This window comes from Polyangium jinanense (assembly GCF_028435265.1).
In the GTDB taxonomy this organism is placed as follows: Bacteria; Myxococcota_A; Polyangia; order Polyangiales; family Polyangiaceae; genus Polyangium; species Polyangium jinanense.
Genome location: NZ_JAGTJK010000001.1, coordinates 1 through 55,498, shown reverse-complemented (window position 1 = coordinate 55,498; position 55,498 = coordinate 1). Strand labels below are relative to the sequence as shown.

Annotated in this window: 54 protein-coding genes and 1 tRNA gene (1 of these 55 cut by a window edge); 34 read left to right on the top strand and 21 right to left on the bottom strand. The window is 68.1% G+C overall.

Annotated elements, in window-relative coordinates; genetic code table 11:
* The 4 genes from KEG38_RS00275 to KEG38_RS00260 form a co-directional block, all read right to left on the bottom strand.
* Positions 1-440 carry the 5' portion of a formylglycine-generating enzyme family protein gene (locus KEG38_RS00275; RefSeq protein ID WP_272416927.1) on the bottom strand. 490 nt of this gene lie to the left of the window's left edge, so the window shows 440 of its 930 coding nt (coding positions 1-440); it begins with the start codon at positions 438-440; the stop codon falls past the left edge of the window.
* Positions 441-777: 337 nt separating this feature from the next.
* A complete protein-coding gene (locus KEG38_RS00270; protein ID WP_272416926.1) occupies positions 778-2,853 on the bottom strand; it encodes a choice-of-anchor L domain-containing protein in 2,076 nt (691 codons plus the stop codon).
* A 127-nt stretch (positions 2,854-2,980) separates the two neighbouring features.
* Positions 2,981-4,516, bottom strand: coding sequence for a choice-of-anchor L domain-containing protein (locus KEG38_RS00265; protein ID WP_272416925.1), 1,536 nt, complete (start codon positions 4,514-4,516; stop codon positions 2,981-2,983).
* Positions 4,517-4,859: 343 nt separating this feature from the next.
* Entirely contained in the window at positions 4,860-5,600 is a 741-nt protein-coding gene (locus tag KEG38_RS00260; protein WP_272416924.1) for a hypothetical protein, read from the bottom strand.
* Positions 5,601-6,110: 510 nt separating this feature from the next.
* Between KEG38_RS00260 and rplV the strand changes: the two genes are divergently transcribed.
* From rplV to rplQ, 24 genes are all read left to right on the top strand, one after another.
* Positions 6,111-6,449, top strand: a complete 339-nt coding sequence (gene rplV, locus KEG38_RS00255) for a 50S ribosomal protein L22 (RefSeq protein WP_153821371.1) — start codon at positions 6,111-6,113, stop codon at positions 6,447-6,449.
* A gap of 15 nt (positions 6,450-6,464) precedes the next feature.
* Positions 6,465-7,157, top strand: a complete 693-nt coding sequence (rpsC, locus tag KEG38_RS00250) for a 30S ribosomal protein S3 (protein ID WP_136935251.1) — start codon at positions 6,465-6,467, stop codon at positions 7,155-7,157.
* Positions 7,158-7,166: 9 nt separating this feature from the next.
* Positions 7,167-7,580, top strand: coding sequence for a 50S ribosomal protein L16 (rplP, locus tag KEG38_RS00245; protein ID WP_272416923.1), 414 nt, complete (start codon positions 7,167-7,169; stop codon positions 7,578-7,580).
* Between the two features lie 10 nt (positions 7,581-7,590).
* The gene (rpmC, locus tag KEG38_RS00240) at positions 7,591-7,809 is read left to right on the top strand and encodes a 50S ribosomal protein L29 (RefSeq protein ID WP_272416922.1); all 219 of its coding nucleotides are present in this window, start codon (positions 7,591-7,593) and stop codon (positions 7,807-7,809) included.
* A gap of 4 nt (positions 7,810-7,813) precedes the next feature.
* Positions 7,814-8,134, top strand: coding sequence for a 30S ribosomal protein S17 (rpsQ, locus tag KEG38_RS00235; RefSeq protein ID WP_271930142.1), 321 nt, complete (start codon positions 7,814-7,816; stop codon positions 8,132-8,134).
* A 2-nt stretch (positions 8,135-8,136) separates the two neighbouring features.
* Complete coding sequence (rplN, locus tag KEG38_RS00230; RefSeq protein ID WP_136935255.1) at positions 8,137-8,505, top strand: 50S ribosomal protein L14; 369 nt, start codon at positions 8,137-8,139, stop codon at positions 8,503-8,505.
* Entirely contained in the window at positions 8,505-8,819 is a 315-nt protein-coding gene (gene rplX / locus KEG38_RS00225; RefSeq protein WP_136935256.1) for a 50S ribosomal protein L24, read from the top strand. The genes rplN and rplX overlap by 1 nt, the downstream gene beginning before the upstream one ends.
* Positions 8,820-8,822: 3 nt before the next feature.
* A complete protein-coding gene (rplE, locus tag KEG38_RS00220; RefSeq protein WP_504968466.1) occupies positions 8,823-9,557 on the top strand; it encodes a 50S ribosomal protein L5 in 735 nt (244 codons plus the stop codon).
* Between the two features lie 10 nt (positions 9,558-9,567).
* Positions 9,568-9,753, top strand: a complete 186-nt coding sequence (locus tag KEG38_RS00215) for a type Z 30S ribosomal protein S14 (protein WP_136935257.1) — start codon at positions 9,568-9,570, stop codon at positions 9,751-9,753.
* Between the two features lie 4 nt (positions 9,754-9,757).
* Complete coding sequence (gene rpsH / locus KEG38_RS00210; RefSeq protein WP_272416921.1) at positions 9,758-10,150, top strand: 30S ribosomal protein S8; 393 nt, start codon at positions 9,758-9,760, stop codon at positions 10,148-10,150.
* Positions 10,150-10,749 carry a 50S ribosomal protein L6 gene (rplF, locus tag KEG38_RS00205; RefSeq protein ID WP_272416920.1) on the top strand — a complete coding sequence of 200 codons (600 nt, stop codon included), beginning with the start codon at positions 10,150-10,152 and terminating at the stop codon, positions 10,747-10,749. Before rpsH ends, rplF begins: the two co-directional genes overlap by 1 nt.
* 48 nt (positions 10,750-10,797) lie before the next feature.
* Positions 10,798-11,157: a 50S ribosomal protein L18 gene (rplR, locus tag KEG38_RS00200; protein ID WP_136935260.1), complete on the top strand. Its 360-nt coding sequence runs from the start codon at positions 10,798-10,800 to the stop codon at positions 11,155-11,157.
* An 86-nt stretch (positions 11,158-11,243) separates the two neighbouring features.
* Positions 11,244-11,846, top strand: coding sequence for a 30S ribosomal protein S5 (gene rpsE / locus KEG38_RS00195; protein WP_272416919.1), 603 nt, complete (start codon positions 11,244-11,246; stop codon positions 11,844-11,846).
* The gene (gene rpmD, locus KEG38_RS00190) at positions 11,843-12,052 is read left to right on the top strand and encodes a 50S ribosomal protein L30 (RefSeq protein WP_372518152.1); all 210 of its coding nucleotides are present in this window, start codon (positions 11,843-11,845) and stop codon (positions 12,050-12,052) included. The genes rpsE and rpmD overlap by 4 nt, the downstream gene beginning before the upstream one ends.
* A 14-nt stretch (positions 12,053-12,066) precedes the next feature.
* Positions 12,067-12,540, top strand: coding sequence for a 50S ribosomal protein L15 (gene rplO, locus KEG38_RS00185; protein ID WP_271930126.1), 474 nt, complete (start codon positions 12,067-12,069; stop codon positions 12,538-12,540).
* Positions 12,541-12,585: 45 nt separating this feature from the next.
* The gene (gene secY / locus KEG38_RS00180; RefSeq protein WP_272416918.1) at positions 12,586-13,914 is read left to right on the top strand and encodes a preprotein translocase subunit SecY; all 1,329 of its coding nucleotides are present in this window, start codon (positions 12,586-12,588) and stop codon (positions 13,912-13,914) included.
* A gap of 16 nt (positions 13,915-13,930) precedes the next feature.
* A complete protein-coding gene (locus KEG38_RS00175; RefSeq protein WP_272416917.1) occupies positions 13,931-14,569 on the top strand; it encodes an adenylate kinase in 639 nt (212 codons plus the stop codon).
* On the top strand, positions 14,566-14,820 hold the full coding sequence (infA, locus tag KEG38_RS00170) for a translation initiation factor IF-1 (RefSeq protein WP_136921418.1): 255 nt from the start codon (positions 14,566-14,568) through the stop codon (positions 14,818-14,820). Before KEG38_RS00175 ends, infA begins: the two co-directional genes overlap by 4 nt.
* 48 nt (positions 14,821-14,868) lie before the next feature.
* Positions 14,869-14,982, top strand: a complete 114-nt coding sequence (gene rpmJ / locus KEG38_RS00165; protein WP_136935266.1) for a 50S ribosomal protein L36 — start codon at positions 14,869-14,871, stop codon at positions 14,980-14,982.
* 12 nt (positions 14,983-14,994) lie between these two features.
* Positions 14,995-15,375 (top strand): 30S ribosomal protein S13, encoded by a 381-nt coding sequence (gene rpsM, locus KEG38_RS00160; protein ID WP_272416916.1) that lies wholly within the window; start codon positions 14,995-14,997, stop codon positions 15,373-15,375.
* 23 nt (positions 15,376-15,398) lie between these two features.
* Positions 15,399-15,803, top strand: coding sequence for a 30S ribosomal protein S11 (rpsK, locus tag KEG38_RS00155; RefSeq protein WP_136935268.1), 405 nt, complete (start codon positions 15,399-15,401; stop codon positions 15,801-15,803).
* A 36-nt stretch (positions 15,804-15,839) separates the two neighbouring features.
* Positions 15,840-16,469 carry a 30S ribosomal protein S4 gene (gene rpsD, locus KEG38_RS00150; protein WP_272416915.1) on the top strand — a complete coding sequence of 210 codons (630 nt, stop codon included), beginning with the start codon at positions 15,840-15,842 and terminating at the stop codon, positions 16,467-16,469.
* Positions 16,470-16,677: 208 nt separating this feature from the next.
* Positions 16,678-17,715, top strand: coding sequence for a DNA-directed RNA polymerase subunit alpha (locus KEG38_RS00145; RefSeq protein ID WP_372518158.1), 1,038 nt, complete (start codon positions 16,678-16,680; stop codon positions 17,713-17,715).
* Between the two features lie 10 nt (positions 17,716-17,725).
* The gene (gene rplQ / locus KEG38_RS00140) at positions 17,726-18,292 is read left to right on the top strand and encodes a 50S ribosomal protein L17 (RefSeq protein WP_272416914.1); all 567 of its coding nucleotides are present in this window, start codon (positions 17,726-17,728) and stop codon (positions 18,290-18,292) included.
* A gap of 141 nt (positions 18,293-18,433) precedes the next feature.
* Here the strand turns inward: rplQ and KEG38_RS00135 are convergent, their stop codons facing one another.
* Both KEG38_RS00135 and KEG38_RS00130 read right to left on the bottom strand, forming a co-directional pair.
* Positions 18,434-20,161, bottom strand: coding sequence for a tetratricopeptide repeat protein (locus KEG38_RS00135; RefSeq protein ID WP_272416913.1), 1,728 nt, complete (start codon positions 20,159-20,161; stop codon positions 18,434-18,436).
* A 47-nt stretch (positions 20,162-20,208) separates the two neighbouring features.
* On the bottom strand, positions 20,209-20,487 hold the full coding sequence (locus tag KEG38_RS00130) for an acylphosphatase (RefSeq protein WP_272416912.1): 279 nt from the start codon (positions 20,485-20,487) through the stop codon (positions 20,209-20,211).
* A gap of 350 nt (positions 20,488-20,837) precedes the next feature.
* Between KEG38_RS00130 and rho the strand changes: the two genes are divergently transcribed.
* From rho to KEG38_RS00110, 4 genes are all read left to right on the top strand, one after another.
* On the top strand, positions 20,838-22,085 hold the full coding sequence (gene rho, locus KEG38_RS00125) for a transcription termination factor Rho (protein WP_272416911.1): 1,248 nt from the start codon (positions 20,838-20,840) through the stop codon (positions 22,083-22,085).
* 166 nt (positions 22,086-22,251) lie between these two features.
* Positions 22,252-24,378, top strand: a complete 2,127-nt coding sequence (locus KEG38_RS00120) for a GAF domain-containing protein (RefSeq protein ID WP_272416910.1) — start codon at positions 22,252-22,254, stop codon at positions 24,376-24,378.
* Positions 24,379-24,435: 57 nt separating this feature from the next.
* Positions 24,436-25,527: a (Fe-S)-binding protein gene (locus tag KEG38_RS00115; protein ID WP_272416909.1), complete on the top strand. Its 1,092-nt coding sequence runs from the start codon at positions 24,436-24,438 to the stop codon at positions 25,525-25,527.
* 11 nt (positions 25,528-25,538) lie between these two features.
* On the top strand, positions 25,539-27,101 hold the full coding sequence (locus tag KEG38_RS00110; RefSeq protein ID WP_272416908.1) for a sensor histidine kinase: 1,563 nt from the start codon (positions 25,539-25,541) through the stop codon (positions 27,099-27,101).
* Between the two features lie 10 nt (positions 27,102-27,111).
* Here the strand turns inward: KEG38_RS00110 and KEG38_RS00105 are convergent, their stop codons facing one another.
* The 6 genes from KEG38_RS00105 to clpB form a co-directional block, all read right to left on the bottom strand.
* Positions 27,112-27,597, bottom strand: coding sequence for a hypothetical protein (locus KEG38_RS00105; RefSeq protein ID WP_272416907.1), 486 nt, complete (start codon positions 27,595-27,597; stop codon positions 27,112-27,114).
* Positions 27,594-28,220, bottom strand: coding sequence for a sigma-70 family RNA polymerase sigma factor (locus KEG38_RS00100; protein WP_272416906.1), 627 nt, complete (start codon positions 28,218-28,220; stop codon positions 27,594-27,596). Before KEG38_RS00100 ends, KEG38_RS00105 begins: the two co-directional genes overlap by 4 nt.
* Positions 28,221-28,272: 52 nt before the next feature.
* Positions 28,273-28,346, bottom strand: a tRNA-Gln gene (locus tag KEG38_RS00095).
* Between the two features lie 214 nt (positions 28,347-28,560).
* Positions 28,561-29,517, bottom strand: coding sequence for a DUF4339 domain-containing protein (locus KEG38_RS00090; RefSeq protein ID WP_272416905.1), 957 nt, complete (start codon positions 29,515-29,517; stop codon positions 28,561-28,563).
* Between the two features lie 219 nt (positions 29,518-29,736).
* Positions 29,737-31,035, bottom strand: coding sequence for a serine--tRNA ligase (gene serS / locus KEG38_RS00085; protein WP_272416904.1), 1,299 nt, complete (start codon positions 31,033-31,035; stop codon positions 29,737-29,739).
* Positions 31,036-31,072: 37 nt separating this feature from the next.
* On the bottom strand, positions 31,073-33,667 hold the full coding sequence (gene clpB, locus KEG38_RS00080; RefSeq protein WP_276072105.1) for an ATP-dependent chaperone ClpB: 2,595 nt from the start codon (positions 33,665-33,667) through the stop codon (positions 31,073-31,075).
* 152 nt (positions 33,668-33,819) lie between these two features.
* Between clpB and KEG38_RS00075 the strand changes: the two genes are divergently transcribed.
* Positions 33,820-36,201, top strand: coding sequence for an FG-GAP repeat domain-containing protein (locus tag KEG38_RS00075; protein WP_272416902.1), 2,382 nt, complete (start codon positions 33,820-33,822; stop codon positions 36,199-36,201).
* A 153-nt stretch (positions 36,202-36,354) separates the two neighbouring features.
* On the opposite strand, the gene gyrB is transcribed toward KEG38_RS00075, so the two are convergent.
* The 3 genes from gyrB to dnaN all read right to left on the bottom strand — a co-directional run bounded on the left by gyrB (position 36,355) and on the right by dnaN (position 41,508).
* Positions 36,355-38,892 carry a DNA topoisomerase (ATP-hydrolyzing) subunit B gene (gene gyrB / locus KEG38_RS00070; RefSeq protein ID WP_272416901.1) on the bottom strand — a complete coding sequence of 846 codons (2,538 nt, stop codon included), beginning with the start codon at positions 38,890-38,892 and terminating at the stop codon, positions 36,355-36,357.
* 257 nt (positions 38,893-39,149) lie between these two features.
* Positions 39,150-40,280: a DNA replication/repair protein RecF gene (recF, locus tag KEG38_RS00065; RefSeq protein ID WP_272416900.1), complete on the bottom strand. Its 1,131-nt coding sequence runs from the start codon at positions 40,278-40,280 to the stop codon at positions 39,150-39,152.
* A gap of 103 nt (positions 40,281-40,383) precedes the next feature.
* Positions 40,384-41,508, bottom strand: coding sequence for a DNA polymerase III subunit beta (gene dnaN / locus KEG38_RS00060; RefSeq protein WP_272416899.1), 1,125 nt, complete (start codon positions 41,506-41,508; stop codon positions 40,384-40,386).
* A 531-nt stretch (positions 41,509-42,039) separates the two neighbouring features.
* Here dnaN and KEG38_RS00055 point away from each other — a divergent pair.
* The 4 genes from KEG38_RS00055 to KEG38_RS00040 all read left to right on the top strand — a co-directional run bounded on the left by KEG38_RS00055 (position 42,040) and on the right by KEG38_RS00040 (position 47,524).
* Positions 42,040-43,800: a serine/threonine-protein kinase gene (locus KEG38_RS00055; protein WP_272416898.1), complete on the top strand. Its 1,761-nt coding sequence runs from the start codon at positions 42,040-42,042 to the stop codon at positions 43,798-43,800.
* A gap of 10 nt (positions 43,801-43,810) precedes the next feature.
* Positions 43,811-44,470 carry an ATP-binding cassette domain-containing protein gene (locus tag KEG38_RS00050; protein WP_272416897.1) on the top strand — a complete coding sequence of 220 codons (660 nt, stop codon included), beginning with the start codon at positions 43,811-43,813 and terminating at the stop codon, positions 44,468-44,470.
* A gap of 166 nt (positions 44,471-44,636) precedes the next feature.
* Entirely contained in the window at positions 44,637-46,358 is a 1,722-nt protein-coding gene (locus tag KEG38_RS00045; protein ID WP_272416896.1) for a hypothetical protein, read from the top strand.
* Positions 46,352-47,524 (top strand): hypothetical protein, encoded by a 1,173-nt coding sequence (locus KEG38_RS00040; protein ID WP_272416895.1) that lies wholly within the window; start codon positions 46,352-46,354, stop codon positions 47,522-47,524. The genes KEG38_RS00045 and KEG38_RS00040 overlap by 7 nt, the downstream gene beginning before the upstream one ends.
* Here the strand turns inward: KEG38_RS00040 and bioD are convergent.
* Genes bioD through zapA form a run of 3 tightly spaced genes read right to left on the bottom strand, consistent with a single transcriptional unit; the run spans position 47,512 to position 49,651 of the window.
* Positions 47,512-48,213, bottom strand: coding sequence for an ATP-dependent dethiobiotin synthetase BioD (gene bioD, locus KEG38_RS00035; protein WP_272416894.1), 702 nt, complete (start codon positions 48,211-48,213; stop codon positions 47,512-47,514). The genes KEG38_RS00040 and bioD overlap by 13 nt on opposite strands.
* Positions 48,210-49,331, bottom strand: coding sequence for an aminotransferase class I/II-fold pyridoxal phosphate-dependent enzyme (locus KEG38_RS00030; protein WP_272416893.1), 1,122 nt, complete (start codon positions 49,329-49,331; stop codon positions 48,210-48,212). The genes bioD and KEG38_RS00030 overlap by 4 nt, the downstream gene beginning before the upstream one ends.
* Positions 49,328-49,651, bottom strand: coding sequence for a cell division protein ZapA (zapA, locus tag KEG38_RS00025; RefSeq protein WP_272416892.1), 324 nt, complete (start codon positions 49,649-49,651; stop codon positions 49,328-49,330). The genes KEG38_RS00030 and zapA overlap by 4 nt, the downstream gene beginning before the upstream one ends.
* A gap of 370 nt (positions 49,652-50,021) precedes the next feature.
* Between zapA and KEG38_RS00020 the strand changes: the two genes are divergently transcribed.
* Positions 50,022-50,645 carry a hypothetical protein gene (locus KEG38_RS00020; protein WP_272416891.1) on the top strand — a complete coding sequence of 208 codons (624 nt, stop codon included), beginning with the start codon at positions 50,022-50,024 and terminating at the stop codon, positions 50,643-50,645.
* A gap of 48 nt (positions 50,646-50,693) precedes the next feature.
* Here the strand turns inward: KEG38_RS00020 and KEG38_RS00015 are convergent, their stop codons facing one another.
* The 3 genes from KEG38_RS00015 to KEG38_RS00005 form a co-directional block, all read right to left on the bottom strand.
* Entirely contained in the window at positions 50,694-51,437 is a 744-nt protein-coding gene (locus tag KEG38_RS00015) for a hypothetical protein (RefSeq protein WP_272416890.1), read from the bottom strand.
* 81 nt (positions 51,438-51,518) lie between these two features.
* Positions 51,519-53,090 (bottom strand): 3-dehydroquinate synthase, encoded by a 1,572-nt coding sequence (gene aroB, locus KEG38_RS00010; protein WP_272416889.1) that lies wholly within the window; start codon positions 53,088-53,090, stop codon positions 51,519-51,521.
* A 667-nt stretch (positions 53,091-53,757) separates the two neighbouring features.
* On the bottom strand, positions 53,758-55,056 hold the full coding sequence (locus KEG38_RS00005) for a hypothetical protein (RefSeq protein ID WP_272416888.1): 1,299 nt from the start codon (positions 55,054-55,056) through the stop codon (positions 53,758-53,760).
* Between the last annotated feature and the right edge of the window lie 442 nt (positions 55,057-55,498).

The following is a 55,498-nucleotide window of genomic DNA, read 5'->3' as shown; positions in this document are numbered from 1 at the left end:
ATGTAGCCCTGCGGGACCACACCGGGCCGCGAGACGGCACGCACGGAGGCTTCGTGTCCATCCACGGGGTGGAACGGCGACCACCCGCGCACCTCGCCGCTCGCGAGCCGCTCGACGAGCGAACCCTCCCAGCGATCGACACAGACGCGGTTGTCGACGAGCGCCATCTCTGCCGGGCAACGCGAGGTGTTCGCGAGGATCTCGCTGTCCACGTCCTCGGCCATGGAGCGCCACGCAGCCGCGGCGAGGCGCGTCTCGACCGTGACGACGCGCGCCTCGGTGGCCCGCACCGCGATGGGCCGCTCGGCGGGCGCGACCGGCGCTTGCCGAAGGGCGGACGCGACGCGGGTGTTCGCGCTCGGCTCCTTCACGGCGTGGAGCTGCGAGAGCCCGCCCGGGGTAGCACAGCCGACGGCCCCTGATCCGAGAACGGCCGCCACGACGAGACGGACGAAGCTGGAAACGTGCCGTGCAACGCGACGCGTGTGGAGGCTGGATCGCAGCGGTTGCCCAGGAGGGCTGGGCGCTCGCCAGTCTGCGTCGTCCGCCTTCGTCGCCACGAGCGTCGAAGATGCCTGCGGACGCGCCGAGACGCAATGGAGAAAAATGCCAACGCCCGCCGGCGGGATCGTCTTCCCACGCTTTCATCGCTTGACAGCGGGATGGAAGCTGTTCGGAACGTCTATATTTGGAGGTCCAACCATTGGACCACGGACGGGTTTGTCCGCGAGGGCGCGCTCGCCGGGGAGGCGCCCTCGCGGTTCGGGCGAGAGGGGTTCACTCGTGGATGCCGGTGCCGAGATCGGCCGCGTTCCACCGGAAGTTGTCGAGCAGGACGAGCGAGTCGAGGATGGTGTCGGTCACGTCGAAGATCATGAGCTCGAGCGTGACCTTCTCGCCGGGCACGACGGAGGCGGTGTTGAAGAGCCAGTCCGTGCCGCCACCGACGTTGTCGAGTTGCATGCCCGTTCCCGTGAGCTCGCCCGAACCCGAGGGGCACGTGTTGCAGCCCTTGGCGACGCAGACCTGGAACAAGCTGTTGTTGACGCTGACGGGGTTACCCGAACCGTCCTTCGCGATGTTCTTGTCGGTCGGCAGGCCCATGGCGCCCGACTGGAGCAACGCGAGGAAGAAGTCGTTGTACGACGAGCACTGCCAGCTCTTGTATTCCGAGGAGAAGAATCGGAACTGGTACTCGAACGACTTCGCGTTCGTGGGGACACGAATGTCGAGCCGCACGTTGATCGAGTCGTTCGCGCCCGTGCCCGACGAGCAGCTGCCGTTGCAGCCCTGCGACGAAGGCAGCTTGCCGCCGTTCGCGAGCAGGTACGGGGCAGGCGGGTTGCCGTTGATGCTGTGGCTCGTGCTCGTCCCGGTGTACCCCACGTCGTCCTGGTCACGCATGACACCGCTGGAGATGCCGGCCATCGTGAGGCCCTTCTGCGGCTTCACGACCGAGCCGTACCCCGTCATGATCGCGGTCGACTTGTCCTGCAGGACCGAAAGCTGGGCCGCGGTCGGCGTCGAGCCGTCGGCGAGGACGAGCTTGGCGCCGAGCACGCCCCACTTCTTGAACTCTCCCGCCGGCGGGTTTTCCGGCACGAACTGGCAGAGCTCCATGGCCTTCGCCACGTCCTCGGCCGTGACCGCGGCGAACTTCGCCGACGAGCTGCAGGGCGGCGCCTCGACGTTGTCGGGCGTCGTCGGGTCGCAGTCGTTGTCGACGCCGTCGTTGGTGAACTCGAAAGCGCCGGGGTTGACGGCCTTCGGGTTCGGGCAGCCGGGGCTCAGGAAGTCGCAGCAGTCGCCGCCGCCGCACGAGCTGTAGCCGTCGCCGTCGAAGTCACCGGCGGAGTCGTCGGCCGCGCCGTTGCAGTCGTCGTCGATGGCGTTCGCGCAGATCTCGTACTTCGGAAGCACCTGGCCTTTGCAATCCCCCCAGCCCGAGCCGTCTTCCTTGCACGTCTGCGTGCCGGCCTTGCACGGCCCGATGCCGAGCGTGCCCGGCAAACCCTGGTAGCAAGACTGCGTCTGGCCCGGCACGCAGGTGCACGGGCCGTCCTGCAGCGTGTTCCACTCGCAGCCGTCCGACGGGTCGTTGTTGCAGTCGGAGAAGCCGGGCTTGCAAGCGCCGAGCGAGCAGAGGCCGTTGTCGCAGACCGCCGTGCCGTTCGGCGGGCCGCCCATGACCGGCGGGGTCTGCGTGTCGTCGAGGACCCACGCATTCGAGCAGGAGTTGTTGCAGAAGCCGCAGTTGTTCTCGTCGTTCGAGAAGTCGTAGCAGCTCGAGGAGCAGCAGCTGAAGCCAGCCTGGCAAGGCTGGGTCGCCGAGCAGCCGGGGATGCAGGTCTTCGAGATGCAGATCGAGCCCGGGAAGCAGTCGGTGTCGACAATGCAGCCGTCGCTGCACTGGTTCTTCATGGTGTCGCAGACCTGCGCGCCCAGGCAGTCAGCCTTGTGCGTGCAGCCGACCTTGCACTTCCCCTCGTCCTTGTTGCAGTACTGCCCGAGGCCGCAGTCGTCGACGAGCGGGTCGCCGCTCGGGATGCACTCGACGCACTTGCCCGTGTCGGCGTTGCAGATCGTACCGCCGGGATCGTTCGCGCAATCGCCGTCGACCACGCATCCCGTGGGCCCGGCGCCCGCGCCGCCCGCGCCGCCTGTGCCGCCGGTGCCGCCCGCGCCGCCCATGCCCCCGGTTCCGGCACCGCCGGTGCCGCCGCTCCCGCCGTCGCTCACGTTCGACGTGCCTGCCGAGCCGCCCCCTCCTCCGCCGACGTCCGCGGCGCAGCCGGCCGCGGCCGCGTATGCGACGAGCGCCGGGACGAGCAGGGTCGAAAGCGAAAAACGCATGTCGTTCCGCCTCGTACGCTTCATCATCTCGAAATACCTCTTCGTAAAATCGCGAGCGGGCCGAGCCCGCACCATCCGAAGCCCGAGGCCGCGCGCCGCGCTCACGAAGAGCGCAGCGCGCAGCGGATCACTTGTGGACGCCGGCGGCCGCCGCCTTGATGTCCCAACGGAAGTAGTCGAGCAGCACCGTCGAATCGACGTTCGAGTCGCCCGCGTCGGCGATGATGAACTCGATCTCGATGGTCTCGCCGGGCACGACGGGCGCGTCGTTCACGAGCCACACCGTGCCGCCGCCGTCCTTGTAGTCGCCGCTCCAGCCGCCCATGCCCGTGCCGAGGAGCTCGAGCACGCCGGCCGGACAGGCGCCCGGCGGCGAGATCGGCGAGGGGAAGCAGACCTCGTAGAACGCGTTGTTGACGGTGATCGTCTTGCCGGTTGAGTCCTTGGCGATGTTGCGATCCGCGGGGAGCGGAGCCTGAGGCGGGTTCGCCATCGGATCGGGCGTCCAGTTGCTCTTCAGGAGCGCGAGGAAGAAGTCGTTGAACTGGCCGCAGCTGTACTCGGGGTACTCCGAGGTGTAGCTCTTCAGCCGATACGAGAACGACCGCGCGTTCGTCGGCACGCGGATGCGCATCTTGAAGTTGACCGAGTCGAACGCCTTCGTGCAGTTCTCGCCGACGCACGCCGGGCATTCCGGGGGCGAGGGGAGCTTGCCGCCGTTCGCCGCGAGGTAGGGCGCCGGGATCGGGCAGACCGTGTTCGCCTTGTAGTTGCCCTTCTGGATTTCGGGATCGGGCCCGTTTTGCGGGTGGATGAAGCCGAGGTCGCCCTCGTCGCGCGCCGTGCCCGTCGAGAGCACGGCCATCGTCGTGCCCTTCTTCGGCAGCACGTTCGGCCCGTAGTTCGCGAGCACGCCGACCTGCACGTCCTTCGGCACGACCGCGTTCGTCCCGTCGGCGAGCTGGAGGTAGCTCGCGATCACGCCCCACTTTTTCTGGGGGAGCGGCGGGTTTTCCGTCGTGAACTGGCAGAGGTCCATCGCCTTCACGAGCTCGAGCGTGCTCGTCGGCGTGGCGAGCGGCGGATCGGTGCAATCGACCGCGGCGACGTCGTCCTTCGTCGAGGGATCGCAGTCGTCGTCGATGCCGTTGCCGAGGTACTCGAACGCGCCGGGGTTCACGCTCCCCGGGATGTCGCACTTGACGTCGTTGTCGCAGCAGTCGCCGTCGCCGATGGTCCAGCCGTCCATGTCCTTGTCGACGGCCAGCGGATCGCCGCCCTCACCACCGCCGCCGCCCGCGCCGCCGGCCCCGCCGAGGCCCCCGGCTCCGCCGGCACCACCTGCGCCGCCGGCTCCGCCCGCGCCGCCGAGGCCGCCCTCACCGCCGGTGCCGCCGGTGCCGCCGGTGCCGCCCGTGCCGCCCACGCCGCCGGTGCCGCCCGTGCCGCCGGTTCCCCCGGTGCCGCCGATGCCGCCCACTCCGCCGGTGCCGCCCGTGCCGCCGCCGGTTCCCCCGGTGCCGCCCGTCGCGCCCGCGCCGCCCGTGCCGCCGGTCGCGCCGCTACCACCTTGGCCCCCCGTGCCGTCGTCCGAGCACGACGCGAGGCCGAGGGCGCCCGCGAGCAGAAGCAGCGAGCTTGAAAAGAGAAGGGTACGAGCCATCAGGAAAACCTCCGGGAGCAACGCGCCGGCGCGGCGCCGCCCGAATGCGCGCGGTGGTGCGGCCACGTGGAGCACCCGCCGCGCATGTCGGATCCGGAGCGCGCGCCTGCCGGGAGTGCGGCTCCGATCAAGCGGGCCGAAGCGACTTCCGGAGCATCGTCTCAGATTTCCGCGTGCGGCTCAACTCGGACGAACGAAGTCGATCCACGGCCGACGCGAGCTGCAGCCGTGCAAACGAACGGCTCCCATCGTGGGAGAACTCGCGATCCTGGGAGGGAATGCGGACGGAGGAAGGGCGGCGCGCCCGGGGTTCTCTGTCGCCGGGCGCGCGGGCGAGGGAGGGTCAGTAGCTCGTGACCTGCGCGAAGCAGGCGTCGTATGCGTCGTTGCAGTCGGGCAGGGCGCTGTCCGAGATGCAGTTGGCGAGCTCCTGGAGCGCGGCGTTGTTGAAGGGATTCGTCTCGAGCTGGCAGCCCTGCGTGTCGAAGGTCTCGCCGTTGATGCAGAGCTGGTTGGAGATCGTCTCGCAGGCGAGGGCCGCGTCGGCCGAGGGGCAGGCCGCGCCGTACATCTTGCCGACGCAGTCCGCGACCTGCTGATCGTCGCAGGCGTTCGCGGGCTCGACGCCGATGTCCGAGAGACAGTTCTGGAGCACGGTGGCCGCGCCGCGCGTGTAGATCTCGAAGCCGCGCTTGCACGTGCCGTAGCCGGGGGGGTCGAACTCGATGGGGTTGCCGTTCGGGTCGGTGCCCGGGCACTGGGCCGCGGGGCCCTCCGGCTTGGGCGTGATGTTCATGGCGTCGCAGGCGGCGACACTGCCGTCGCCGTCCTCGGGGCCGACGCAGTTGGAACCGCCGCCCTCACCGCCGGTGCCGCCGGTGCCGCCGGTGCCGCCGACGCCGCCCGTGCCGCCCTGGCCGCCCGTGCCGCCCGTGCCGCCCGAGGCGCCGACACCCGCGCCGCCGTCGCCACCGTTGCCGCCGGTGTTGTTGTTGGGATCCGAGACGATGATGCAGCCGCTGCTGAGGGCCGCGGCCGTGAGGAACGAAGTAAGAACCAAGGCAAACGTCGAGCGAGACTGCATGTTCCGAAACCTCCGGAGTGTAGGAGGCGCCGAGGGCCCGGGGGGGTGGGGCTCCGGCGCGGACGATTTCAAGAAGTGTCAGCGTAGTACGAGCGGCCCGGCGGATCCTTCAAAACCGAACCGTGCTCCGTACGCCCGTTCAGCGATCGCGGCAGATCCGTTCAGCCGGCTCCCTCACGGACGGGGGAGCGCGCAGATTTTCTGCGGATCTCGCTTGCAAGCGTCGTGGGGCTTTGCTAGACACCGCGCTCCGTTTTCCTGGAGGCGATCACCTTTGGTGTTCGTCTCTCCCGAAGCCGTAACGGCGCTTCGGACTCAGCTCGCCTCTTCGGCCGCCGTGGGACACCCCCCGGTGACGCGGAGAGGGTTTCTCGTCGCGAGACGTCGGGTTGATGTTCCGGAACGTACGACGGCAGGGCTCGGTTCGACAGGCGTAACGCTGGTCGACCGGGTTGGCCAACGACCGGGCGCCCTGGGCCGAACCGGCCCCCTGTCTGCGAGGTTTCTCGGATGCTAAGCAAGGCCAGTGCGATGTTTTCGCGGATCTCTCCGCGAAAGGCGCGCATGATTGCGGACCTGGTCCGCGGACGTGATGCAGCGGATGCGATCCAGCTGCTCCAGTTCACGGAGAAGTCAGCCGCGCCGGTGATCAAAAAGGTCATCGAGAGCGCGGTGGCGAACGCCCGCCAGGGTGGCGCCGACGTCGACGCTTTGTTCATCAGCAAGGCGACGGTCGACAAGGGCCCGAACAAGTTCAACCGCCGCTGGCGCCCCCGTGCGATGGGGCGCGCGACGAAAGTCGTGAAGGGCGTCTCTCACATCGTGATCGAGCTCAGCGAGCGCAAGTAAAGGAACACGGCTTCCATGGGACAGAAGACCCATCCGTACGGCTTCCGCGTCGGCGTGATCAAGACGTGGAGCAGCAAGTGGTACGAGGACGGCAACGCGTACCAGAAGTGGCTCCACGAGGACATCCGCATCAAGCGGGCGATCAAGCAGTACCTCTACAACGCGAACATCGCGAGCGTGGAGATCGAGCGCGCCGCGAACCGGGCCAAGGTCATCGTCTACACGGCGCGTCCGGGGATGGTGATCGGCAAGGGCGGCAAGGGCATCGAGACCCTGAAGGGTGGCAACGTCGGCACCGCGACCAAGGGTGAGACGGTGTTCCCGGGCGTCGCCTCCTTCACGGACAACGAGGTCTTCATCGACGTCCAGGAGGTCCGGAAGGCGGAGACGAACGCGCAGCTCGTCGCGGAGAACATCGCGACGCAGCTCGAGCGCCGCATCGCGTTCCGCCGCGCCATGAAGAAGGCCGTGGCGACGGCGATGAAGTTCGGCGCGAAGGGCATCCGCGTTCGGTGCGCGGGCCGGCTCGGCGGCAGCGAGATGAGCCGGGTCGAGACGTACCGCGAGGGTCGGGTTCCGCTCCACACGCTGCGCGCCGACATCGAGTTCGGCCTCGCTGAGGCGAGGACGAAGGTCGGCATCATCGGCGTGAAGGTGTGGATCTTCAAGGGTGAGGTTCTCCAGCGCAAATCGCGCCGGATTCAGTAGGACAGACCGATGCTGTCTCCCAAGCGAACGAAGTTCCGCAAGATGCAGAAGGGCCGCATTCGCGGGGTTGCGACCTCGGGAAGCGACGTGTCCTTCGGTGATTTCGGCCTGCAGGCGCTCGAGCCCGCGCGCATCACGTCTCGCCAGATCGAGGCTGCGCGTATGGCAATTCAGCGGCACTGCAAGCGCGCGGGTAAGCTCTGGATCCGCATCTTCCCGGACCGACCGGTGACGAAGAAGCCGCTCGAGGTCCGCATGGGTGGCGGAAAGGGTGCGCCGGAGGAGTGGGCCGCGGCGGTGCGGCCGGGCCGCGTCATGTACGAGATCTCGGGCGTGCCCGAGGAGATGGCGCGTGAGGCGTTCCGCCTCGCCGGGCACAAGCTCCCGATGGCGTGCAAGTTCATCGCTCGCGGGATCGTGTGAGGTATTCGAGATGAAGGCGAAGGATCTGCGCGAACGCACGACGGAGCACCTGCAGGAGCTCGAGAAGAACCTCGGCCGTGAGGTGTTCGACGCCAAGTTCAAGAACTTCACGAACCGGCTGAACGACACGTCGGCGATCCGCAAGGCGCGCCGCGATCTCGCCCGGGTCAAGACGATCCTCCAGCAGCGTGCCAGCGAGTCGGCGGCAGCGGCGGAAGGGAACAAGTAGAGCCATGGCAACGAACGAGGCGAACGCGACCGCCGCCGGGCAGGCTCAGGCCGAGACGACCGCGAAGCCGCACGGCTTCCGACGCAAGCTCGTCGGGCGCGTGAAGAGCAACAAGTGCGACAAGACCGTCGTGGTCGAGGTTGTGCGTAACTCGCCGGATCCGGTCTACAAGAAGTACGTCCGGGCTCGCGAGCGCTACAAGGCGCACGACGAGAAGAACGAGTACAAGGTCGGTGACCGCGTGGAGATCCAGGAGCACCGCCCGATCTCGCGCGAGAAGCGCTGGATCGTCACGAAGCTCATTTCCCGCCCGGTGGAGGAGTAGCCATGATCCAGGTCACGACGCATCTCGAAGTGGCTGACAACTCCGGGGCTCGGGTCGTCAAGTGCATCAAGGTTCTCGGTGGCTCGCGTCGCAAGTACGCGGGGCTCGGCGATGTGATCGTCGTGTCCATCAAGGAAGCCATGCCGGGCACCAAGGTGAAGAAGGGCGACACGGCGCGGGCGGTGGTGGTGCGCACGGCGCGTGAGTATCAGCGTTCGGACGGCACCTACATCAAGTTCGACACCAACAGCGCGGTGCTGATCAACAAGGAGAAGGAGCCGATCGGGACCCGTATCTTCGGGCCGGTGGCTCGCGAGCTCCGCGCGAAGAAGTTCATGAAGATCATCTCGCTCGCGCCGGAGGTGCTCTGATGCGACGGCTCCGAGTCGGTGACCTCGTGCAGGTCATCAGCGGCAAGGACAAGGGCAAGCAGGGTCGCGTGACGAAGGTCCTCGCGGAGGACGACAAGGTCGTCGTCGAGGGGATCAACGTGGTGACGCGCCATCAGCGCCCCACGCCGCGCAACCAGCAAGGCGGCAAGATCACGAAGGAGGCGCCGCTCCATGCCTCCAAGGTGATGCCGGTGGATCCGACGACGGGCAAGCCCACGCGGGTGAAGTCTACGATCGTCGATGGCAAGAAGCAGCGCACCGCGAAGAGCGGCGCCGTGATCGCGGCAGGCTGAGCCATGGCGGACAAGAAGGAAGAAAAGGGCAAGGGCAAGGGCGAAAAGCCCAAGGACGCCAAGCCGGCGGCTGCGAAGCCGCAGGCGGCTGCGGCCGGCAAGGGTGGCAAGGAAGCCGGGAAGGGCGGCAAGGGCAAGGGCGAGGCGAAGGCCACGTCGCAAGCCGAAGTCGCTGACGTTCCGCGCGATCCGAGCTACACGCCGCGTCTGCGCAACAAGTACCGGGACGCTGTCGGGCCCGCGCTTTCGAAGCGCTTCGGGTACAAGAACCCGATGATGGTGCCGCGCCTCGAGAAGGTCGTGATCAACATGGGCCTCGGCGCTGCCGTCGGGAACCCGAAGATCATCGACTCCGCTGTCGAGGACATGCGGGCGATCTCGGGCCAGAAGCCGGTCGTGACGCGCGCCCGCAAGTCGATCGCGACGTTCAAGCTCCGCGAGAACCTCCCGATCGGCGTGATGGTGACGCTGCGCGGGGAGCGGATGTGGGAGTTCGTCGATCGCCTGATCAGCTTCTCCCTGCCGCGCGTGCGTGACTTCAAGGGCGTGAGCCCGAAGGGCTTCGACGGCAAGGGCAATTTCACGATGGGTCTGCGCGAGCAGATCATCTTCCCTGAGATCGACTACGACAAGGTCGACGTCGTGAAGGGAATGAACATCTCGTTCGTGACGACCGCGCGCACCGACGAGGAGGGACGAGCCCTTCTCACGGAGCTTGGGATCCCGTTCAGGCATTGAGGAACGTTCGATGGCCCGTGCAAAAGAATTCGCCAAGCTGAACCGGCCGCCCAAGTTCGCCGTGCGGCACCGGAACCGTTGCAAGGTGTGCGGCCGTTCGCGGGCTTATTACCGCGATTTCGAGCTCTGCCGCATCTGTCTTCGTACGTTCGCGCTCCGAGGCGAGCTGCCGGGCGTGATCAAGGCGAGCTGGTGATGCCATGATGACCGATCCTGTCGCCGACATGCTGACCCGGATCCGGAACGCCGCCCTCGCGCGGCACGATCGGACCGAGGTTCCTGCAAGCAAAATGAAGCAGGCCGTTGCCGAGATCCTCAAGTCCGAGGGGTACATCGCGGACGTGCGGCCGAGCGACGGCAACCCTGGGAAGTTGACGATCGTGCTGAAGTACGGGCGTGACCGCTCGAGCGCGATCGACGGAGTCCGTCGGGTGAGCCGTCCGGGGCGACGCGTGTACGTCAAGCACGACCGCATCCCCCGCGTGCTCTCCGGCCTCGGGATCTCGATCCTGAGCACCTCCCACGGCCTGATGAGCGACCGCGACGCCCGCAAAAACAAGCTCGGAGGCGAGCTCATCTGCGAGGTGTGGTGATGCAGACGGCTACGACGCAACAAGGCGAGGCCTCCAAGACTTCGCGCATCGGCAAGCGACCGGTGGACGTCCCCAAGGGCGTCACCGTGTCGGTGCAGGGGCGCAAGGTCGAGATCAAGGGCACCAAGGGCCAGCTCGCGCGCGAGCTGCCTTCGACCGTCGACGTGAAGGTCGAAGGCGCGAAGCTGCACGTGACCTCGACGGCTCCCGGGCGTGATGGCTCGCGGCTGCAGGGGCTCGTGCGGGCGCTGCTCGCCGGCATGGTGAAGGGCGCGGCCGACGGCTACGAGCGAGTGCTCGAGCTGAAGGGCACCGGTTACCGTGTCGACCTGAAGGGCACGACGCTCACGTTCGCGCTCGGGTATTCGCACCCGGTCGTGTTCAACGTGCCGAAGGGCCTCACGGCGACGATTCCGGCGGATTCGAAGGGCACGGTCCTCGTTCTGACGGGCGCCGACAAGGAGCTCATCGGGCAGACGGCCGCGACGATCCGTGGCTTCCGTCCGCCGGAGCCCTACGGTGGCAAGGGCGTTCGTTATCGTGGCGAACGCGTTCGCGAGAAGGCCGGTAAGGCTGGCGGTAAGGGCGGCAAGAAGTAACCGAGCGGGGCGACCTCGTGTCGCCCCTACAGGTACGGGGTTACGACCATGGCTATGAAGATCGTCGGACGGGAGCGCCGCAAGCTCCGTATTCGCAAGAAGGTGAACGGCTCGCCCGCTCGCCCGCGCCTCACCGTCTTCCGCAGCGCGAAGCACATCTACGCGCAGGTGATCGACGACACGACGGGTCAGACCGTCGCGCACGCGTCGACGCTGTCGAAGGACCTGAAGGGCACGCTCGACAACGACAACAAGGTCGACGCGGCCAAGAAGGTCGGGGCGCTCATCGCCAAGATCTGCAAGTCGAAGAAGATCGACCGTGTCGTGTTCGATCGGAACGGCTACCTCTATCACGGGCGCGTGAGCGCCCTCGCTCAGGCCGCGCGGGAGGCGGGGCTCGAGTTCTAGCCCCGAAGGCGCCGGACCCGCGGGGGTCTCGGGCAAAACGTCTCGGGCGATAGCGAAGACTTCACGGACGACGAAGAAGGCACGGTATGGCGTTCGATCAGGTCGACGAAGAAAAGCTCAAGGAGCGGGTGATCCACATCAACCGCGTCGCCAAGGTCGTGAAGGGCGGGCGGCGCTTCAGCTTCTCGGCGCTCGTCGTTGTGGGCGACGAGTCGGGACATGTGGGCGTCGGCCTGGGCAAGGCCAACGAGGTTCCGGAGGCGATCCGGAAGGGCAACGACCAGGCCCGCAAGAACATCTTCCGCATCCCGCTCGACGGGGCGACGATCCCGCACGACGCGTTCGGGCACGTCGGCGCGGGCAAGGTGCTCTTGAAGCCGGCGAGCCCTGGAACGGGCGTCATCGCGGGCGGTGCGGTGCGCGCGGTCGTCGAGTCCGCGGGCATCCACGACGTTCTCTCGAAGTCGCTCGGCACGAGCAACCCGCACAACGTCGTTCACGCGACGGTGGCGGCCCTCAAGGCGCTGAAGAGCGTGGAGCAGGTCGCGGGCAGGCGCTCGATGCAGGTGGACGACGTGGGTTGGCAGCGCAAGGGCGGCAGCGCGACGGGCGCGACGAACCGTCGTCGTGCGAGTCAGATGCCCCCCGCTCGCAACCCGCGCGAGGGGGGTGAAGGAGGTACGCCGTGAAGAGCCATCTCCGCGTGCGGCAGACGGGCAGCGTGACGAACCAGACGGAGCACACGCGCAAGGTTTTGCGGGGCCTCGGCCTTCGCAAGCCGGGCCATGAGGTTCTCGTGGAGAACACGCCCTCGTTCCGTGGCATGGTCAAGAAGGTGATCCACCTCGTTTCGGTCGAGGAAGTCGACGGCAACGGCGCGCAGGCGTCGAAGTAAGAAAGCGAAGCAGCATGGACATCCTCTCGAAGCTTCAGGCCCCGGAAGGCGCCAACAAGAAGGAGACCCGCGTCGGCCGCGGCGTGGGCTCCGGCCTCGGCAAGACGGCGGGTCGTGGCCAGAAGGGCCAGAAGGCCCGGTCGACGGGCAACATCGGCAAGAAGCACTTCCAGGGCGGCCAGACGCCGATTCAGCGTCGCCTCCCGAAGCGCGGCTTCCGCAACCCGCTCGCGGCGATCGTCGCGAACGTGAACGTCGGCGACCTCGAGATCTTCGAGGCTGGCGCGGACGTGAACCAGGAGGCGCTGGAGGGCAAGCGCCTGCTCCAGGGTCGTTACGACCTCATCAAGGTGCTCGGCGACGGCGAGCTCACGAAGAAGCTCACCGTGACGGCGCACCGGTTCTCGAAGAGCGCCATCGCCAAGATCGAGGCGGCGGGCGGCAAGGCGATCGTGCTTGCGCCCGGCAAGGCTTCGGCGCAAGCCTAACGTCCTTTCGGCTCGAGCCCCCCCAAGGCAGCACACCGACGTACCATGGCCACACTCGCGGGAATTGCGAACTTCCACAAGGTCCCGGAGCTCCGGCGCAGGGTGATCTTCACCCTCGTGATGCTGGCCGTGTACCGCATCGGGGTCTTCGTCACGGTCCCCGGCGTCGACCGCGCCGCCATGTCGAAGTACATGGCCAAGCAGTCGGGCGGTTTGCTGAACTTCTTCAACATGTTCTCCGGCGGCGCGCTGGAGAACTTCTCCCTCTTTGCGCTCGGGATCATGCCGTACATCTCGGCATCGATCATCATCCAGCTGATGGGCATGGTCTACAAGCCCATCGACGAGCTGCGCAAAGAGGGAGAGCAGGGGCGGCGCAAGATTGATCAGTACACGCGCTACGGCACGGTCGCGCTGTCGCTCTTCCAGGCGTACGGCAGCGCCAAGCTCGTCGAGGGCTGGTCGGCCTCGGACGCGGGCGCGGGCATCGTCACGCACCCGGGTCTCGGCTTCCAGCTCATGACGATGATCACGCTGACCACGGGAACGGCGTTTCTCATGTGGATCGGCGAGCAGATCACGGAGCGCGGCATCGGCAACGGCATCTCGCTCCTGATCTTCGCGGGTATCGTGACGGGCGTGCCGGGCTGGGTGGGTAGCTATCTCGCGACGAACGCGGGCAACATCCAGCCGCTCACGATCTCTGCGGTCGGCGCGTTCGTCGTGGCTGCGATCGCGGTGATCGCGTTCTTCGAGAACGGTCGCCGGCAGATCCCGATCGTTTATTCGCGTCGGCAGGTGGGGCGTCGCGTGTACGGCGCGCAGAACGCGCACCTGCCGCTCAAGGTGAACACGGCGGGCACGATCCCGCCGATCTTCGCCTCCTCGCTGCTCATGTTCCCCGCGACGCTGGCGAACATGAACGTGCCGGGTGCGGACAAGCTCCAGTCGATCATCAGCGGCGGCGGCTGGGTGTTCAACACCGGCTACGCGCTCCTGATCGTGTTCTTCTGCTACTTCTACACGAGCGTCACGTTCCAGCCGGTCGACGTGGCGGAGAACCTGAAGAAGCAGCAGGCGAACATCCCTGGCATTCGCCCGGGCAAGCAGACGGCGGACTACATCCAGGGCGTGATGAATCGCATCACGTTCGGCGGGGCGATGTACGTCGCGGCCGTGTGTGTCTTGCCGTCGGTGGTTGGTGACCTCCTGCGTGTGCAGATTACGTTTGGCGGGACGTCCCTGATGATTGTCGTGGGTGTTGCGCTTGATACGGTCAACCAGATCGAGGCGCAGCTCATCACGCGCAGCTACGAAGGGCTCACCGGCCCTGGGGCGAGCCGCATTCGGGCGCGGCGCCTCCCCGAGGGATGAGAAGGGAGATCTTCGGATGATCGCGATCTTGGTTGGTCCGCCCGGTTCGGGCAAAGGCACGCAGGCGAAGGTTCTCACCGGCAAGTTTGGGATCCCGCAGATCTCGACGGGTGACATGCTTCGCGCTGCCAAGGCAGCCGGCACGCTCGATCCGCAGTACCGCGCGATCATGGACGCGGGCGGCCTCGTTCCGGACCAGGCGATGATCGATCTCATCGACAAGCGCATCGACGATGCGGACTGCAAGAACGGGTTCTTGCTGGATGGTTTTCCGCGTACGGTCCCCCAGGCCGAGGCGCTTGAGCGTCTGCTTGCGGGTCGGAGCCTCACGATCGATGCTGTTTTGCAGCTGGATGTGGCGCGATCTCTCCTGGAGGAGCGCTTGATCCACCGTCGGACCGACAAAAGGTCTGGACAGATCTACCATCTCGTCTATAATCCGCCGCCCCCGGATGCCGAGCTAGAGCATCGGGCGGACGATCGGCCGGAGGCCGTCGGAAAGCGTCTCGATGCGTACGAGGCGATGACGGCGGCACTTCTGCCCTACTACGAAGCAAAAGGTCTCCTCCGGCGTGTCGATGGTGTCGGCAAACCCGAGGAGGTCACGGCGAGGGTGCTCGGGGCCCTTGGCCGAGCGCATCCGGAAGAGTCATGAGGCGATCGAACCAAAGCTCGAAACCCGCGAAGGAACCGAAGGGCGACAAGCTCGAGTTCGATGGTGTCGTTCAGGAGGCTCTTCCGAACGCGATGTTTCGGGTAAAGGCCGACAATGGTCTCGGGGTGCTCGCGACCATCAGCGGCCGGATGCGTCAGTACTACATCAAGATTTTGCCCGGCGATCGCGTTACGGTCGAGGTTTCGCCCTACGACCCGACGCGTGGCCGGATCACGTATCGTCACAAGTAGACCAAGCAGCCCAAATAGCGGAGCGAGGACAGGGAACGGAGCCGCGTCATGAAGGTGCGACCGAGCGTCAAAAAAATCTGCGACAAGTGCAAGGTGGTGCGCCGTCGCGGCGTCGTGCGCGTGATCTGCGAGAACCCTCGCCACAAGCAGCGTCAGGGCTGAGCTGGAGCAACCATGGCACGTATTGCTGGCGTCGATCTCCCGCGTCGTAAGCATCTCGCGTATGCGCTTCCGTACCTCTATGGTATCGGCCGCGCCCTCGCGAAGCAGATCTGCGCGAAAGCCAAGATCCCCGAGAACAAGCGGGTGGAGGAGCTGAACGACGCAGAGATCAGGACGATCCGCGAGATCCTCGACGCCGAGTACAAGGTGGAGGGCGATCTTCGTCGTGAGGTTCAGCTCAACATCAAGCGGCTGATGGATCTGGGCTGCTACCGCGGTCTTCGGCATCGCCGCGGTCTGCCGGTGAATGGCCAGCGCACGCACACGAATGCGCGTACGCGCAAGGGCCCCCGCAAGGGCATGCTGCAGCGTCGCCCGGCGACGAAGGCGTGACGGGACGTTAGGAAGAGGACGCTATGGCGAGTCCGAAAACGGCGGCCACCAAGGCCAAGCAGAAGAAGAAGGTCAAGAAGAACATCGCGGCTGGGATTGCGCACATCCAGTCGACGTTCAACAACACGGTCGTGACGATCACGGACATCAACGGCAATGCCGTGGCGTGGTCGTCGGCCGGTGCGCGCGGGTTCAAGGGGTCGCGCAAGTCGACGCCCTTCGCTGCGCAGCTCGCTGCCGAAGAGGCGGCGCGGCGGGCGCAGGAGCACGGGATGCGGTCGGTGGCCGTATTCGTGAAGGGCCCTGGCGCCGGGCGCGAGAGCGCGCTCCGTGCGCTGCAGACGGCCGGCTTCAAGGTGACGTTGATCCGCGACGTCACGCCCATTCCGCACAACGGTTGCCGGCCGCCCAAGCGGCGCCGGGTCTGAAGCAGCGCGCGCGGGAGTCCGCTCGAGGTTACGAACATGGCTCGCTACGTTGGTCCTGTCTGCAAGCTCTGCCGCCGCGAAGGCATGAAGCTCTACCTCAAGGGAGAGCGCTGCTACTCGGAGAAGTGTGCCTACACGCGGCGTCCTTACCCGCCCGGCCAGCATGGTCAGGGTCGCATCAAGCTCAGCGAGTACGCCGTCCGGCTCCGCGAGAAGCAAAAGGTGCGTCGCATCTACGGCGTTCTCGAAAGCCAGTTCCACGGCTACTTCCAGGAGGCGAGCCGTCGCAAGGGCCGCACGGGTGAAGAGATGCTGGCGCTCCTCGAGCGTCGCCTCGACAACGTCGTGCATCGGCTCGGCTACGCGGCGTCGCGCTCCGAGGCGCGTCAGCTCGTGCGCCACGGTCACGTGAAGGTGAACGGCAAGCGCCTCGACATCCCGAGCTTCGTGGTTCGGGTGGGCGATCGCGTGGAGCTCACGGAGGGCGCGAAGAAGTTCAAGTTCGTGGCGGCCGCCGTGGCCGGCGCGGACAAGCGCCCGATCGCCTCGTGGCTCGATGCCGACCGCGGGTCGTTCTCGGGTTCGGTCAAGGGCACCCCGGTGCGCGAGGACCTCAACGAGCCGGAGATCCGCGAGCAGCTCGTCGTCGAGTACTACTCGCGCTGATTCTGTTCGCAGGTCGGTGGTCTTGCGGTGAACGTTTCGGAAAGCTGATCGGGGGCGTGCGAGGGAGCGCGGCCCCGATCGCTTTTTGATTGCAGGAAAAGAGCGCCATCCGGCGCGACGCGGGCAGGAGACGGCTTTCGCTCACCGAGTGCGGTGACGGGGTGAGATCTCCGCGCGAACCCCTCGAAGAAAGAGGACGCTGATGACGATGCAGACCAGCGGAAGCATGACGATGATCGCGCGAAACTGGCGCGATCTGATCCGCCCGAAGGGCATTTCGATCGACACGGAGTCGGCGAACAACTTCTACGCGAAGTTCACCTGCGAGCCTCTCGAGCGCGGCTTCGGGATCACGATCGGCAACTCGCTCCGCCGCGTGCTCCTCTCGTCGCTGCAGGGCGCGGCGATCACCGCCGTCCGCATCGAGGGGGCGCTGCACGAGTTCACCACCGTGCCCGACGTCGTCGAGGACGTGAGCGACATCATCCTCAACCTCAAGGAGGTCGTCTTCAAGGCGGCCGCCGCGCGCACCTATACGGTCCGCGTCGACAAAGAGGGCCCGGGGCCGGTGTACGCGCGCGATATCCAGCTCGTCGACGGGCTCAGCGTGCTGAACCCCGATCACCTGATCGCGGTTCTCGACAAGAAGGGCCCGCTCGCGATGGAGCTGACGGTGAACGTCGGCCGCGGCTACGTGCCCGCGGAGCGGAACAAGACGCCGACGATGGCGATCGGGACGATCCCCATCGACGCGCTGTTCTCGCCCATCCGCAAGGTCAACTACACGATCCAGAACGCGCGCGTCGGTCAGGTGACCGATTACGACAAGCTGACGCTCGAGGTCTGGACAAACGGCTCGGTGCTGCCCCAGGACGCGGTCGCGTTCGCCGCGAAGATCCTGAAGGAGCAGCTCTCGATCTGGGTCAACTTCGAGGAGTCGGAGGAGACGAGCTACCAGACGGTGCCGGGCGACGAGGAGCCGCTGAACGAGAACCTCTTCCGCTCGGTCGAGGAGCTTGAGCTCAGCGTGCGCAGCGCCAACTGCCTCCAGAACGCGAACATCACCCTGATCGGCGAGCTCGTGCAGCGGACCGAGCAGGACATGCTGAAGACCAAGAACTTCGGTCGGAAGTCCCTGAAGGAGATCAAAGAGATCCTCGCGAACATGGGGCTTTCGCTCGGTATGAAGATCGACAACTGGCCGCAGCTGCTCGAGCGCTGGAAGGCGCAGCAGGCGCAAGCCTAGAGGGTGCGATATGCGTCATAAGAAGGCGGGGAGGCAGTTTGGTCGGGACACGTCGAGCCGGCGCGCGATGCTGCGCAACTTGACGGCGAACCTGATCACCCACGAGCGCATCGAGACGACGGACGCGAAGGCCAAGGAGCTCCGGCGCGTCGCGGAGCGGCTCATCACCAAGGCCACGCGCCTCGGCAAGATCGCCTATACCGCGCAGAGCGAGCTGTCGGCGGCCGACAAGGCGCGCCGGCTCCACGCCGAGCGTCTCGTCTCGTCGTACGTGCCGCGCTTCGGCGTGAAGGCCGACGGGACCAAGGTCGACGTCGTCGAGAAGGTGATGCTCGACCTCTCGAAGCGCTTCGAGGGCCGGCCCGGTGGCTACACGCGCATCATCAAGCTCGGCAATCGCCGGGGTGACAATGCGCCGATGGTCTACATCGAGTTCATCGACGCGACGCCGGTGACCGACAAGCAGGCTCCCGAGGAGCCGGCTGCGGCGGTGACCGCCGAGCCCACGTCGGCCGCGTCGGCCTCGGCCGAGTCCGCCTCGACGGCGAGCTCGGGCGAGACCGCGTCGAACGAGTAAAGCGCTCCCACGACGAACCCGTGAACGGGGATCGGGTGACCGGTCGCCACCGTTCACGGGTTTGGAAGGGAAAAACGAACACGGACACCACAGGGTGCCCGTGTTTTCGTTTGTCTGGACTGCGATCCGCTTCGCGGAAGCTCACTCCGCGCCGGCAACCGGCGCATCTGGCGCGGGCGGAGTGGGCGGATTGCTGCCTGCCCGCGACCCTTCCGCGTCGCGACCGGCGTCAGGCTTGCGCCGCGCCAGGAAGATCATCGCGATCAGCGCGACGAGCCCCACGCCGCTCGCCGCCACGTAGCGGTGCAGCGAGCTCTTCTGCGGCGCGATGCGCTCCTGCTCCAGCGACGCGAGCGCCCGCTTCGCGCGCTCGTTGCTCGGATCGAGCTCGATCGCCTTCGTCAGGGGAAACTTGTCCGGCGTGCCTCGTGCGATGAGGGTCACGCCTTCGAGGTAGGCGATCTCCGCCTCGATCTTTCGCGCCCCCTCCCCCTTCGGGTCGAGCCGCAGCGCCTTGCGCAGCATCTCCAGCGCCGCCGCCGGCTCCTTCTCTTCGAGCGTCTTCGCGTGCGCCACGTACGCCGGCGCCATCTCCTTGCGCCGCTCGAACACCGGCGAGCGCGCCAGCACCTTGTCGAACGCGCTCGTCGCCTCGACCCAGCGGCTCGCGGCTGCATGCGCCGCGCCCTCGTCCATCAGCTTGTAGACCTCGGCGAGCCGCGCGCGGTCGTACATGCCGAAGAGCTCGCGCGCGATGCGGTCCCATGTGAACTCGCGCGGGGCCTTGTTGCCCGTCTGGTTCAGGTAGGCGTCGCGGAGCTGCCAGATGCCGGGCTCGCCGATCGCTGCGATCGCCTCGCGCGCGGCCTCGCGGAGCTGGATGCGGTCGCTGTTGCTGAACGAGAGGATCACGCGGACGGCGTCGACGTCGCGCGTGCGGCCGTAGGCGCGCAGGATGTCGGCGAGGACTTGCGGATCGGTCACGCCGACGGCCTCGCCGGGGATCGCGCGGCCGAGCAGATCGAGCTGCTTGCTCGCGAAGCGCTGGACGATCTTTGCGTCGTGCTGGCGGCCCTCGATGAGCGCGGGGACGGCGCGGTCGCGCAGCTTTCCGATTTGCCGCTGCAGATCGACCCGCAAGAGCTCGCCGAAGTACGAGTACATCTGCAGGAGCTCGCGCACCGCGGGCGTCGTGCCCGCCGCGGTCAGCATGCGCTCCATCGCGAGCAGGCGGACGAGATCCCGCCAGGTGTCGCTCTTCGGCTTTGGAGAGGCCAGGACAAACTCGAGCCAATCGCCCTCGTCCTCCGCGTCCTTGTCCTTCTCCTTGTCGGCCTTGCTCTTCTTCGGCGCCTTCGCGTCCTTGCTGGCCTTGTCGTCCTTGGCGGCGGCCTTCTCGTCCTTGCCGGCCTTGTCCTTCTCCTTGCCTGCCTTCTCCGCCTTCTCGGCCTTCTCCTTGTCGCGCAGCGACTTGCGGCCGGCCTTGCGCGCGTCGTCGAGCAGGCCTTGCGCCTCCTTGCGGTCGAGCCCGGCGCGGAGCTCCTGCACACGCGCGCGCACCGCAGGCACGACGGCGGGCGTCACCTCGGCGACGGCCGTCCGCGCCGTCTCCTTCCCGCGCGGGTCGCCCGTCGTGAGGCGCTCGAGCACGCGGTCGAGCTCTTGCAGCGCCGCTGCGTCGGGCTCTTGCAGCACGATCGGCTGGAGCTTCGGCAGCTCTGGCAAGGAAGCGGGCGCGGCCGGAGCTGCGGCGGCTGAGGCCGAGGCCGAAGGTTGCGTGAGCTCTCCGGCGGCGTGCACGTGCAGGGGCACGAGCGCGAGCGCGGAGACGAGAACGAACGACGAAGCGAGCTTCGAGACGTGATTCACGGTGCCCCCGAGAACGACGGGCGAGCGCGCGGCCCTTCCCGGGCGGTTCACTCGATGATGCGGAAGTCCGGAAAATCGCCCTGGAATCCGCGCCAGCGGATGTCGACACGCTCCACGCGCGCCGCGGTCGGGCCTTTTTGGGCCCAGGCGATGAGCTCTTTCAAGCCGTCTTCTTCGCCTTCGGCGAGGATCTCGACGCCTCCGTCCGGACGGTTCTTGACCCAGCCGGAGAGGCCGAGGCGCTTGGCTTCGCGCTGCGTCGACGCCCGGAAATAGACGCCCTGGACGCGACCCTTCACGTGCAGATGCACTTGTTTCAGCCCCATCGGACCGCTCGATTCCTACTCGCACGTCGCGACCGAGGCAACCTCGTAGGCCTGCGCGCGAACGCACGCGCTGAAACGATCCGCCCCCGAAGGAGCGAACCCGCGAGGCGAATCGGCCGATTGACAGGGCAGTATCGCTTGATAGAGTCCCCGCCCGCCGAGCACCGCGCTCGGCCGCGCCCCCTCGCTGGGGACGCCCATCACTGTCCGTCGAACCGCCCTTCCCAGGGGCGGGCAATCCACGAGAGCCGGCCCAAGGGCCGACTCGAAGCTCGACCTTCCCACAACCCTACCGACCTCGGGGAACGCGCCGTCTCCCGGCCGACGCCCCTGCGTGGAGTTTTCGATCGATGCACCTGCGTGAACTGAAGCAGAAATCGATGGCCGATCTGGTGCAGATGGCCAAGGGCCTCAACATCGAAGGAGCCGCGGGCCTGCGCAAGCAGGAGCTCATCTTCGCGCTCCTCCAGGCCTTGGCTGCCCAAGATCAGCCGGTGTACGGCGAGGGCGTGCTCGAGTGCCTGCCCGACGGTTTCGGCTTCCTGCGGGCGCCCGACTACAACTACCTGCCGGGTCCGGACGACATCTACGTCTCCCCGTCGCAGATCCGGCGCTTCAACCTGCGCACGGGCGACGCGGTGAGCGGCCCGATCCGGCCCCCGAAGGAGCGCGAGGCGTACTTCGCTCTGCTCAAGGTCGACAAGATCAACGGCGTCTCGCCCGAGGTCGCGCGCGACAAAATCCTCTTCGACAACCTCACGCCGCTCTACCCGCAGCAGAAGTTCAACATCGAGAACGGCACGAAGGGCTTCTCGACGCGCATCATCGACATGCTCTGCCCGATCGGGAAGGGCCAGCGCTGTCTGATCGTCTCGCCGCCCCGCGCCGGCAAGACGGTGCTGCTGCAGAACATCGCCAACGCGATCAGCACGAACCACCCGGAGACCACGCTCATCGTGCTGCTCATCGACGAGCGGCCCGAAGAGGTCACGGACATGCAGCGCAACATCAAGGGCGAGGTCATCAGCTCGACCTTCGATGAGCCTGCGACGCGCCACGTGCAGGTCGCGGAGATGGTCATCGAGAAGGCCAAGCGCCTCGTCGAGCAGAAGCACGACGTGGTCATCCTGCTCGACTCGATCACGCGCCTCGCCCGCGCCTACAACACCGTCGTCCCCCCGAGCGGCAAGATCCTCTCCGGCGGCGTCGACTCGAACGCGCTGCACAAGCCGAAGCGCTTCTTCGGCGCGGCCCGCTCCATCGAGGAGGGCGGCTCGCTCACGATCATCGCGACCGCGCTCGTCGATACGGGCTCGCGCATGGACGAGGTGATCTTCGAGGAGTTCAAGGGCACGGGCAACAGCGAGATCCACCTCGACCGCAAGCTCATGGAGAAGCGGATCTTCCCCTGCCTCGACATCAACAAGAGCGCGACGCGCAAGGAAGAGCTGCTCCTGCCCGAGTGGATCCTCCAGCGCGTCTGGCTGCTCCGCGGGCTCCTGCACCCGCTCAACGTCATCGACTCCATGGAGTTCCTGCTCGACAAGGTGAGCCGCACCGAGACGAACCAGGAGTTCCTCGAATCGATGAATCAGTAGGCCTGGCCTTCGGCCATGCCTGAGGGGCCCTCGACCTGGGGGCCCCCTTCCCTTTTTACCCTCCTCTCCCCTCCCCTCCCCTGCCGATCCCCCGGGCAAACGCCGGATCCATCGCGATTTTGCGGGAGCGCTGTAGCGCCGGCCGGAGGCGTGTTAGCGTCGACGAGTGACCGGTAAGGCGGACCGCCTGCGAGAGCTCACGGCCCGGGTCGAGGAGCTCGAGGCCAGGCTCGAACGCTCGGAGAAGACCGTCAGCGCCCTGCGCGACGTCGGGCTCGCGCTCGGCTCCACACTCGACCTCGACCAGCTCCTCGAGCTCATCCTCGGCAAGATCACGGAGCTGCTCGAAGCCGACCGGGCCACGCTGTACCTGCTCGACGAGCAACGAAAGATGCTGCTCTCGCGGGTGATGCTCGGCGGCGAGGTGCGCTCGATCGAGCTGCCCGTCGGCGAAGGCATCGCCGGCCACGTCGCCAAGCACGGCAAAATCGCCCGCGTCAAGGACGCGTACAGGGACAAACGCTTCCAGCGCACGTGGGACGAGCTCACGGGCTACAGGACGCGCTCGATCCTCGCCGCGCCGATGCGCAACCACGTGGGCCGCACGATCGGCGTCGTGCAGGTGCTCAACAAGCACGGCGGCAAGGGCGAGTTCTCGCAGTACGACGAGGAGCTGCTCTCGGCGCTCGCCACGCAGGCGGCGATCTCCATCGACAACTCGCGCCTGTTCCTCTCGGTCATCCAGAAGAACATGCAGCTCGTCGAGACGAAGGAGCAGCTCGAGCACCGCGTCGCCGATCTGAAGCTGCTCTTCGAGCTCGAAACGGCGATGAGCGGAGCCTCGTCGCTCGAAGAGCTGAGCCGCGCGGTGATCGCCGAGGCCTCGAAGGCGTGCGAGGCGCGCGCCGGTGGTCTGCTCGTCGACGAGGGCGAGGCCGGCGTGTTCTTGTACTTCTGCGACGCGTCGGCGCCGGGCGTCTCGGTGCGCGACGTCGACGTGAAGCGACTGCCCGTCAAGCGCGGTGAAGGCCTGCTCGGCTGGGCCATGACGCACAACGAGTCGGTCCACCTCGGCCCGAAAGATCCGCCGATCGGGCCGGTCGCCGAGGCCGCGCTCGCGCACATGCATCCGTCGCTCGATCTGGAGATCGAGAGCGCGATCGTCGTGCCGCTCGAAGGCGAGGAAGACACGTCGCTCGGCGCGCTCGGGCTCTACAACGCGAAGAACACGCTCGGCTTCACGCAGGACGATCGCTCGCTCTTGCGGCTCGTGTCGGCGAACGCGTCGACCGCGGTGCGCCTCTTCCGCTCGCGCACCGAGCGCGAGAAGAGCGAGCGTCTCACGGCGATCGGGCGGCTGCTCTCGGGCGTGATGCACGACATGCGCACGCCGCTCACGGTGATCAGCGGCTACGTGCAGCTCATGGCGACCGCGGGCGAGCCCTCTGTACGCGCCGAGCACGCGCGGCTCATCCTGAAGCAGTTCGACGCGATCAGCGCGATGCAGCGCGAACTGCTCGAGTTCGCGCGCGGCGAGCGCAGCATCCTCGTGCGCAAGGTCTACCTGACGAAGTTCTTCGGCGACCTGGAGAAGCAGCTCCAGCTCGACCTCGCAGGCAACCGCGTCACGATCGTGATGGAGCTCGACGACCGCGGCACCGCGCGCTTCGACGAGACGAAGATGACGCGCGTCGTGCACAACCTCGTGCGCAACGCGGTCGAGGCGATGGAGCCGCACGGCGGCGGCAAGGTGGTGCTGCGCGCGCTGCGGCACGGCTCGGACTTCGTGCTGAGCGTCTCCGACACGGGGCGCGGGATTCCGCCGGAGATCCGCGAGCGGCTGTTCCACTCGTTCGTGACGAGCGGCAAGCGCGGCGGCACGGGCCTCGGCCTCGCGATCGTCAAGAAGATCGTCGACGAGCACGGAGGCTCGATCGAGGTGGATTCGTCCGAGCGCGGAACGACGTTCACGATCCGGATCCCGCAAGAGACGCCGATGATGGCGACGATCGCGCCGCCGGCCCCGACCGCGTCTCCAGCGTCGCCGCACATCCCACGGGCATCGAGCGCGCGTGTCGACGAGGCAACGGGCTTGCCGCTCGTGCATGCGACGAGCCCCACGTCGGCCTCCGCGACGACGGCGCGCTCGCCGCAGGCGCCGGCGGCTGAGGAGTCCGAGGCCGACCGATCGGCCAAGACGGCGCGAGCGAGCCAGCCCGGCGAGGAAGGGCCACCGAGCCGACGCAGCGGCCGCGCGAGCAACCCGGGCCAACCCGCGGGACGAACCGGATAGCTCGGTAGAATCCGCGGATCCCTTGCGCGCATCGCCTCGGGAGCAGAGACTCCGGAGGTGCTCCGCCTGCCCATCGTCGCCACGCACAAACGCGCGCTCGAGACGTGCGTGTACTGCCCGAAGCTCTGCCGCGCCGCGTGCCCCGTCTCGAACGCGGAGGCGAGCGAGACGGTGACGCCGTGGGGCAAGATGAGCCTCACGTACTTCGCGGGCCGCGGCGACGTGCCCGTCGAGGCCGAGCACACCGCGCCCGCATGGGCCTGCACGGGCTGCCACGCGTGCCGCGAGAAGTGCGACCACAGGAACGAGCCCGCGACGGTGCTCGTCGAATCGCGCGCGGACTTTTTCGCACGCGGCGCCGCGCCGAAGGCCGCCATGGACGTGGTGATGCGGACGCAAGCGCGCGCCAGCGAGACGGCCGCGGCGCTCGATGCGATCGAGGGCGAAACGCCAAGGCACGTCGCGGCCGGCGTGCTCGTCGGATGCTCGTACGCTCGGAAAAACCCGGCCGTCGCGAAGGACGCGCTCGCCGCCGCGGCGAAGCTCGTCGGCGGCCCCGTACGCGCGATTCGAAGCTGCTGCGGCCTTCCCTCCCTCCACGCGGGTGACCGGGAAGGCTTCCGTGTGGCCGCCGAGCGCCTCGCCGCCGAGGTCTCCGAGGTCCCGCGCCTGCTCGTCGTGGACCCGGGCTGCGCGCGCGCCACGATGGTCGAGCACGCGCGCGTCGGCGTCACCATGCCCCGCGAGCCCGAGCTGCTCCTCGACCTCGCGCACGCCGCGCAGGACCGCCTCCGCGTGCTGCCCGAGCTCGCAGGCACGACCGTGCGGTGGCACGCGCCGTGTCAGCTCGGCCGCGGGCTCGGCCGGTACGACGAGCCGCGCGCGCTGCTCGCGAAGATGTCCGGCAAGCAGCCCGCGACGTTCCAGCGCGACCGCGAGCACAGCGAGTGCAGCGGCGCAGGCGCGCTCTTGCCCGTGACACGACCGCGCACGAGCGAGGCCATCGCGGACGCGCGCATCGCCGAGCACAAGGCGCGGGGTGGAGGCCTGCTCGTGACGGCGTGCGGGTCGAGCTTGCGGCGCTTCCGGAGCCGCGGCGAAGCTGCCGAGGACCTCGTCAGCCTGCTCGCGCGGGCGCTCGCTCCCTGACGACCGCACGCATGTCGACCCCGAAGGTTCCTCGCCGAAGGCGAACCGTTTCGAGCAGGCTGCTCGCGAGTTACGTGCTCGTGCTCGCGGCCTTCGCGCTCACCGTGACCTGGAGCTTTCGCGCGCTGCGCGACACGTCGCAAGGCGCGGAGCTCCTCCGCAGCGGATACGCGCCGCTCCTGCTCCGCGTGGGCGAGGCCCTCGCCGCGCAGAACGTGTTCAACGCGCAGCTCAACCACATCACGGCCGCAAAAAACCCCGGCGACGTGCGCGAGTGGATCGAGACCGCGCGCCGCACGCGCCCGCTCACGTTCGCGCACGTGCGCGAAGCCGCGGAGAAAGGGCTCGTCGACGAAGATCCTTCCGTCGCGAAGTTCCAGGACGAGATCGTACGCGAGGCCGCGGCGATCGAGCGGCTGCTCGGCGCGGATCCCGAGCGGTTCGGGCAGCTCTTCCAGGCGCTCGCGGTGAGCGATCGTGAAGCCGCGGAGCGGGCGCGGGACGAGCTGCTCAAGCGCGAGGCCGAGGGCGCGCAGCGGCTCCGCGCCATCAAGCTGCGCGTCGAGGAGCGGATGGAGAGCCTCACGGCCGAGGCGAAACGACGCGAGGCCCGGTCCATCCAGCTCCTCGTCGGCCTCTTCGTGCTCACGCTGCTCGTCGGCGTGGTGATCTCCATCTACGCGCGCCGCGTGCTCGCGCCGCTCACGGCCGTCACCGAGCGCGCGAAGGCCGTCGCCCAAGGCGACCTCACGCCGCGCGAGGTCATGGCCACGAACGACGAAATCGGCGAGCTCGCGACCACGTTCGAGGGCATGGTCGCCGCCATCCAGCGCGCCCGCAGCGAGCTCGTCAACGCCGAGCGCCTCGCCGCCATCGGCAAGATGGCCGCGCACGTCACGCACGAGATTCGCAATCCCCTGTCGTCGATCGGCCTCAATTTGGAGCTGCTCGAAGAAGAGGTCGCGTCGTCGGACAACAAGGAGGCCTCGCAGCTCGTCGTCGCCATCAAGGCCGAGGTGGAGCGGCTCTCGCGCATCGCCGAGCAGTACCTCAGCATCTCGCGCAGGCCTCGCCCGCGGCTCGAACGCGAGCGCGTCGAGGACCTCGCGCGCGAGCTCGTGGCCTTCGTGCGACCCGAGCTCGACCGCGGCGGCGTGGCGAGCCGCGTGGATGCCGACGACGATCTGCCCGACGCGCGCCTCGACGAGTCGCAGTTCCGTCAGGCGCTCCTGAACCTCGTGCGCAACGCGCGCGAGGCCATGGCGAAAGGCGGCGAGCTCGTCGTGTCGATCCGCAAAGCCAAGGACGACGGCATCGACCTCGCGGTCGACGACACGGGTTCGGGCGTGCCCGAGGAGCTACGCGCGTCGATCTTCGATCCCTTCTTCACCACGAAGCAACGCGGCACGGGCCTCGGCCTCGCGGTCACGCGTGACATCGTGGAAGCGCACGGCGGAACGATCCGCTGCCTCGGCCGCGAAGGCGGCGGCACGCGGTTTCTGATTCACCTGCCCGCCGCAGGCGCGTCGGAGCCGAGCGCGAAGGCCGTCGAAGACGACGAGCTCGTGGCCTAGCGCGCGTCGCTCAAGGGAGCGCGGCGCCGCCCCACGGAAGGAGCACCAAAAACACGAACGCGACGAGCACCAGCATGAGCACGCTGGTCACGAGGTACGTCGAGCGCGGCGAGCGCGACGTGCTCCATCCGTCGCCGTAAAACTTCCCTCGCGAGCGCGTGCGCAGCTTCTTCTGCACGCCTCCGAGCAGGCTCGGCGCCACCGCGCCCGGCGGTGGACGCAGCGCGCGCCGGAGCAGCTCGCGCACCTCGACCTCGTCGAGCGGCGCTTCGTCCTCGTCCTCGTCCTCGTCACGCGTCTTCGCCGCGCCTGTTTCGTCTGCGCCCGACGACGTCTCGTCCTTCGCCGCGGACTTCTCTTCGGCGTCGAGCCAGCGCTCTGCTTCGGCCGCGAGGCGCTCGGCCTCCTCGCCCGTGACGTCGCCCTCCGTGCCGAGCAGATCCTGATCGTCGGCCGGCGCGCCCGCCTCTGGCTTTCGCTTCGCGTCGCCGCTCATGCCTTCTTCTCGCTCCTCAGCTTGTCGCCGAGCGCCTTCTCGACCAGGGCCCGGAGCTGCGCGCGGGCGCGGAAAATGCGGCTCTTCACCGTGCCTTCCGGCAAGCCCGTCACCTCCGCGATCTCGTCGTAGGACATGTCCTCCACGTCGCGCAGGATCAAGACCTCGCGGAAGTCCGCGTCGACTTGCTCGATCGCGCGCCTGACGATGCGCTCGAGCTGCATGCCCTCCAGAATCTCGTCCGGGCGGTTGATCGCTCCGCTCACCGTGACGCCCTTGCCGCCGTCGCCCGTCACGCGATCGGCGATCTCGTGGACGTCCTCCTGCTCGCCCACCTTGCGCCGCGACAGGTACTTCGCCTTGTTCTTGCAGAGGTTCACGGCGATCCGGAAGATCCACGTGGAGAGCTTCGACTCTCCGCGGAACTGATCGATCGCCTTGAAGACCTGGACGAACACCTCTTGCGCGAGGTCCTCGGCCTCGTCGCGTCGCCCGATCATCCGGAACACGAGCGCGAACACGCGTCGCTCGTAGGCGACGACGAGCTCGTTGAAGGCCGACTCGTCACGCGCCACGAGACGCGCGACGAACCTGGCCTCCTCGGTCTCGTCGTCGCTCGTCACGCCCGGCTGCTCCTCGCAGCTACGGTAAACGCCCTCGGTCGGGGGACGCTAGTGGTTCCGGCGCATGGATTCGAACCATGATTAGGGGATTCAAAGTCCCCCGTCCTGCCCTTAGACGACGCCGGAGTGAGCCCCGGGCATGCCCGGAGCTCGAGAGGGCCGGGACGATAGCGCGACTCTCCCCGCTTGGCACGTGCCGAGGAGACGGTCGCTGCCGGCCGCGGGAGGAGGCCGACCGACTTCGGCGACGGTCGACCCCCAGCGAAACAGAGCCGTGACCAACCTCGCCGGCGGTCGACCCCCAGCGCAGGAGGGTCGCGCTCGTCTTCGGGGACGGTCGCTACCGCCGAACGCCCCGTCGCGACCGTCTCTGACCCGGGTCGGTATGGTGGCGCGCCGAGGGCGGAGGGGGCGCCATGGGAGCCGCCTCTGTCTGCCGGAAGGTCTCGACCGTCCTGTGCCCCACCTTCGACACGAGCGCGGAGGCTCCGGACACGAGCGCGGGACGGTCCGGACCCCCGGCTTGCCCAGACAGAACCGCAGGCGCGATCCCTCGATGCACGAGCGCGAGGCCAACGGCCGTCACCGCCACGACACACCCGAGTAGGAAGGAGAACCCCCCTTGCCCTGCCAGAGACCGTCGTGACCCACCTTTGCGACCGAAGGGCCACGCCCGAACAGGGAGCGAAATCGGCTCCGAGCGGGTCTCGTCTCCCTCGAGAGACCGTACGTGCGGAGGGTCGCCCGTCTGCGCGACGGCCCCGCTGAAGGTCAGAGGCGTCCTCGATTCGCCACGCGGCGGCGTGAGCGCGACGTCCGGCAAGGGCGCGGGCGTCACGAGCGGCGGGTCGAACGAGACCGAATCGGCAAGGGCATAGGCGAGCTCGGGGATGTGCTCGATGCGCCTCCACCCCTCCATCCCGTCGCGCCAGACCGTCGTCTCGGCCCCGATCTCACCCCTGGCGAGGGCCATCCAGAGCTCGAACGTGGTCATGGCCCGCAGGCCCGGGCCGTGCTCCACGCACCACTCGGGCATGGGACGACCGCTCTCGGTGCTCTCCTCGTCGAGGTGGAGCCGCGCGAGCCTGCGCCTCTTCTGGGCGGCGAACCACGATTTCGGATTCGCGCGCTCGTAGGGGATCGTCGGATGGCTCTCGCGCACGAGCGGCGCCGGCTGCGTCTCGGCCTGGTTCTCCGCGGGGGGCGGGAGCATGGACGAGCGCGGCTGAAAGACGCTCGGGATCGTGTCTTCCGGGTCCCTGCTTTTGATGGACGACGACGCACACGACGCCTGCATGAGACGCCCCTTCCCGACAAACACCGGGCGTCCGCAGGCCCCGCGATATGGGGCGACGGGCGGACGCTCGACGTGACTAGGGCGCTCCTACAGGGTTCTCGTGAGGTCGGCCAAGTTTTCGCAGGCCTCACCCCCAACCCCTCTCCACGGAGTGGAGAGGGGAGGAGAAACGCGCGTCTTCCCCCCTCTCCACGGAGTGGAGAGGGGATGGGGGTGAGGTCAAACCCCCTTGATGACCTCGCACCCCATGAACGGCCGCAGCGCCTCGGGCACGACCACGGTCCCGTCGGCCTGCTGGTACTGCTCCAGGATCGCGATCACCGTCCGGCCGACCGCGAGCGCCGAGCCGTTCTGCGTGTGCAGAAGCCGCGGCTTCGCCTTCGGCTCGGGCCGGTAGCGGATCGCCGCGCGCCGCGCCTGGTAGTCGCCGAAGTTCGAGCAGCTCGAAATCTCGCGATAGACGCTCTGCCCCGGCAGCCACACCTCGAGGTCGTACGTCTTCTGCGAGGCGCCGCCCATGTCGCCCGCGCAGAGCAGCGACACGCGGTAATGCAGGTTGAGCCGCTTGAGAACCTCCTCGGCGTTCCGCGTGAGGGTCTCGTGGTTCTCGGCCGAGGTCTCGGGCGTCGAAAAGCGCACGAGCTCGACCTTGTCGAACTGGTGCTGCCGGATGAGCCCCCGGACGTCCTTGCCGTGGCTGCCCGCCTCGGCGCGGAAGCAGGGCGTGTACGCGGTGTAGGCGAGCGGCAGTTTGTCGGCTTCGAGGATCTCGTCGGCGTGGAGGTTCGTCACGGGCACCTCGGCCGTCGGGATCAAATACAGGTCGTAGGCGCGCTCGGGGTCGCTCTTGTGCGTCTTGAAGAGGTCCTCGGCGAACTTCGGGAGCTGCCCCGTGCCATAGAGCGCCGAGTCCTTCACCAGGAAGGGCGGCAGGACCTCGGTATAGCCCTGCTCGCGCGTGTGCAGGTCGAGCATGAAGTTGATGAGCGCGCGCTCGAGCCGCGCCGCCGCGCCCCAGAGCACGGTGAAGCGCGAGCCCGAGAGCTTGGCCCCGCGCGAAAAGTCGAGGATGCCGAGGCCCTCGCCGATGTCCCAGTGCGCCTTGGGCGTGAACGTGAACGACGGTTTGTCGCCCCAGGTCCGGACGACGACGTTGTCGTGCTCGTCCTTGCCGTCCGGCACCGACGGATCGGGCAGGTTCGGGACGAGGGCGAGCTGCTCGTGGATCTTCGCCTCGACGTCCTTGAGCGCCTGCTCCGCGTCCTTGATCTCCGCGGACAGGCGCTTCAGGGCCTCGCGTTGCTCGGTGAACTCGGCGGACTTCTTGTCCGCCTTGGCCATCTTCTCGTTGGCCTGGTTGCGCGCGGCGGCCTTGGACTCACTGAGCGCGATGAGCTCGCGCCGCTTCTGGCCGAGCTCGGCGATGGGGGCGAGGGCGGCCGCGGCCGCGGGCGAGCGCCGCGCCAGGGCGGCGCGGACGTCGTCCATGTGATCGACGACGTGGCGGAGGTCCAGCATGGGGGCGGGTTTAGCCGAGACCTCCGCCGCTGTCAGCCTAGTTGTACGTGACTTTCGTGAAGGTCAGGCCATCGCCCGACCGTCCAATCGCGACGGTATCGCCCGACTTGAACTCGCCCGCGAGCAGCCGTTTGGCGAGCTCGTCCTCGATGTAGCGCTGGATGGCCCGCTTGAGCGGCCGCGCGCCGTATTGCGGATCCCAGCCCTGCTCGATGAGGAAGGCCTTTGCCGGGGGCGCGACGGTCATCGAAATCCCGCGCTTGGCCAGGCGCTTCTCGAACTGCGCGAGCTGGATGTCGAGGACCTTCTCCACCTCCGACCGTTCGAGCCTGCGGAAGACCACGATGTCGTCGAGCCGGTTCAAGAACTCCGGCCGGAAGTGCTTGCGCACCTCCTCGAGCACCACGCGCCGCACGAGCTCGGCCTTGTCCCGCGGATCGAGCCCCTCACGCTCCTCGACCGCCATCGCCGCCGGCGTGCCGAGGTTCGACGTGAGGATCAGGATCGTGTTCTTGAAGTCGACCGTGTGGCCCTGACCATCGGTCAATCGGCCATCGTCGAGCACCTGCAAGAGCACGTTCCACACGTCCGGGTGCGCCTTCTCGATCTCGTCGAAGAGCACCACGGTGTAGGGCCTCCGCCGCACGGGCTCGGTGAGCTGACCGCCCTCTTCGTAGCCGACGTATCCGGGCGGCGCGCCGATGAGCCGCGCGACCGTGTGCCGCTCGCCGTACTCGCTCATGTCGATGCGCACCATCGCCTTCTCGTCGTCGAAGAGGAACTCGGCGAGCGCCCGCGCGAGCTCCGTTTTGCCGACGCCCGTGGGCCCGAGGAACATGAACGAGCCGATCGGCCGCTTCTCCTCGCCGAGCCCCGCGCGCGAGCGCCGGATGGCGTTCGCCACCGACACGAGCGCGTGGTCCTGTCCCACGACGCGCCTGCGCAGCTCGTCTTCGAGGCGCAGGAGCTTCTGCATCTCGCTTTCGAGCATCTTCGAGACCGGAATGCCGGTCCATTTCGACACGATGGCCGCGATGTCCTCGTCGGTGACCTCCTCCTTGAGATAACTGCCCTTCTCCTGCAGTTTGGCGAGCGTTTCACGCAGCCCTTCGAGCTTCTTCTCCACCTCGGGGATCTTGCCGTAATGGATCTCGGCCGCCTTGCCGAGGTCACCACGTCGCTTCTCGCGCTCCTCTTCGAGGCGAAGCTGCTCGATCGATTCCTTCGTCTTCTTGATCTCGGAGAGCAGCTCCTTCTCGCGCATCCATTGCGCCCGCATCGTGTCGCGTTTCGCCTGGAGCTCGGCCATCTCGCGCTTGACGTCCTCGAGCCGCGCCTTGCTCGCCTTGTCCTGCTCGCGCTGCAGCGCTTGCTCCTCCATGCCGAGCTTGACGAGCTGCCGCTCCACGTTGTCGATCGGCGTCGGCAGGCTCTCGATTTCCATGCGGATGCGGCTCGCGGCCTCGTCGACGAGGTCGATCGCCTTGTCCGGCAGGAATCGCTCCGTGATGTAGCGGTGCGAGAGCATCGCCGCGGCCACGAGCGCTGCGTCCTGGATGCGAATGCCGTGGTGAATCTCGTACCGCTCCTTGAGCCCGCGCAGGATCGCGATCGTATCCTCGACGCTCGGCTCGCCCACGAACACGGGCTGGAACCTGCGCTCGAGCGCCGCGTCCTTCTCGATTCGCTTGCGATACTCGTCGAGCGTGGTCGCGCCGATGCAGCGGAGCTCGCCGCGCGCGAGCGCAGGCTTCAGCATGTTCGCCGCATCCATCGCGCCCTCGGCCGCGCCCGCGCCGACGAGCGTGTGCAGCTCGTCGATGAACAGGATGATCCGGCCCTGCGCGTTCTCGATCTCCTTCAGGACGGCCTTCAGCCGGTCCTCGAACTCGCCGCGGAACTTCGAGCCTGCGACCATCGCCGCGAGGTCGAGCGCCGCGAGCTTCTTGTCCTTCAGCGACTCGGGCACGTCGCCGGCCACGATGCGCTGCGCGATGCCCTCGACGATCGCCGTCTTGCCGACGCCCGGCTCGCCGATGAGCACGGGGTTGTTCTTCGACCGGCGCGACAGCACCTGAATCACGCGGCGAATCTCCTCGTCGCGGCCGATCACCGGGTCGATCTTCCCGCGCCGCGCGAGGTCCGTGAGGTCACGCGTGTACTTCTCGAGCGCCTGGAACTTGCCCTCGGGATCCCGATCGGTGACGCGCTGATTGCCGCGCACCTGCGTGAGCGCCGCGAGCAGTTTGTCGTAATTGAGCCCCACGCGCTCGAGGAGCTGCGACGTGTCCTTGTCGCTCTTCAGCGCGGCGAGGACCAGGTGCTCGGTGGAGATGAAGTCGTCCTTGAGGGACTTCATCTCGTCTTCGGCTTTTTGCATCAGCCCGAGCGCTCGTCGCGACAAGCTCGGCTCGGCGCCGCCGCTGACGCGGGGGTAGCTATCGATCTTGGCGTCGAGGGCCTGCAAAACACGCCCCGGGTCGACGCCGGCCTTTTCCAGGAGCGGCGCCCCGATCCCATCCTCCTGAGCGACGATCGCTCGGAGGAGGTGCTCCGGATAAAGCTCCGGGTTTCCGCGCCGGCTCGCGAGGTCGACGGCAGCACGAACCGCTTCCTGGGCCTTGGTGGTCATTCTATCGATCCGCATGGCACGACCGAAACTAAGGCCGGATCTCACGCAAGCAAGGCCCTTGCCAAGGAAGCGAAGAGGTCACACGCTCGGGAGTCCTTTTCGGGTTCTTCGCGATCGACACGGACGGGCGCCCTCGGCGAAGATGCGCCTTCATGCGCAAACATCGGCTCTCTTTTCTCGCTTTCACGGCGCTCGTGGTCCCGTCCCTCGCGGCCGCGCTCGCCTCGTGCGGTGACGGTAACGTGACGGGCAGCGGCGCCTCCGCAGGCACCTCCTCGGGCGGCAGCGGCGGCCAGGGCGGTCAGGGCGGCGGCGGCCAGGGTGGTCAGGGCGGCGACCTCTTCGGCGACAGCGGAACCAACGGCTGCACGCCCGGCGAGGCCTGCGGCGACGGCGGCGTCTGCACGTCGGGCGGCGTGTGCTGCACGCAGGACAAGGCCTGTGGGACGGCTTGCTGCGGCGACGCGGAGGTCTGCTCGTTCCAGCAATGCGTGGTCCCCGGCACGACGTGCATCGACGCCACGGAATGCCCCGCGGGCTCCTACTGCGAATATGCGCTCGGCGAGCCGGGCGGCATGCCCGACGGCGGCGCGGGCGGATCGTGCCAGGGCGGCGTGACGCCGGCGACGGGCAAATGCTTGCCGCAGCCGCCCGAATGCGCGCCCGGCATGGAGCCCGGCCCGAACGACCCGATCACCTGCCTCGCGAAATGCGAGTACAAGCCGCCCGTCGGCCAGTTCGAGCCCGTGCTCAAGTACGCCTGGGGAAACCCGGCCGCGGCGAACACGCAGGACAGCGTGATGATGGCGCCCGTCGTGATCCAGCTCGACGACGACACCTGCGACGGTGTCGTCGACGAGCGCGACATCCCGGAAATCGTCTTCCTCACGTTCCAGACGAACAAGTACAACGAAAATGGCACGCTCCACGCCATTTCGATCGTCAATGGCCAGGTCGTCGAGAAGTGGACCGCGAACGCGGGCGCAACGAGCCAGAACCACCCGGGCCGCTCGATCGCCGCGGGCAACATCGACGGCGTGCCGGGCAATGAGATCGTGGTCTGCACGATCGACGGCCGTGCGCGCGCTTATACGGCGACGGGCGCGGAGCTCTGGCTCAGCGGGCCCGGCACGTGTTTCATGCCCTCGCTCGCGGACCTCGATCAGGACGGCGACGTCGAGGTCGTCGTGGAATCGCAGATCCTCGAAGGAAAGACGGGCGCGACCGTCGCGACGTTCGACCCGGCGAACACCTCGAACGTCGTGGTCTCCGACATGGACGCCGACGGCAAGCTCGACATCGTCACGGGCAGGCGCATTTACAAGGCTGACGGCACGCTCCTCGTCGACTCCAGCCTCGTTGCGAGTTTCCCCGCCGTCGGCGACCTCGACAAGGACGGCATTCCCGAGGTCATCGGGATCTACAATTCGAACCACGAGCTCCGGATCTGGCGCGTGGACCCGAACGAGCCCGGCGGCTTCAAGGTCGTGCGCACGGGCATCGACATCAACGGCACCCTCAATCCGGCGCTCTGCCCCACGAACAGCACGGGCTACACGCAAGGCGGCGGCCCGCCCACGGTGGCGGACTTCAATGGCGACGGTACGCCCGACGTGGCCATGGCCGGCGGCGTTGGATACGCGGTCTTCGACGGCAAGAAGCTCATGGACCCCGCGATCCCGAACGCCGAGACGCTGCTCTGGATCCGGCAAACCCAGGATTGCTCGTCCGCCTCGACGGGCAGCTCGGTCTTCGATTTCGAGGGCGACGGCAAGGCCGAGGTCGTCTACGCCGACGAGAAGATGATCCACGTCTATGCCGGGACCGACGGAACGGTGCTTTACGAGACGTGCAATACGAACGGCACGCTCTACGAGTATCCGCTGGTCGCCGACGTCGACAACGACGGGCAGGCCGACATCGTGGTCGTGTCGAACTCGTATTCGAGTTTTACCTGCGCGGACGGCTCGAAGACGGCGGGCGTGCGGATCTTCGGCGATAAAAACGGAAACTGGGTCCGCACGCGCCGGGTGTGGAATCAGCATGGGTATCACGTGACGAACGTGGAGGAGGACGGGACGATCCCCACGGTGGAGCAGCCGAACTACAAGCAGCCGAAGCTCAACAACTTCCGGCAAAACGTGCAGCCCTCGGGCGAGTTCTCCGCGCCGGACCTCGTCGCCACGGTGTTCCCGATCTGCGGAGGCCCGACGTACGGGCTCATCGCGCGCGTGCGCAACATCGGCGAGGCGAGCGTACCGGCGGGCGTGAACATCGGGTTTTACCTGGACGACCCGGCAAACGGCGGCGTGCCGCTGCCCGGCAGCCCCGTCATGACCACGAAGGTGCTTTATCCGGCCGAAGCCGAGGACGTGACGCTCCCCCTCCCGATGCCGCCGGCCGGCGTGCTCGATGGGTCGAAGAAGATCTTCGTGATCGTCGATGATCAATCGCCGCCGCACGCGTGGCACGAATGCCGGACCGACAACAACGTCGCCCAGGGTAGCGGCGTTTGTGAGGGCGGACCGAACTGACGTAACGTGGACGGCACCTCGTGGCAGAGGCCCGTCCCCAAGGATCGGGCCAAGGGCGGCCCGAACAACATGCTGAAGAAGTAAAACCCTTCGAAAAACGAAGCCCCCCTCGAACAGCGCCGAGGGGGCTTTGTGCTTGGGGGTTTGCCCCCGTCAGATATCGAGGTTCTTCACGTTCAGCGCATTCACCTCGATGAAGCGCCTCCGCTCGTCGACCTGCTCACCCATCAGAATCGCGAAGAGCCGCGCGGCCTCGGTCTCGTCGTCGATCTTCACCTGGCGCAACGTGCGGACGTCCGGGTTCATTGTCGTCTCCCAGAGCTCCTCCGCGTTCATCTCGCCGAGACCCTTGTAGCGGCCGAGCGTGATGCCCTTCTTGCCGCGCTCCTCGAGGTATTCGATGAGCGCCTCACTCGTCTCGAGCTTCGACTCGCTGCCGCCCTTCGACACGGCGGTCCAGGGCGCCGGGCCCGCGGTCTCCACGAGCATACGCTCGATGTCGAGCGCGTCCTTGTACTCGGGCAAACCGAGGAGCTGCCAATCGATCACGGCCACGCGGCTCGAAGCGCCCGGCCGCGGGGTCACCGTGATGCGATGCGCGCCGTGCTCCGAGTCGAGCGACGAGACGACCTTGAACGGCATCATGTCGGGATAACGGCGCTCGAGGTACGCCTTGAGCTTTTCCCGCGCCGATTCGACCTTCGCCTCGTCGCGCAGATCCTCCTGCCCCAAACCCGTCGCGCGGATGAGCGAGGCCACCATGCGCGCATCGCACCGTTTGTCGAGGTTGCCGAGGACAATCTTGAATTGCTTGAGCCGCTTCGCGAGGTTCGGCAGCACCGCGGACGGCACCGGCGCGCGGCCCTCCGACGACAGGATGAGGTCCTCGACCGCATTGCTGCCGAGGTACTCGTCGAGCGCCGCCTGATCCTTCAGGTAGATGTCCTTCTTGCCCTTGCGCACGCGATAAAGCGGCGGCTGCGCAATGTAGAGGTGACCCTGCTCGATCACCTCGCGCATCTGCCGGAAGAAGAACGTGAGCAGCAACGTGCGAATGTGCGACCCGTCGACGTCGGCGTCGGTCATCAGGATGATCTTGTGGTACTTGAGCTTGTTCAGCTCGATCCCATCGTCATCCTTGTCCTCGCCCTCGCCACGCGTCGTGCGCACGCCGCTGATGCCGCAGCCGAGCGCCGTGATGATCGTGCCGACCTCGGCCGAGCTCAGCATGCGGTCGAGTCGCGCGCGCTCGACGTTCAGAATCTTGCCACGGAGCGGCAGAATCGCCTGGAAATGGCGGTCGCGCCCCATCTTGGCGCTGCCGCCGGCGCTGTCGCCCTCGACGATGTAAACCTCGCTCTTCTCGGGATCCTTCGACTGGCAATCGGCGAGTTTGCCCGAGAGCGAGGTGATGTCGAGCGAGCCCTTGCGGATGACCTCACGCGCCTTGCGCGCCGCTTCACGCGCCCGCGCCGCGAGCACCGCTTTCTCGATGATCTTCTTCGCGCCTTGCGGGTGCTCCTCGAAATACTGGCCGAGCTTGTCGGTCACGGCGCGCTCGACGATGCCCTTCACCTCGCTCGACACGAGCTTCGACTTCGTCTGCGAGTCGAACGAAGGGTCGGGGTGCTTGACGCTGAGCACGCAGGTCAGGCCCTCGCGGATGTCCTCGCCCGCGAGCTCCTGCTTGAGCTCCTTGAACAGGTTTTGCGCCTTGCCGTACTGATTGATCGTCTTCGTCAGCGCCGAGCGCATGCCGGCGAGGTGCGTACCGCCGTCCTTGTTGTGGACGTTGTTGGTGTAGCAATAGATTTGCTCGGTATACGAGCCGCTCCACTGCATCGCGACCTCGACCGTGATGGGCGGCACGGGCTTCGAGCCACCGTTGCCCGCCGCCTCGGCCTGGCCCTCGACCACGAACGCGATGACGTCGTCGTGAATCGCCTCCTGCGCCTGGTTCAGGAGCGCGACGAACTCGGCGATGCCGCCCTTGTAGTGGAATGTCTCGCTACGGCCGGTCGGACGCTGATCTTCGAGGTTGATGATCAGGCCGGCGTTCAAGAACGCGAGCTCGCGCAGGCGATTGGCGAGGATGTTGTAATTGAACTCCGTCACCGAGAAGATCTGCACGTCCGGCTTGAACGACACCTTCGTGCCCGTCCGGTCCGTCTCGCCGAGGGCCTTCAAAGGCTTGCGCGGCACGCCACGCTCGTACTCCTGGTACCAGACCTTGCCCTCGCGCTTGATCTCGAGCTTCAACCACTCAGAGACGGCGTTCACCGCCGAGACGCCCACGCCGTGCAGGCCCGCGCTGACCTTGTAACTCGCGTTGTCGAACTTGCCGCCCGCGTGGAGCACGGTCATCACGACCTCGGCCGCACTCACGCCCCTCGCGTGCATGCCGACCGGAATGCCGCGGCCGTTGTCCTCCACGGATATCGATCCGTCGAAGTGCACGGTCACGCGAATCTCGGTGCAGTGCCCCGCGAGGTGCTCGTCGACCGCGTTGTCCACGGCCTCCCAGACGAGGTGGTGCAGCCCCGAGCCGTCGTGCACGTCACCGATGTACATTCCCGGGCGCTTGCGCACGGCTTCGAGGCCTTCGAGCGCCGTGATGCTGTTGGCGTCGTAAGCCTGGCCCGCGGTCGTCTTGGATTCGGTTTGCTGGATGCTCGTCGGTTCGGTCGTCATCGGTCTCGTGCTTTCGGCTCCCGAGCGTCTGGCCGATCGGTTCGTTCCGACCCGCACGTCTGCGCGGATCGAGAGGTTCCTCGGGCCGAGCGCGGACGCCTTGATGTCACGCGCGCGGGGGCCGTTTGGAGTCGCGGAAATCTAGCCTTTTTGTGCCTCTTGGGCAAGCTCGGCGGGGCCCTTTTCGTGAGGAAATCACGCCCGATTGGTGCCCGTTTCGCGCGCTCGTGGTCGAGGCGCTCCGAAACTGCCGGAGGTCAGCCCGCGCCCTCGTCGAGCTCGCCCCGAAACACGCGGAAGTCACGCCGTCCGTCGGCCGATATGTCCTCGGCGCGTATGAGCTCGGGGCGCGTGGTCGTCAGGAAAATCTGACCGCGATGGAGCGCGAGGAATGAAAAGAGCGCGCCCGTGCGCTCCGGATCGAGCTCGCTCGAAACGTCGTCGAGCAAGAGCAAGGGCTCGATGCCTCGCTCTTTGGCGATCGTCGCCGTCTCGGCCGCCTTCAGCGCGAGCGTGAGCGCGCGATGTTGTCCCTGCGACGCGACCACGCGCGCCGGATGCCCATCGAGCAAGAGCTCGAGCTCGTCGCGATGCGGGCCGAACCCCGCCGACGCGCGGAACGCATCACGCTTTCGGCCCCGCGCAAGCTCGCCGCGCGCGGTTTCCACGTCGGCCGAGCCTCCCGGCGCATATCGCGCTTCGAGGCGGAGGTCGGGCGCGGCGATCTGCGCGAACGCGCTCGCGAGCTCGACCACGAGCGCCTCGGCCGCGGCCGCGCGCGCCCGCGTGAGGGCCGCGCCATGCTCGGCGCAGAGCTCCTCGAACGCATCGAGCTCACGTGTATCGCTCGAAGGTATGTCCGCGCCGCGCCGCAGGAGCTCCTGCCGTGCTTTGAGCGCATGTGCATACCGCGCGCGCGCGTCCGCGCTCTCGGGCCGTGTGAAGAGCGCGAGCCGGTCGAGCAGCGTGCGCCGTCCCTGCGCGGGTCCACTCGACAGCGTGAGCTCCTCGGGATGAAACACCACGACGGGCGAGCGTGTCGCGTACTCGACGAGCGCGCGCGGCCGATTGCCGTCGATGCGCACGGTCACGCTCTTGCCCTGCACCGCGGCCGTCTGCTCGCGCGACAGCGCCGGCAGCGCGCCGCCGCGCTCGACGAAGCGCGCCTTCACGCTCGCCGCCTGCTCGCCGTGCCGCACGAGCTCGCCTACGCGTGCCGTTCGAAAGCTCTTCGAAGTCGCGGCGAAGTAAATCGCCTCGAGCACGCTCGTCTTGCCGTGCCCGTTGTTGCCCCACACGACGTTGAGCCGCGGCGCGGGCTCCATGTCCACCCGCGAGAGGACGCGAAGGCCGCGCACGGTGAGCCGTTCGAGCTCGAGGCGATTCATCGAGATTCACCCCTCTCCCGGCGGGAGAGGGGTTCGGGTGAGGGTGGTTCGGAGACGGGGCGCGGCGAGGGTACGCACGTGCGCCCCATGTAGCGACCGCGTTTCAAATCCGCATCGGCATGATGACCGAGACATAGCTCTCCGCCGCCGACTCCGTCGCGGGACGGATGACCGCAGGGTCGAGCTCGCCCGACACGCCGAGGACGACCTCGTCGTCGTTGATGGCCGCGAGCACGTCGAGGAAGTACTTCGCGTTGAAGCCGATCGTCACCTCGGGCCCATCGTAGTCGATCGGCACCTCGTCGAAGCCGTTGCCGCTCTCGGGGCTCTCGCTCGTGATGCGCAGCGCGCGCGACGTGACCGTGAGCTTCACGCCGCCCGTGCGGTCGCTCGCGGCGAGCGAGACGGCGCGCAGGGCCTCGGCGAGCTGGGCGCGCGGCGCGCGGATGCTCCGGTCGCTCACGTTCGGGATGACCTGCTGGTAGGGCGGGAACTGCGCGTCGACGAGCTTCACCGAGAAGGTCATGCCACCGACGCCGAAAAACGCGTTCGGCCCGCTCTGCGTGATGTGCACCGTGGGCGTCTCCTTGTCGACGCCGCTCGTGAGCCTGCGCAGCTCGTGGATGGCCTTGAGCGGGATGAGCATCGTCGCCGTCGCGCTCGTTCCCTCCAGCGTGACCTCCATCTTGGACAGCCGGTGACCGTCGGTCGTGACCATGCGGACGCGGTGGCCGGCCCACTCGAAGAGCGCGCTGTTCACGTGCGCGCGCGTCTCGTCGGTCGAGATGCTGAAGTGCGTGCGCTCGATGAGCCGCGAGAGCAGCTCCACGGGTAGCTCCAGCGAGGGCGCGTCGGGCGCGGGCTTCGGCAGCTGGGGGAACTCGCTGCCGGGCATGCCGTGCAGCGTGTAGCGGCGGGGCGAGCCGACGGCCTTGATGACGGTCTGCGCGCCCTCGCGCGCGGTCACCTGGATGGGCCCGTCGGGCATGGCCTTCACGCGGTCGAGCAGGTCCTTCGCCGGAACGGCCACGGAGCCTGCGCTCACGATTTCGGCCGCCGTCTGACCACTCACCGCGAGGTAGAGGTCGGTCGCGGAAACGCGCAGCGCGTTCCCGTCGGCGGCGAGCAGCACGTTGGCGAGCACCGGCATGGCGCTCTTCTTGTCGGCGACGCCCTGGCAGCGGTCGACGAGGCGCAGCAGATCTTTCTTCGCGATGACGAGGTCCATGGCCCTTCAACTCCGCCGCGGCGGGAAAGCAGCGGGTCGGTCCCTCTTAGCAGGGTTATCGGCGGGGCGAAGGTCGAAAAGATGACCGAGGCAAACGTGACCAAGCTCACCGGTTCCCCTCCGATCTAGGGAAGATCTTTAGATCTAGATCAGGTCGTCATCGTAGAGCCTGTGGACGATGGGGAAAACTCTGGATCGACCTATGATTTCGATGACTTACGGAGCCACCCCCCTGTGGATGAATCGGGGCAACCCCGGGGTCGGGTCGGGGAGAGCTCGACGGGGGGACGGCCGAGCCCGGTTCTCTCCCCAAGGCAGACCCTGGGATCACCGGAAGTTATCCCCAGCTTGCCCCCGTCCGGCTGTAGGCGCCGCGGACTGACCAGACGAGCACCTGCGTACCGATGCGTACCGAGTGCGTCACGGGCTCGCCCGCGCTCGTGAGCTTGCGCCGTGGGAACGAAAACGCGATCGCCGAGCGATTTTGCAGTGGCCGCGCGCGACGGAATGGCCGAACGTAGGGCTCTCGCGATGGGCGAACTCCGCTGCCGCCACTGCGGCATCCGGCATGACGAACGGCTCGTGATTTGCCCGGCGACGGGGCTCGCCATCGGGCCAGGGTCGAGTCTGCCGTCGCGCCCGGCGATGCACACGCCGCGTTCGTTCATCCCGCCCGCGCCGAGCATTCCACGACCCATGGGCATCCCGTCGCCCCGCGTGCCCGCCCTCGCGCCCGCCGCGAACGCTCGCCCGGCACAGCCCGGCGCCGCCCCGAACCGCGACGGCCCTTCCTCGCAGAGCTCGCACAGGCTCGCGCGGCGTGACCTCGTGGGCCACGTCATCGGCGACAAGTACCGCGTGAAGGCGCTGCTCGGCGAGGGCGGCATGGGCGCGGTGTACGAGGCCGAGCACCTGGCCATCGGCCGCATCGTCGCGGTGAAGGTGCTGCACCCGAAGCACGCGCAGCAGGCCGACTCGGTCGCGCGGCTGAAGCACGAGGCGCGTATCGCCGGTTCGATCGGTCACCCGAACATCTGCGAGATTTACGACCTCGGCCGCCTCGAAGACGGCACGCCCTACCTCGTGATGGAGCGGCTCATCGGCGAGACGCTCGACCAGCGCATCAAGCGCGACGGCGCGCTTCCCGAACGCGACGTCGCGGACGTGATGCACCAGGTGCTCTCCGCGCTCACGGCCGCGCACGCAAAAGCCATCATCCATCGCGACCTCAAGCCCGAGAACGTTTTTCTCGTCCGCAAGGCGGGCGTACCGCCCATCGCCAAGCTCCTCGACTTCGGCATCTCCAAGACGATCGACGAGGACACGTCGATCGACCTCACGATGCCCGGCATCGTCATGGGCACGCCGTACTACATGGCGCCCGAGCAGGCGCGCGGCGATCGCGGGCTCGACCACCGCGTCGATCTCTGGGCCGCGGGCGTGATCCTCTACGAAGCGCTCTCGGGCCGCCGCCCGTTCGTCGCACGAAACTACAACGCGCTGCTCGTACAGATCCTCACCTCGAAGCACCGCTCGCTCTCCGAGGTGCGTCCGAACATCACGCGTGGGCTCGAGCGCGTCGTCGACAAGGCGCTCGCCAAGATGCGCGAGGACCGCTACCAGAACGCCCCCGAGTTCCAGGACGGCCTGCGACGCGCCCTCGAGCCCGAGGCGCCGCCGCCGTCACGCCGCGCGCCGCTGCCGCCGGCGAAGATGTCGTTCGCGGAGGACGACGACGAGACGATGGTGCTCTCGTTCTCGCGCAAGGACCTCGGCCTGCCCATCGCGCCGCCGCGCTCGTCGAAGCAGGGCACCGGCAACGCGGGTCCGCCGTCGACCCGCTTCGGCCCGCCCACGACCGTCACCGCGCCGCACGCAGGCGCGCCATCCTTGCCCGCGCCGCTGCCGCCTCCCTTGCCGCTGCCGCCGCCGTCGCACCCCGCGCAGCAGCAAGCGGCCCAGGCATCCGCCTCCTCGGGCCCGCCGTCGACCATGCCGGCCGGGCAGCTTGCGAGCATGGGCGTGGGCAGCGGTCGCCAGGCGTGGCTGCCGCCTCCGCCCGCGCCGCTGCCGCCGCCTTCGGCGCCGCCGCCCCCGGCGTCCGTGCCCATCCCGGTCCACGCGGCCGCGCCTTTGCCGCCGCCTCCGCCGCGCCCCGTCCCGCCGGCGCGCCCCGTGACCGACGACGACGACGACGAGCGCACACTCGTCGACCGGCCCTCGTTCTCCGACGAGCGACCGACGCTCGTGCGCCCGTTCCCGGCGCCGCCGGTGCCCGAGAAGGGGTCGTGAGCCGCGTCGGATGAGCCGAACGCCACGCCTTACACGCATCGTCGGCAAGGGCCTCATCAAGGCCTACGGCCCCACCGTGGCCTTGCGCGGCGTCAGTCTCACGATCGAGCTCGGCAGGCTGCTCGTCGTCGAGGGCGCGAACGGCTCGGGCAAGTCCACGTTGCTGGGCATCCTCGGCACGGTGATCAAGCCGACCGCGGGCACGGTCGTGTACGAGCCGCTCGGCGATGACCTGCTCGCGGTGCGCGCCGAGATTGGCTGGGTCTCGCACGAGACGATGGCGTACCCGGACCTGTCGGGTCGGAAGAACGTGGAGCTCGCGGCGCGGCTCGTGGGGCTCGACGCGGCGGAGGCGTGGGCGCGGGCTTCGTCGCGCTTCGAGCTTGGCGCGTTCGCGGAGCGGCCGGTCCGGACGTACTCGCGCGGACAGCGGCAACGCATCGCGCTCGCGCGGGCGCTCACGCACGAGCCCTCGCTGGTCCTGCTCGACGAGCCGACGACCGGTCTCGACAAGGCGGGCGTGACGCGGCTGCTCGCCGTGGTCGATGAGGAGGTCGCGCGGGGCGCGGCCGTGGTCGTGGTCTCGCACGAGCCGGAGCTCTTTCGCGAGCGGGCCGGCGCGCGCCTCGTGCTCGACCGGGGCCGGGTGGTCGATAGCGTTACCGGTTGAGTATCGCCGAAAAACCACACAATGGATCGTTGCCGCGAATGGGCGGTGACGATGAACGCGAATTCGGATTCGCGCGAAAGAGGCGATCGACCTCGGTGTGTCGAATTTCCGTCAGCCGGTATTTTCTTTTCTTTTTGGATTCGATTCGATAAAGATCGATCGTAGCGTGTTCGAACTCGAAAATGGTTTGAACCGGGGGAGCACGAGGGCGCGCCTCGTTGCGGCGCTGGCCGCGCTCTGCTTTCTCGGAATCGGGACGGGCGCCGGGGCGCAGACGAAAACGTCCGCCTCGGACGCGGCGCCGACCGAGATCACGGGGACGGTGCTCGCCCTCGAAGAGGAAGGCGAGGAGCTGATCCTGGACCTCGGCTCGACCCAAGGAGCGACGGAGGGGGCGACGGTCGAGATCTGGCGCCCGCTGAAGCTCAAACACCCCGTGACGGGCAAGGTGATCTCCGACCGATTCCGGATCGGGACCCTCGAGCTCGGGCAAGTGCGGCCCTCGATGTCGATCGCCACGGCAACCGGCACGCTCACGCGGACCCCCGAAAAGGGCGACCTCGTGATCCTGCGCAAAGCCCCGGCCCCCGGCAAACCCGAGCCCACAAAGCCCGACGCCTCCACGACCACGGAGGCGAAGGAGATGCCCGCCGGCGACGCCGATCCCGAGGCGATCGTGATCGCCACGATGTTCGACAAGCTCAAAGGCGCCGACCTCGTCACGCGCATCAAGGCCTACGAGGATTACGTCCGGGAGAAACCGAACGGTCGTTATGCACGCGTGCTCTATGAAGAGGCCGCGTCGCTACGCCGGCTGATCGAAGCCGATGGCAAACCCGGGTCGAAGGCGGCGCCCGCGAAAGGGCAGACCACGCGGACCGAGCCTTCACTCGTGAGTTTTTCGCGACCAACGGCAGCGGTCGAAGGCACGCCGCTCGAGCTCGCGGTGGAGCTCGACGACCTGGCCACGGGCGCGATCCTGCACGTGCGGACGAAGGGGAAACAGACGTACACGCCGTTCGTGATGACGAGCGCGGGTCCCGGTTACTGGGCCGCGACCGTGCCCGGCGACCGCCTCGTGCCCGAGGAGATCGAGTACTTCATCGAGGCGACCATGGCGAGTGGCGCCGCAAAAGCCGTCGTCGGCCTGCCGAGCGCTCCCGAGCGGATCCAGATCCAGGACGCGCCCAAGATCGCGAAACCTGAGAAACGTATCGCTTCGGCGGTGTTGCTCACGGACTTCGCCGACTACAACGGGCTCAAGGGCAACGATCGCGTCTGGCAAACGGAAGGCACGTTCGGGCTCCGTTACGGCGACACCGGCGTGCGCGCGCTGCGCACGGGGTTCGGCGTCTACCGCGGCGTCGGCGGCTCGCTCAACGATCTCGATACGCTCGGGCTCTCGGGTCGCCCCGTCGGATTGACCTACGGCTACCTCGAAACGGAGGTCGGCTTCCACCGGCTGTTCGGCGTGATCGGCAGGATGGCGATCGGGCTGCTCGACGACGGCATCTCGGGCGGCGGACAGATCCTCTTCCGCATCGGCAACGACCGCGAGACGAACCTGGTGCTCGGCGGCGAGCTGCTCGGCGGCGTCGGTCTACGCGGCTTCACCCAGCTCGAGCTGAACACCTTCAAGCGCGTGCCCATCCTCGTCCGGACCGAGGTGACGAACCAGCCAGCCGGATCGAGCAGCTACAGGTCACCGACCGAAAACGGAGAGCCCACGCAGTCCCAGGAGGAAGGCGAGGTCGGCGCACGCGGGATCATTCAGGTGGGCTACCGGCTCACGCCCGGGTTCGTCGTCGCGGCGCGCGTGTCGTTCCAGGGCCGAACCATCAACCATGCAGGGCCGGGCTTCGGCGGAGCAGTGGGGTACGAATGGTGACGCGAACCTTCGTGAAGACCCTGGCCGTGTTCACCGCGGTCGCGCTGTCGCTCGCGGCGCGTGACGCCGAGGCGCAAAAGGCCGAGGACATCCCGCCGGGCGAAACGCCGAAGCCCACGACGCCGCGCGTCCACCACGCGCCGATCGCCAGCGCGGAACCTGGCACGAAGCTCGTGCTGGAGGCGTCGTTCGAGCACGCGGAGCTCATCCGGAACGTGCTCGCCGTCTACCAGACGTCGCTCGGCGAGATGAAGGCCGTGCCATTCCAGCGGGGCGGCGAGAGGGGCTACATCGCGGTCATCCCGGGCGAAGCGCTCAAGGCGCCGGGGATCGGCTACACGATCGAGGTCGAGCAGACGAACGGGACGCGGTTCTCGGCATTCGCGTCACGGCAGAAGCTCCACCCGGTCAGCGTGATCGAGGACCGGACCGATGCGAAGGAGCGAGCCGCGCTGAGTCGGCTCGGCGGACGTCGTTCGGTCGTCGGGGTGGCGGGCGAGTACGTGGGCTTCGGGACCACGACGGGCACGATACCGATACCATGCGCGGCGGGTCAGGCGACCTGCCAGCCAGGTGAGGAGGTCGTGCCGTCGGTCGACGAGCAGTACTACCGGGTGGAGGCGAGCTACACGTACCGGCCGCTGCGCACGGTGTCGGAGTTCGGCTTCCGGCTGGGACTCGTGCGCGGCTGGTCGCTCGTGCCGCTCTCCGAGTACAACGAGGAGCGGTACAAGGTCGGCCTGAACTTCGGCGCGGCGCGTATCCGCTTCCGGGTGCTCGACCTCTGGCACCTGGAGACGGAGCTCCAGACGAGCGTCACGGAGATCGGCTTCTCGGTCGGCCTCGGGGCGTCGACGTTGATCGGCGACCCGTACGGCTCGAAGCTCATCCTCGGGTTCGAGTCGCTCGGCCTCGGAGACAGCGCGCCGTTCGGGAATCGGTTCTACAGCCGGCTCGATCTGGTCGCGGGCGACCGCGTGCTCGTGTCGCCGATCGTCGAGGTGACGGACATGCCGAACGCGGAGACATACGGCGTGCGTCTGATCGGCGAGGTGGGCATCGCGCTCGGGCGCGGGTTCTCGGTGCAGCTCCGAGGGGGCTACCAGGCGCGAAGGTCGACGTCGGGTGGACCCGGGTTCGGCGGGAGCGTCCTCTACGCCTTCTGATTCTGGCCCTCGAGGGCGAGCGTCGAGAGCACCCACTTCGCCGCCGCCCTCGTCTCCTCCGCCGTCGTCTCGGCCCGGGGGAACACGACCAGCCTCGGAACGATCTTCAACTCCACGAGCTCCTCCGCATTCGTCCCGGTGGACGCATCCGGCACCGCGGGCGGCTGAAGCACGAGGAGCGGCGCCGGCAGGTCCGCGGCCATCGTGCGCAGCGCATGCAGCGTGACCGCGACATCGTGGAGCACGCCGAGCCGATCCGAAGCGACAAGCAACAAGTGATCGGGTCGCAGCACGCGTGCGAGGTCCAGGTTGACGAGCCCCGGCCCGAGCGGAGACAGGAGCGCCCCCGCCGTCTCGATGACCAGCACCTCCGCGCACGCATGCGCATCAACCCACTCGGCCACGCGACCCAGATCGATGCGCATCCCCAGGCGACGCGCGGCCAGGTGCGGCGAGACCGGATCCGGCAGCGCGTAGGGAAGGGGATGTTTCACGTGAAACGTGCTGAACGCCGCGAGCGCGGAGGCGTCGGTCGCGATCGTGGACGAAGGCTCGGACGGGACGCCGGACTCGATGGGCTTGAGGCCTGCGACCGAGACGCGAGCCGATGCAAGAGCAGCGACGAGGGCGACCCCCGCGTGGGTCTTCCCGACGCCGGTGCCCGTTCCAATGACGACAATGCGGCTCATGGCTTCCAGCCCTCCGCGAAGGCAGTGACGATCCGAGTGAGGTCCGCGTCGGTGAGGCGCGCGTGCGCGGTGACGCGAAGGCGCGAGGTGCCCGGCGGGACCGTCGGGGGGCGAATGGCCTGGACGAGGACCCCACGCTCGCGAAGGCGAAGCGAGATGCGAACGGCCTCCTCCGGGGGACCCACGAAGCAAGGGAGGATGGGCCCATGCGAGGGGAGGAGCGCATCACCGATGATGGAGGCGAGTCCGGCGCGTAGGCGGTCGATGATGTGGTCGAGCCGAGCGCGCGCCTCGTCATCGGCAGCGACGCGGAGGACCCGATGCCGGATGGCGGCCGCGAGGGCGGGGCTGATGCCCGTGGAGAAGACGAAGCTACGGGCACGATTCCAGAGCCAGGTGCGGAGGACCATCGGTCCGACCACGAACGCACCCTGAAGCCCGAGCGCCTTTCCGAGAGCCCCCACGAGGACGTCCGGCCGAACGCCCGCCCGCGCCGCAAGTCCTCGACCCTCGGGACCGAGCGTCCCGACCGCGTGGGCCTCGTCCACGACGAGCGCGGCATCCCATCGGTCACAGGCAGCCCGGAGCCGAACGAGGTCGGGCGAGTCGCCATCCATGCTGAAGTACGACTCGGTGACGAGCCATCGCCGCGGCGCACCCTGCGCCCGCTCGAGCGCAGCCTCGGCGGCAGCCGCATCCCGATGGGGAACGACAACGACCTTGGCCCCGGAGAGGCGGCAGCCATCGATGATGGAGGCGTGGTTCAACGCATCCGAGACGATGACGTCCCCCGGCCGGGCAAGAGCCGAGATGGTCCCGACATTGGCCGCGTACCCGGACGAGAACAGGAGCGCGGACTCGAACCCGAGCCAGGTGGCGATCGTCTGCTCGGCGAGCGCATGCTCGGCATGATGCCCGCTGACGAGGCGTGAAGCGCCAGCGCCGGAGGGAGCCTCGGCGGGCGCAGGCCAGGGGTCGGTTCCGTATCCGAGGTAATCGTTCGAGCAGAGGACGAGGCATCCCGACGGCGGCGGCGCGCTCGGCTTGCGAAGCAGTCCAGCCTGTTCGAGCGTCGCAATCTCCGCCGCGAGATGGCGAAGGGCGCCAAGCTCGGTCATCGGTCGTCCTCGTCGGATGCGTCCGCGCCGGGCTCGATGGCGCCGAGCGCAGCGTCGACGCGTTCAAGCATGCGGCCGAAGGCAATGCGGGTGCGAGCCATCTGGTCGTTATGGCGTGCGCGCTCTTCTTCGAGGTCGTGCGCGAGGGCGAGGGCCGCGAGGAGGAGAGCCTGGGGGTTGACCATGCGGCCGGGACCGGCGACCTGCGTGAGCTTCTCCTCAACCATGAGGGTGAGGCGGTGGAGCTCGTCGTCGGACGCGGAGGTGACGACCCGATATGTCTGGCCGCCAATGCGAAGCTGGACCTGACGGCCACCCATGGCGAGGGGACGGTACCATGCGGGGAACCAGGATGCGAGGCGGGGAGGGAGGGTCGGAGGTGGTGGCCACCCAGAGGGGCACTTGGGGTTGTTCTGGTTGGATTTGGACGGGTGGGGTTCTTTGCGGGGTGGCGCCCGCACGTCTCGCTCGGGTGGGTGCATCCGGAGGCGGGGTGGCCCCTGGCACTGGACCGCCTCGCGAGGCTCGGAGGTGGGTGTACCTCGCTCGGTTCTCTTTCGTGCCCCTCCGGGTGGCCACCACCTCCGACCCTCCCTCCCAACGCTGATCGCTTGGGGGGTGGGGGGGATGTTTCACGTGAAACGTGGGGGCTGCTTGACGGCGTGGGGGAGGGTGGGTGATGGGAAGAAGATGGAAAGCAGGCGGGCGTGCTTGCAGCGGTTTGGGTTGGCTGGGCGGGCGTTCGTGGGCGGGGCGGTGCTCGCGGGATGCCTGGCGTTCGGGGTGGAGGCGCGGGCCGAGCCGCAAGGGACGGTCGGGCTGACGATCGGAGCGGCCGGGCGAGGGCTCGATCGAAAGATCTGGGACCAGACGGTCTTTCACCTGGGGCTGCGGGGGGACGTGTTGTTCGGTCGGAGCAAGGTGACCGACTTCGGCGTGGGACCCTATGCCGAGGTGATGACGCACGCCTTCGACGAGGTGCAGTTCGGGGCCGGGGTGTCGACGCTGTTCCCGGTGCTGCAGGCGTTGCCCCTCGTGGTGTCGGTGGGCGGGTACGGTCGGTACGCGCCGGTGCAGGGGCTCGAGCCGGGGGTCGCGGGCGCGCTGTTCTGGGGAACCCGCAGCTACAACTTCCACGCCTCGTACGTGATCGCGGCCGGGTTGCTGGCGCAGTTCCGGTACGGGCTCGGGCCTTCGCGGGAGACGTCGATCGTGGTAGGCGCGCAGCTCGACCTCGTGGCGTTGAGCTTGCCGTTCCAGATCCTCTACAACGCGATTCGGGGAGGCTCGAAGGATACGAGACCCGTGCGATGACGGGTCTCGAGGGGATGTTTCACGTGAAACATTGGGGGCGGTGCGCCCTCACAGAGACGGGGAGTCGCAAACCGGGTCCAGGCCCCTGCAAAGTCGGCAGTCCACCGCGTTGTCGATCCCGGGGCGGCAAAAGCCGGACGGTGCGTCGGCCGGGTTGAAGCAGTCTCGCTCGGGCGTGGACAGGTCGTCAGCCTCCGGCGGGAAAAACACGAGGCAGCCGCGGCACACGTCGATCGGGAACTGCCATTCGCCCGTCGCGACTTCCTCCCCGCCCAGCGTCCGCCCTCGGATGATGACGTTGGCGAGGACCTCGACGGGCGTGCCGCTCCCCCCGCTCGCTCCAAGCGCTGCCGCCGAGGTGCCCGAGTCGACCAGGACGACGTTGGCGAATCCAAGCCCCGGCTCGGCCCCCGTGGACGGGTCCACGAACCCGGTGGCCGGCGCCGTGAATGCGCCGAGCTCATTGCCCGCAGCGTCGAAGGTGTGCACATCGGCGCTCTCGAACTGGACCCGAGAGGTCTCCGTGCGAAGCGTCGCCGCGTTGCCGCGCCGGACGAGCTGATTGCCCACGAGGAGCGCGGCGTTGTATTCGGAGGCGAACGCCACGTCGAGGGTGCCACGCAAGAGGGTCGGAGCCGTGGTCTCAGCGACGACCCCGCAGGTGTCGGTGTCGAACACGAGCGCGCCACGGACGAAGAGGCTGCTGCGGTTCTCCGCGCACCCCGCACCGAGCAAACCGCCGAGCGCCAGTAGCGCGGCCACACCGCCAATATGCCTTCGCTGGATCTTCATGGTGGAGGAGCCTCCCTCGACGCCTGAGGTCAACCGTCAGTGTATCGAGAAAGCCGCCGGGCCGGCAAAGATCCGCAGGGTTCAGACGGAAACGCTCTGCATCCCCGCATGAAGGAGGCGCCCCAACGCTTCGAGCGAGAGGAGCTCGATGCGAGGTCGCCCAAGGCCTTCGAGGAGGACGACCCGAATCCCCGAAGCCGTGCGCTTCTTGTCGAGCGAGGCCAGGCGGAGCGCCTCGTCGAGCGGCTCACGCGTGAGGTCCGTGGGCAAGCCGAGGTCGACGAGGAGGCGCTCGACACGCGTCGCTGCCTCAGCGTCGGTGACACCAAGGGCACGGCCGACGCGGAGGATGGCAATCATGCCGAGCGCGACGGCCTCGCCATGGGTGAGGCGGGTATACGCGCCGGCCGCCTCGAGGCCGTGTCCGATGGTGTGGCCGAAGTTGAGGAGGACGCGGTCGCCGGACTCGCGCTCGTCCCGGATGACGATCGCGGTCTTCACACGGACCGCGCCGAGGACCATCTGCCGAACGAGGTCGAGGTCCCGGGCGAGGACGCGCTCGCGCTCCCGGCCGACGAGCTCGAAGAGGGAGGTGTCGGCAATGGCGGCCGCCTTGACGACCTCGGCCAGGCCGGAGACGTAAGCCCGGGTGGACTCGGTCTGAACGCGCGCCGGGTCGATGAGGACAGCCGAGGGCTGGTGGAAGGTGCCGACGGCATTCTTGGCGACCCCGAGGTCGACGCCGGTCTTTCCACCCACGGCCGCATCGACCATCGAGAGCAAGGTCGTGGGCATCGCGACCCACCGGACGCCCCGAAGGAGGAGGGACGCGGCTAACCCGGCGACATCGGAGACGACGCCGCCACCGAGAGCGACGACGAGGCATTCGCGGTCAGCGCCGGACTCGACGAGGGCGGCGAGGATGCGCTCGACCGCCGGCATCTGCTTGTGGGTTTCGCCGGGCGGAAGGACGACGGTGGCCGGGACACGGAGGCCGGTCGTGCGGAGGGCGTCAAGGACCGGGTCGAGGGCGATGGGCGCGACGTTCTCATCGGTGACGACGAAGACGGCGGAAGGCGCGAGGGAACGAGCGACCTCGGCGAGGGTGCGCGGGGCGTCGTGGGTGAGGCGAACCGGGTAGGAACGGGTGCCGAGCGGGACGACGAGGGTGGGGTCGAGCCAGGCTTGGAGGACGGCGTCGGTGATGTCGGCGGGCGAGCGATCGTCGGTCCGGATGTGGGCATGGGCCTCGGCGTAGACGGGCGCGCGGGAGGCGAGGAGGCTGCGGAGGCGCGCGAGGCGGTCGGGAGTTTCGTCGAGGAGGGGTCGACCGGGGCCGGCGGTGCGCGCGGCGAGGGTGTCGGGTCGAGCCGTGAGGGTGACGACGTGCGCGTGGGCAAGGGCAAACGCGCGGAGCTCGGGGTCGAGGAGGGTGCCGCCGCCGAGGGCGATGACGCGCGGCTCGGGGGAAGCGAGGAGGCCGCGGAGGGTGGCCGCCTCGAGGGCGCGGAAGGCCGGTTCGCCGTCGGGCTCCGCGAAGAGGGCCGGGACAGAGCGGCCCGTGTTCTGGGTGATGACGGCGTCGAGGTCGAGGAAGGGGACCGCAGCTTGGGCGGCGACGAGGGGGCCGATGGTGGATTTACCAGAGCCCATGAGTCCGCTGAGGAGGAGGGGACGCTGGGGGCGCGGCTGGGTGAGCGGAAGCGGAGGCATGGGGACTACGATTCGATGGGGGAAGCGATTTGTCGAGGTGGAGTGTGTGCGCAGGCGCAGGCGGAGGGGGCGCTGGGCGGCGTGAGGTCGGGGGGGCTGGGGGACCCGAACTCGCGAGCCACGCCGGTCGAATTGGGAGGGGGTCGAGGTTTCGGCAAGACTCGGGAGGGGATGGATGTCGCCTCCCGGCTAGGTCACGTGGGTGACGGGAAGGGTGTGATGTAGAACGCGTTGAGGTTCGGACGGTCCCCCCTACGACCGAAGGTGATACGCGTTGAGGTTCCGATGGTCCCTCCCACGACCGAAAGTGATACGCGTTGAGGTTCGGACGGTCCCCCCTACGACCGAAGGTGATACGCGTTGAGGTTCCGATGGTCCCTCCCACGACCGAAAGTGATACGCGTTGAGGTTCGGACGGTCCCCCCTACGACCGAAGGTGATACGCGTTGAGGTTCCGATGGTCCCTCCCACGACCGAAAGTGATACGCGTTGAGGTTCGGACGGTCCCCCCTACGACCGAAGGTGAAGCGCGTTGAGGTTCCGATGGTCCCTCCCACGGCCGGATAGGACGGGCCAGGTGCCGCGGGCATCGGAGCCCGTGAACCGGTCAGCTGAATCCGTTGTCGTAGCGAGGCCCCTCGAGGAAGCGGGCCGCCGGCGGATTCGTCCATCGCGCGACGCGCGCGGCGTGCTCCTCGGCCGTGAGGGGCGTGAGCGGAGGGAGTGGCACGAGGGGCGAGCCGGCGTGTAGCCGCACCGAGGGCCTCCGCGCGATGAGCCGCTGCCCCGCTTCGGGGAGCCAGACGGTCGCGGGCTCGACGACGCGGACCTCGACGAGGTTCGGGAAGCGCTCGGTGGATTCGAGCGCCGCCCAGGCCGCGGGGTCCTTGTCGTCGCTCATGCAGATGGAGACGTAGGGCACCGGCCGGTCGATGGCGCGGATGAGCGCGGGCGTCGCCTGCAGCTGGCGCACGGGCGGGAGCAGCTCGACAGGGCCGGAGAAGATCACGCTCTCGACGGTGGACCAGGCAGGGTGGCCGACGAGGGGATCGCCGGGCGCAGCATTCCACTCCACCGCGACCGGAAGGCCTTGGTGGAAGGTACGCGCGCGGCGGAAGGGGTGGTGCACACGCTCGTCGTCGAGGAGCTGCTCGTGACGCTTGAGCTTTCGGTGGGTGAGCTTCTCGGCGCAATCGAGGGTGATGAACTCGCCGCGAGGGTCGCCGAGGGCGGTCAGCTCTTTCGCGCAGGCGAGGCGAACATCGAGGTCCGCCGGATGGGCCCACAGGCGCGCCAGGATGGCGTCGAGAGAATTGGCGTCCGCGCTGGGCGGGGGCGGCTTCGGAACGACGGGGGGCGCCCGGTCCGTCACGCTGGAGGGCCAGCCGCAGAGCGCGTCTGGGTTGCCGACGTCGAGCTTCCGGTCGTCTTCGTCGAAGTCGAGGCCGTCGCAGGGGTCGAAGATCGACTCGGCGCGCGTGGCGAGGCGAGCGGAGTAGCCCTTTGCAGCGAACGCGTCGAACCAGCCGATACAAGCGATGAGCTCGGCCCGGGTGGACTCGAAGCGGTGGGTGTTGAAGACGAGCACGCCGAGACCGCGGGGAGCGCAAGCCTTCTCGACGGCGGCGAGGAACGAGCGCAGCACGGCGTCGAGCTCCGGCGTGATGTGGGGCTTCAGCGCCTCGAGCCGTTCGAGGGCGCGGGCGGCGGCCGCGGACGCGGGGCGGCGGAGGAGCGAGTAGGTGCTGCCATCGTGCTGCGAGCGCACGGAGGCGAAGTCCGCGGCGTCGAAGAAGAGAAACCAAGCGGGCGGGAGGAGGCCCTTGGTCCTGAAGAGCCCGGTGCCGCCCGAGGCCGGGTCGAAGTTTTCGGAGTCGTAGCACTCGAGGAACGCGGTGACGCCCATCACCCCCCCTAACAGGGAGGTCTGGTTCTGTAAATCTCCGACATGAGGGCTCTTGGGAGGCGGGTTGACAGGCACCGGCGCGTGGGGCAGCGTGCCACCGCCGGAGGGCTGAGCATTGGTCTCTTCTTGGGGCCGCCGCGCCGGGGCGCTGCCCCGGGCCCCGCGGGGGCTGTTCGCCCCTCGACCCGAACCAGGGCAAGCCCTGGACCTCAGGGGGAAGAACTGCGCGATGCGCAGTTCTTCCCACAGGCCGGTGGCAAGACCAGGAAGGTGCGTTGCACGCTGGCGACGGGCACGTGGCCCGTTGAATCGTCAGCGCTGCTGTCTTGGTGGGCAGGATCGTCGTTGGTCTTGACCTGGCCTGTTCGATGAACTGCGCATCGCGCAGTTCATCGACCCCGGGTCCAGCGCTTGCGCTGGTCCAGGTCCAGGGGCGGATAGC

What these genes read in the sequence shown, in the direction of transcription:
- KEG38_RS00020 (WP_272416891.1), top strand. Translation starts at nt 50,022, where the DNA reads ATGGAAAGCAGGCGGGCGTGCTTGCAGCGGTTTGGGTTGGCTGGGCGG.
- KEG38_RS00215 (WP_136935257.1), top strand. Translation starts at nt 9,568, where the DNA reads ATGGCCCGTGCAAAAGAATTCGCCAAGCTGAACCGGCCGCCCAAGTTC.
- aroB (WP_272416889.1), bottom strand. Translation starts at nt 53,090, where the DNA reads ATGGGCTCTGGTAAATCCACCATCGGCCCCCTCGTCGCCGCCCAAGCT.
- KEG38_RS00005 (WP_272416888.1), bottom strand. Translation starts at nt 55,056, where the DNA reads ATGGGCGTCACCGCGTTCCTCGAGTGCTACGACTCCGAAAACTTCGAC.
- rpsD (WP_272416915.1), top strand. Translation starts at nt 15,840, where the DNA reads ATGGCTCGCTACGTTGGTCCTGTCTGCAAGCTCTGCCGCCGCGAAGGC.
- KEG38_RS00055 (WP_272416898.1), top strand. Translation starts at nt 42,040, where the DNA reads ATGGGCGAACTCCGCTGCCGCCACTGCGGCATCCGGCATGACGAACGG.
- rplV (WP_153821371.1), top strand. Translation starts at nt 6,111, where the DNA reads ATGCTAAGCAAGGCCAGTGCGATGTTTTCGCGGATCTCTCCGCGAAAG.
- rho (WP_272416911.1), top strand. Translation starts at nt 20,838, where the DNA reads ATGCACCTGCGTGAACTGAAGCAGAAATCGATGGCCGATCTGGTGCAG.
- KEG38_RS00050 (WP_272416897.1), top strand. Translation starts at nt 43,811, where the DNA reads ATGAGCCGAACGCCACGCCTTACACGCATCGTCGGCAAGGGCCTCATC.
- KEG38_RS00105 (WP_272416907.1), bottom strand. Translation starts at nt 27,597, where the DNA reads ATGAGCGGCGACGCGAAGCGAAAGCCAGAGGCGGGCGCGCCGGCCGAC.
- rplR (WP_136935260.1), top strand. Translation starts at nt 10,798, where the DNA reads ATGGCTATGAAGATCGTCGGACGGGAGCGCCGCAAGCTCCGTATTCGC.
- KEG38_RS00110 (WP_272416908.1), top strand. Translation starts at nt 25,539, where the DNA reads ATGTCGACCCCGAAGGTTCCTCGCCGAAGGCGAACCGTTTCGAGCAGG.
- KEG38_RS00075 (WP_272416902.1), top strand. Translation starts at nt 33,820, where the DNA reads ATGCGCAAACATCGGCTCTCTTTTCTCGCTTTCACGGCGCTCGTGGTC.
- serS (WP_272416904.1), bottom strand. Translation starts at nt 31,035, where the DNA reads ATGCTGGACCTCCGCCACGTCGTCGATCACATGGACGACGTCCGCGCC.
- rplQ (WP_272416914.1), top strand. Translation starts at nt 17,726, where the DNA reads ATGCGTCATAAGAAGGCGGGGAGGCAGTTTGGTCGGGACACGTCGAGC.
- gyrB (WP_272416901.1), bottom strand. Translation starts at nt 38,892, where the DNA reads ATGACGACCGAACCGACGAGCATCCAGCAAACCGAATCCAAGACGACC.
- zapA (WP_272416892.1), bottom strand. Translation starts at nt 49,651, where the DNA reads ATGGGTGGCCGTCAGGTCCAGCTTCGCATTGGCGGCCAGACATATCGG.
- rpsC (WP_136935251.1), top strand. Translation starts at nt 6,465, where the DNA reads ATGGGACAGAAGACCCATCCGTACGGCTTCCGCGTCGGCGTGATCAAG.
- clpB (WP_276072105.1), bottom strand. Translation starts at nt 33,667, where the DNA reads ATGACCACCAAGGCCCAGGAAGCGGTTCGTGCTGCCGTCGACCTCGCG.
- rpmJ (WP_136935266.1), top strand. Translation starts at nt 14,869, where the DNA reads ATGAAGGTGCGACCGAGCGTCAAAAAAATCTGCGACAAGTGCAAGGTG.
- KEG38_RS00040 (WP_272416895.1), top strand. Translation starts at nt 46,352, where the DNA reads ATGGTGACGCGAACCTTCGTGAAGACCCTGGCCGTGTTCACCGCGGTC.
- rplE (WP_504968466.1), top strand. Translation starts at nt 8,823, where the DNA reads ATGGCGGACAAGAAGGAAGAAAAGGGCAAGGGCAAGGGCGAAAAGCCC.
- KEG38_RS00015 (WP_272416890.1), bottom strand. Translation starts at nt 51,437, where the DNA reads ATGAAGATCCAGCGAAGGCATATTGGCGGTGTGGCCGCGCTACTGGCG.
- rpsQ (WP_271930142.1), top strand. Translation starts at nt 7,814, where the DNA reads ATGGCAACGAACGAGGCGAACGCGACCGCCGCCGGGCAGGCTCAGGCC.
- KEG38_RS00030 (WP_272416893.1), bottom strand. Translation starts at nt 49,331, where the DNA reads ATGACCGAGCTTGGCGCCCTTCGCCATCTCGCGGCGGAGATTGCGACG.
- rplO (WP_271930126.1), top strand. Translation starts at nt 12,067, where the DNA reads ATGGACATCCTCTCGAAGCTTCAGGCCCCGGAAGGCGCCAACAAGAAG.
- rpsH (WP_272416921.1), top strand. Translation starts at nt 9,758, where the DNA reads ATGATGACCGATCCTGTCGCCGACATGCTGACCCGGATCCGGAACGCC.
- KEG38_RS00130 (WP_272416912.1), bottom strand. Translation starts at nt 20,487, where the DNA reads ATGGGGCTGAAACAAGTGCATCTGCACGTGAAGGGTCGCGTCCAGGGC.
- secY (WP_272416918.1), top strand. Translation starts at nt 12,586, where the DNA reads ATGGCCACACTCGCGGGAATTGCGAACTTCCACAAGGTCCCGGAGCTC.
- rpsK (WP_136935268.1), top strand. Translation starts at nt 15,399, where the DNA reads ATGGCGAGTCCGAAAACGGCGGCCACCAAGGCCAAGCAGAAGAAGAAG.
- KEG38_RS00270 (WP_272416926.1), bottom strand. Translation starts at nt 2,853, where the DNA reads ATGCGTTTTTCGCTTTCGACCCTGCTCGTCCCGGCGCTCGTCGCATAC.
- KEG38_RS00260 (WP_272416924.1), bottom strand. Translation starts at nt 5,600, where the DNA reads ATGCAGTCTCGCTCGACGTTTGCCTTGGTTCTTACTTCGTTCCTCACG.
- infA (WP_136921418.1), top strand. Translation starts at nt 14,566, where the DNA reads ATGAGGCGATCGAACCAAAGCTCGAAACCCGCGAAGGAACCGAAGGGC.
- rplN (WP_136935255.1), top strand. Translation starts at nt 8,137, where the DNA reads ATGATCCAGGTCACGACGCATCTCGAAGTGGCTGACAACTCCGGGGCT.
- bioD (WP_272416894.1), bottom strand. Translation starts at nt 48,213, where the DNA reads ATGAGCCGCATTGTCGTCATTGGAACGGGCACCGGCGTCGGGAAGACC.
- KEG38_RS00145 (WP_372518158.1), top strand. Translation starts at nt 16,678, where the DNA reads ATGCAGACCAGCGGAAGCATGACGATGATCGCGCGAAACTGGCGCGAT.
- rpsM (WP_272416916.1), top strand. Translation starts at nt 14,995, where the DNA reads ATGGCACGTATTGCTGGCGTCGATCTCCCGCGTCGTAAGCATCTCGCG.
- rplX (WP_136935256.1), top strand. Translation starts at nt 8,505, where the DNA reads ATGCGACGGCTCCGAGTCGGTGACCTCGTGCAGGTCATCAGCGGCAAG.
- recF (WP_272416900.1), bottom strand. Translation starts at nt 40,280, where the DNA reads ATGAATCGCCTCGAGCTCGAACGGCTCACCGTGCGCGGCCTTCGCGTC.
- dnaN (WP_272416899.1), bottom strand. Translation starts at nt 41,508, where the DNA reads ATGGACCTCGTCATCGCGAAGAAAGATCTGCTGCGCCTCGTCGACCGC.
- rplP (WP_272416923.1), top strand. Translation starts at nt 7,167, where the DNA reads ATGCTGTCTCCCAAGCGAACGAAGTTCCGCAAGATGCAGAAGGGCCGC.
- rpsE (WP_272416919.1), top strand. Translation starts at nt 11,244, where the DNA reads ATGGCGTTCGATCAGGTCGACGAAGAAAAGCTCAAGGAGCGGGTGATC.
- rpmC (WP_272416922.1), top strand. Translation starts at nt 7,591, where the DNA reads ATGAAGGCGAAGGATCTGCGCGAACGCACGACGGAGCACCTGCAGGAG.
- KEG38_RS00090 (WP_272416905.1), bottom strand. Translation starts at nt 29,517, where the DNA reads ATGCAGGCGTCGTGTGCGTCGTCGTCCATCAAAAGCAGGGACCCGGAA.
- rplF (WP_272416920.1), top strand. Translation starts at nt 10,150, where the DNA reads ATGCAGACGGCTACGACGCAACAAGGCGAGGCCTCCAAGACTTCGCGC.
- KEG38_RS00265 (WP_272416925.1), bottom strand. Translation starts at nt 4,516, where the DNA reads ATGGCTCGTACCCTTCTCTTTTCAAGCTCGCTGCTTCTGCTCGCGGGC.
- KEG38_RS00175 (WP_272416917.1), top strand. Translation starts at nt 13,931, where the DNA reads ATGATCGCGATCTTGGTTGGTCCGCCCGGTTCGGGCAAAGGCACGCAG.